The following is a 42,363-nucleotide window of genomic DNA, read 5'->3' as shown; positions in this document are numbered from 1 at the left end:
GGTGTCCGCGGCATGGATGCCGCGGCCAAGCCTCCAGGGACGGATTCACGGCGTCCCCCGACCAGCCCACCCGCCCGGCCAAGCAAAGCATCGCTGAACCATCACCGCAGAGGGGGCTCCGCCCGGTGGCCGGGAAACCTCAATACCCCGCCGCCTGCCCATCCTTGCGGCTCTCCGACGCACCGTAGTAAACCCCGGTCTCGGGATCACGCATGATCGCCTGGTACCCGCCATACGGACCATCGGCGAATACGATGCGATGCCCCTTGCGCATCAACGCACGCACCGTTTCATACGGGAACCCGGTTTCCAGATTCACTTCACCACCGTCGGTCATCGCCGTGGCCTGACCTGTCGGTTCAGTCGAGCCCTCGTGCTGAATGCGCGGTGCATCACCGGCTTCCTGCAGGTTCATGCCGAAATCCACCAGGTTCATCACGATCTGCGCGTGGCCCTGCGGCTGCATAGCGCCACCCATCACGCCGAAGCTGGCATACGGCTTGCCGCCCTTGGTGATGAACCCCGGGATGATGGTCTGGAAGGGACGCTTGCCCGGCGCGTAGCCGTTGGGATGGTTCTTCTGCAGCACGAACATCTCGCCACGGTCCTGCAGGATGAAGCCCAGCCCCGGCGGCGCCATGCCGCTGCCCATGCCGCGGTAGTTGGACTGGATCAGCGAGACCATCATGCCGTCGGCGTCGGCCACGGTCATGTAGATGGTGTCGCCCTCCTCCAGCTGCTTCGGCGTGCCCGGCTGCACTTCCTTCAGCGCCTTGTCCATCGAGATCAGCGCGCGGCGCTGTGCGGCGTAGTCCTTGGAAATCAGCTTCTGCACCGGCGCCGGCTGGAACGCCATGTCGGCATAGAAGCGCGCGCGATCGGCGAAGGCCAGCTTCTTCGCTTCAACGAACAGGTGCACATGCTCCGGTGAACCGAACGGAATCTTGGAGAAGTCGTAGCCTTCCAGCACGTTGAGGATCTGCAGCGCGGCGATGCCCTGGCTGTTCGGCGGCAGCTCCCACACGTCGTAGCCACGGTAGTTGCTGCTGACCGGTTCGACCCACTCACCGTGGTGGTCGGCCATGTCCTGGTAGCTCAGGAAGCCGCCGTTGGCCTTGAAGTAGTCGCCGATGGTGCGGGCGATATCGCCCTTGTAGAAGGCATCACGACCGCCGTCGGCGATTTTCTGCAGCGTGCTGGCCAGATTCGGGTTCTTCCACATCTCGCCCTTGCGCGGGGCATGGCCGTTGATCGTGAACTGTTCCTTGAAGCCCGGGTACTGCGACAGCTTGGGCACCGAGCGGTCCCAGTAGTAGGCGATCACTTCGGCCACCGGGTGACCCTCGCGGGCGTAACGGATGGCCGGTGCCAGGTTGTCCGCCATCGGCTTGCGGCCGAAGCGGTCGTGCAGTGCGAACCAGCCGTCGACAGCGCCCGGTACCGACACCGGCAGTGGACCGGTGGCCGGGATGTCCTTCAGGCCACGGCGCTGGAACTCGGCCAGGGTGAGCGACTTCGGCGAGCGGCCCGAGCCGTTGTAGCCGTAGAGCTTCTGCGTCTTCGGGTCCCACACGATGGCGAACAGGTCGCCCCCGATGCCGTTGCCGGTGGGCTCCATCAGGCCGAGCGCGGCGTTGGCGGCAATCGCCGCGTCCACCGCCGAGCCACCGCCCTTCATCACGTCCAGCGCGATCTGGGTGGCCAGCGGCTGCGAGGTGGCGGCCATCGCATGCGGGGCGATCACCTCCGAACGGGTGGCAAAGGTGTGGCCGGTGATGCGGTCGGCGGCGGAAGACAGTGCGGGCACAGCGGCCAGCAGAGCAGCGGCCAGCAGGGAACGGGCAAGGCGTCGGGACACGGTCGGGTTCCGATGGAAGGGTGGTCCCTCGATCTTCGCCGCTGCGGCCTGCATGCGGTATCGGGCAGAGGTCATGGACGTTGATCCTGGGGTGGGTGCGGAAGGTCCGCCCCCACCAAGGCGAAAATCCGCCGGATTCCGCGCAAAAACTGCCCTGAAAGGAGTGAATTCGGGTTCACCGAAACACTTTCAGCGGCAACCATCCTTGTGCCGCAAGCGATTGCGCTGGATGCACCGGAAACCGATAAAAAATCCGTCACGAGGGTTGACATCGCCGAAACGGTTGTGTTCCTCTCGATCACATGTTGCATCACAACACGCCACCGCGAACCCACATCGAAGCCGCCGACACCGGCGCCGCCTCGCTGCGTTCGATTCTTGTGCTCGTACTTATTACCCAACCAACAGGTGCGGGACGAGCCAGCGTGTAAGCAACAAACACACCGGAACTCTTCAAAAACCCGCACCCGCCCCGGTGCGGGTTTTTTCATTTCAGGACCTGGTTTCAGACGCAACCACCATGCACAACGCCCAACGCAAAACCCGGACCCACACCACCACGACGCCTCGTGGTGGCTGTGCCTGTGCGATGCGCGGCGCCTCCTCCACCGCTTTCCCCTGACCGGCCGGCACGTCACCTCGACGACCGGCCGTTCTTTTTTCTTCCCACCGCAAGGAACCTCCCCCATGAGCACCAACGACCTGCCCCAGACCAAGATCGCCGTCATCGGCTACGGCAGCCAGGGCCGCGCCCACGCACTGAACCTGCGCGAATCCGGCTTCGACGTGGTGGTAGGCCTGCGTCCGGGTGGCCCGACCGAAGCCAAGGCGCAGGCCGATGGCTTCACCGTGATCGCGCCCGCTGAAGCGGTGAAAGACGCCGACCTGGTCGCCGTGCTGACCCCGGACATGGTGCAGAAGAAGCTCTACAACGACGTGCTGGCGCCGAACATGAAGCAGGGCGCCTGCCTGCTGTTCGCGCATGGCCTGAACGTGCACTACGGCATGATCGAGCCGCGCGCCGACCTGGACGTGGTGCTGGTTGCGCCGAAGGGCCCGGGTGCGCTGGTGCGTCGTGAGTACGAGATCGGGCGCGGCGTACCGTGCATCTGGGCGGTCTACCAGGATGTCAGCGGCAAGGCTGCGCAGCACGCGCAGGCCTATGCGGCCGGCCTCGGCGGCGCTCGCGCCAACCTGATCCAGACCACCTTCAAGGAAGAGACCGAGACCGATCTGTTCGGCGAGCAGGCGGTGCTGTGCGGCGGTGCCTCGGCGCTGGTGCAGGCCGGTTTCGAAACCCTGGTCGAAGCCGGTTACCAGCCGGAGATCGCCTATTACGAAGTGCTGCACGAACTGAAGCTGATCGTGGACCTGTTCTACGAAGGCGGCATCTCGCGCATGCTGGAGTTCATCTCCGAGACCGCGCAGTACGGCGACTACGTCAGCGGCCCGCGGGTGATCGACGCCGGCACCAAGGCGCGCATGAAGGAAGTGCTGAAGGACATCCAGGACGGCACCTTCACCAAGAACTGGGTGGCCGAGTACGAAGCGGGCCTGCCGAACTACAACAGGTTCAAGCAGGCCGACCTGGAGCACCCGATCGAGAAGGTAGGCAAGGAACTGCGCGCCAAGATGGTCTGGTTGCAAGGACAGGCCGCGTAACCGCGCGGCCCTCCCCCACCCGCTTTGCAAGGTTCCCCCATGAACTCTTCGACACATCGCAGCGCGCCGCCCAACGGCGCGCGCTGGCTGACCCAGGCGCTGGAGGCCGAAGGCGTCCGCACGCTGTTCGGCTATCCCGGCGGCACCATCATGCCGTTCTACGACGCGCTGGTGGATTCGTCGCTGAAGCACATCCTGGTACGCCATGAGCAGGGCGCGGCGCTGGCCGCCAACGGTTTTGCCCGCGCCAGCAACCAGGTGGGTGTCTGCGTGGCCACCTCCGGCCCGGGCGCCTCCAACCTGGTCACCGGCATTGCCGATGCGATGCTGGATTCGGTACCGATGGTCTGCATCACCGGTCAGGTCGGCACGCCGCTGCTGGGCACCGACGCCTTCCAGGAACTGGATGTGTTCGGCCTGACGATGCCGATCGTCAAGCACAGCTGGCTGGTGCGCAGCGTCGATGACCTGCCGCGCGTGGTCGCCGATGCGTTCCGCATCGCCCGCGAAGGCCGGCCCGGCCCGGTGCTGATCGACCTGCCCAAGGACGTGCAGCTGGCCGATGCCAGTCATCTGCCAGCGCACGTGCCGAGCAGCATCGAGCCGCCGCCTGCGCCGGCCGAAGCGGCCATCGCCGAGGCCATCGCCGCACTGGCAGCCGCCGAAAAGCCGGTGGTCTACGCCGGTGGTGGCGTCGCGCTGGGCGACGCGGTGCAGGACCTGCGCGACTTCGTCGAGGCCAGTGCCATCCCCACGGTGATGACCCTGCGTGGGCTGGGCGCGCTACCGGCTAACCACCCGCAGTCGCTGGGCATGCTGGGCATGCACGGTACCCGCGCGGCCAACATGGCGGTGCAGGAAAGCGACCTGCTGCTGGTGCTGGGTGCTCGCTTCGACGACCGCGCCACCGGCAAGCTGGCCGAGTTCGCACCGTTCGCCCGTGTCGTCCACATCGATGCCGACGCCTACGAGATCTCCAAGCTGCGCAGCGCCGATGTCGCTGTGCCTGGCAATGTCGGCCATGCCATCCGTGCCCTGCGTGCGGCCTTCCCCTCCCCCAAGGCCCACCAGGACGCATGGCGCAGGCGCTGTGCACAGCATCGCGATCGTTTCGCAGCGCGCTACGACGCACCGGGCCAGCACATCTACGCCCCGGCGCTGCTGAAGCGCCTGAGCGAACTGGCACCGGCCGATGCGGTGATCGCCTGCGATGTCGGCCAGCACCAGATGTGGGTGGCGCAGCACTGCCGCTTCAACCACCCGCGCAACCACCTGACCAGTGGCGCGCTGGGCACCATGGGCTTCGGCCTGCCGGCAGCGATGGGTGCGCAGTTCGCCTGCCCCGATCGCACCGTGGTGCTGGTGTCCGGCGACGGCAGCTTCATGATGAACGTGCAGGAGCTGGCGACCATCGCGCGTTGCCGCCTGCCGGTGAAGATCGTGCTGCTGGACAACAGTTCGCTGGGCATGGTGCGGCAGTGGCAGGAGCTGTTCTTCGCCGAGCGTTACAGCGAGATCGACCTGTCCGACAACCCGGACTTCGTGGCACTGGCGCAGGTGTTCGGCATCGCCGCCACCCGCATCGACAACCGCGACGACGTGGAAGGCGGCCTGGCCGCACTGCTGGCCGAACCAGGCCCGGCGCTGCTGCACGTGGCCATCGATGCACGCGCCAACGTGTGGCCACTGGTGCCGCCGAACACCGCCAACAGCACGATGCTGGAAAGCAATCCCGCCCACGCCCGCCAGGAGACCCCCAATGCAATACCGGCTTGACCTGGTGCTGCACCCGGCCGAAGGCGCGCTGCTGCGCGTGATCGGCATGGCCGAACGCCGTGGCTTCGCGCCGCGTGCGATCAGTGGTGCGCCGGTGGCCGCCGACGATGGCCGCTGGCACCTGCAGCTGGTGGTGGATGGCCAGCGTCCGGCGGAAACGCTGTGCCGGCAGATCGAGAAGATCTACGACTGTGTGTCCGTGCAGGTCACCGCCGTGGAAGGAGCATCCGTATGAACACCCGTACCGTAGCGACCACGGTGCCGGTACGGAGGCGTCTTCTTCGCCGCCCGCGCCCGCATGCGGCGGTCTTCTGCACTGCGCTGGTGGCCCATGCCGGCCGCTGACACCAGCCAGGAAAGCGATGTCGGCGACGTAAGCGTCGCCGACGTACTGGCGGCGCAGGCTCGTCTGCGCCGCTTCCTGCCGCCCACCCCGCTGCACCATGCCGAACGCTTCGGTACCTGGCTGAAGCTGGAGAACCTGCAGCGCACCGGTTCCTACAAGGTACGCGGCGCATTGAATGCGCTGCTGGCCGGCCGCGAGCGCGGCGATACCCGGCCAGTGATCTGCGCCTCGGCCGGCAACCATGCCCAGGGCGTGGCGTGGGCGGCCTACCGCCTGGACGTGCCGGCCATCACCGTGATGCCGCATGGCGCGCCCGCCACCAAGATCGCCGGCGTCGCCCACTGGGGCGCGACCGTGCGCCAGCACGGCACCAGCTATGACGAGGCCTACGCCTTCGCGGTCGAACTGGCACAACGCCACGGCTACCGCTTCCTGTCCGCGTTCGACGATGCCGATGTGATCGCCGGCCAGGGCACGGTCGGCATCGAGCTGGCCGCGCACGCGCCGGATGTAGTGATCGTACCGATCGGCGGCGGCGGCCTGGCCTCCGGCGTTGCGTTGGCGCTGAAATCGCAGGGCGTCCGCGTGGTGGGCGCGCAGGTGGAGGGTGTCGATTCGATGGCACGCGCGATCCGCGGTGACGTGCGCGAGATCGCCCCCGTTGCTTCGCTGGCCGACGGCGTGCGGGTGAAGATTCCCGGCTTCCTGACCCGCCGCCTGTGCACCTCGCTGCTGGACGATGTGGTGATCGTGCGCGAAGCCGAACTGCGCGAAACTCTGGTCCGCCTGGCACTGGAAGAACACATCATCGCCGAGGGCGCCGGTGCGCTGGCGCTGGCCGCCGGCCGCCGCGTCGCCGGCCGCCGCAAGTGTGCGGTGGTCTCCGGCGGCAACATCGATGCCGGCGTCCTGGCCGGCCTGCTCACCGACATCCGCCCGCGCCCGCCACGCAAACCACGGCGACGGCGCAGCGAAACACCGCGCTCGCCCGCCAAGGCCAGCGCCATCGCCTCCCCCACCTCTTCCCCTTCCCCCCTGCAAGCCGTCGCACCCGCTGTCGAGGAGATTTCCCTGTGACCACCATCGAACGAATTACCACCCCGCGCATCCGCATCTTCGACACCACCCTGCGTGACGGCGAGCAGTCCCCCGGCTGCAGCATGAGCCCGCCGCAGAAGCTGGTGATGGCGCGTGCGCTGGACGAACTGGGCGTGGACATCATCGAGACCGGCTTCCCGGCCAGCTCGCAGTCCGACCGTGAGGCGATGGCACTGATCGGCCGCGAACTGCGCCGCCCGAGCCTGACCCTGGCGGTGCTGTCGCGCTGCCTGCAGGCCGACATCGAAACCTCCGCACGTGCGCTGGAGGCCGCTGCCAACCCGCGCCTGCACGTGTTCCTGTCGACCAGCCCGCTGCACCGCGAGCACAAGCTGCGGATGACCCGCGAGCAGGTACTGGAGTCGGTACGCAAGCACGTATCGCTGGCCCGCTCCTATATCGACGATGTCGAATTCTCGGCCGAGGATGCCACCCGCACCGAGCTGGACTACCTGATCGAAGTCGCGCGCGTGGCCATTGCTGCCGGCGCCACCACCATCAACCTGCCCGACACCGTCGGCTTCACCACGCCGGAAGAGATCCGCGCGATGTTCCAGCAAGTGATTGCCGGCGTGGCCGATGTGCCAAACGCGGCCAACGTGATCTTCAGCGCGCACTGCCACAACGATCTGGGCCTGGCCGTGGCCAACTCCCTGGCCGCCATCGAAGGCGGCGCGCGCCAGGTCGAGTGCACCATCAACGGCATCGGCGAGCGCGCCGGCAACTGCTCGCTGGAAGAGATCGCGATGGTGCTGAAGGTGCGCCAGGCCTTCTACGAACAGGACAGTTCGATCAACACCCCGCGCATCGTCGGCACCTCGCAGCTGCTGCAGCGTCTGGTCGGCATGCCGGTACAGCGCAACAAGGCCATCGTCGGTGCCAATGCCTTCGCCCACGAATCGGGCATCCACCAGCACGGCATGCTGCGCCACCGCGGCACCTACGAAATCATGCGTCCGGAAGACGTGGGCTGGGAGGATTCGCAGATGGTGCTGGGCCGCCACAGTGGCCGCGCCGCCGTCGAAGCGCGCCTGCGTGCGTTGGGCTTCTGGCTGGACGAAGACGAACTGAAGCTGGTGTTCGAGCAGTTCAAGGGCCTGTGCGAACAGCAGCGCGTGGTCACCGATGCCGACCTGCAGACGCTGATGCAGGGTGGCTCCAACGCGCAGGGCTATCGCCTGGCGTCGATGACCATCAGCGACGTCGGCAGCCGCGCCAATGCGCTGGTGGAACTGTCCGACCCGGACGGCAACCGCGTGGCCGAGACCGCGCAGGGCGATGGCCCGGTCGATGCGCTGTTCGGCGCGCTGTCGGCCGCTACCGGCGTGCAGCTGATGCTGGACAGCTACCACGTGCACAGCGTCGGCATCGGCGCCGATGCGCGCGGCGAAGCCAATCTGAGCGTGCGCCACGAGGGCGTGGAGTACGACGGCACCGGCACCAGCAAGGACATCATCGAAGCCTCTGCGCTGGCCTGGCTGGATGTGGCCAACCGCCTGCTGCGCCAGCGCCAGGCTGCCGCCCACAGCAACACCGACGTTGCCACCCCCGCCACCGCCTGAGGACCCCGCCATGAGCGCCTTCGACACCCCCACCCCGACCAGCGCCGCTGGCCAGCAGTGGAACGCCCAGGATTATGCGATCGACGCCGGCTTCGTGCCACTGCTCGGCGGCGCGGTATCGCGCCTGCTCGACCCGCGCGCCGGTGAACGCATCCTCGACCTGGGCTGTGGCGATGGCGTGCTCAGCACTGAGCTAGCGCTCAGCGGCGCGCACATCCACGGCGTGGATGCCTCGCCGGAGCTGGTGATCGCCGCGCGTGCGCGCGGCGTCGATGCGCAGGTGATGGATGGCCACGCGCTGTCGTTCGACAGTGAGTTCGATGCGGTATTCAGCAACGCAGCGCTGCATTGGATGAGCAACCCCGACCGGGTGCTGGAAGGTGTGCGCCGCGCCCTGCGCCCCGGTGGCCGCTTCGTTGCCGAGTTCGGCGGCCATGGCAACGTGGCCACGATCATCGCGGCGGTCCAGGCCGCGCGCGTGGCCCATGGCCACGGCGCCAGCGCATTCCAGTGGTACTTCCCCACTGCCGATGCCTACGCCGACCGCCTGCGCCAGCATGGCTTCCAGGTGCAGCTGATCGAGTGCACGCCGCGACCGACCGCACTGCCGACCGGCGTGGCCGGCTGGCTGCGGGTATTCGCCGCACCGCTGCTGGACGACCTGTCGGCCGAGGCGCGCGCCACCGTGCGCGAGGCGGCCACCGCGTTGCTGGCCGGGCTGCCGCGCAATGCCGCGGGTGAGCCGCTGGCCGACTACGTGCGCCTGCGCGTGCTCGCCCGCCGCCGCTGACTTGACCGTTCCGCTTTCTTTATTGATGTTCGCTCTCTCGTACTTCTGCCAGGCATACGCATGACTTCCGCACCCCGCACCCTGTACGACAAACTGTGGGACGCCCACGTGGTGGTTCCCGAATCCGACAGCGCCCCTGCCGTGCTGTTCATCGATCTGCACCTGATCCACGAGGTCACCTCGCCGCAGGCCTTCACCGAGCTGCGTTCGCGTGGCCTGGCGCCGCGCCGCCCGGATCGCACCAAAGCGACGATGGACCACTCCACCCCGACCCTGCCGGCCGGTGCCGACGGCACGCTGCCCTATGCCAGCGCCGCCTCCGAAGCGCAGGTCGCCACCCTGGCGCGCAACTGCGCCGAGTACGGCATCGAACTGTTCGACATGGCCTCGGACAACCGCGGCATCGTCCACGTCATCGCCCCGGAACAGGGCTTCACCCAGCCCGGCATGACCATCGTCTGCGGCGACAGCCACACCTCCACCCACGGTGCATTCGGTTCGCTGGCGTTCGGCATCGGCACCAGCGAAGTCGGCCACGTGCTGGCCACCCAGTGCCTGCTGCAGCGCAAGGCGAAGACCTTCGCGATCACCGTCGACGGCCCGCTGGCGCCCGGCGTCGGTGCCAAGGACGTGGTCCTGCACATCATCGGCGTGATCGGCGTCAACGGTGGCACCGGCCACGTCATCGAGTTCCGTGGCAGCACCATCGAAGCGATGGACATGGAACAGCGCATGACCCTGTGCAACATGTCGATCGAAGCAGGCGCGCGTGCCGGCATGGTCGCCCCCGACCAGGTCACCTTCGACTTCGTGGCCAACACCCCGCGCGGCCCCAAGGGCGCCGACTTCGACGCTGCCGTGGCGCGCTGGCAGCAGCTGCGCAGCGACGAAGGCGCGCGCTTCGACAGCGAAGTGCGCATCGACGCCGCCGACATCCGCCCGACCCTGACCTGGGGCACCCACCCGGGCACGGCCATCGCCGTGGACACGCCGATTCCGGCCGCCAACGATGCCGCCGCGCAGAAGGGCCTGGACTACATGCACTTCCAGGCCGGAAAGGCGCTGGCGGGCACGCCGGTGGACGTGGTGTTCGTCGGATCGTGCACCAATGGCCGCCTGAGCGACATGCGCGAAGTGGCGCAGGTGCTGCGTGGCCGCCACGTCGCCGACGGCGTACGCATGCTGGTGGTGCCGGGCTCGGAAATCGTCAAGCGCCAGGCCGAGGCCGAAGGCATCCACGAGATCGTGCGCGCGGCCGGTGCCGAGTGGCGCGAGCCGGGCTGCTCGATGTGCATCGCCATGAACGGCGATCTCGTGGCTCCCGGCCAGCTGGCGGTGAGCACCAGCAACCGCAATTTCGAGGGCCGCCAGGGCCCCGGTTCGCGCACCCTGCTGGCCTCGCCGATGACCGCTGCGTGGGCCGCGGTGAAGGGCCAGGTGGCCGACACCCGCGAGCTGTTCGTACAGGAGGTGGCGTGATGGCCGGTTTCCGTACCCTGACCTCGTCCAGCGTGGTGCTGGCGCAGACCAACATCGACACCGACCAGATCATTCCGGCGCGGTTCCTGTCCACCACCGAACGTGCCGGCCTCGGCCGCAACGCGTTCAATGACTGGCGCTGGCAGGCCGACGGTTCCCCGGTGGCCGACTTCGCCTTCAACCAGCCACACAACGCTGGCCGCAGCATCCTGCTGGCGGGCCGCAACTTCGGCTGCGGTTCCTCGCGCGAGCATGCACCATGGGCGCTGACCGACCTCGGCCTGCGTGCCATCGTCAGCAGCGAGATCGCCGACATCTTCCGCGGCAACTCGCTGAAGAACGGCCTGCTGCCGATCGTGCTGGACGAGGCCGATGTGCAGGCGCTGATGCAGCGCCCGGACGACGAGCTGACCATCGACGTGGCCGCGCGCGAACTGCGCACGCCAGATGGTCGCGTCTATTCCTTCCCGCTGGATGGCTTCTCGCAGACCTGCCTGCTGGAAGGTGTCGACCAGTTGGGGTATCTGTTGGGCCGTGTCCCTGAAATCGAACGCTACGAGAGTGAGCATGCACGCTGAAATTGTTGTCCTGCCCGGTGATGGCATTGGCCCGGAAGTGGCCGCCGCGGCAGTCGCCGTCCTGAAGGCCGTCGCCGAACGCTTCAACCACACCTTCACCTTCAGCGAGCACGACATCGGTGGCGTCGCCATCGATCGCCATGGCGAGCCATTGCCCGCCTCTACGTTGACCGCCTGCCAGGCCGCCAACGCCGTACTGCTGGGTGCAGTCGGCGGCCCGAAGTGGTCCGACCCGAATGCCAAGGTGCGCCCGGAGCAGGGCCTGCTGGCGATCCGCAAGGCGCTGGGCCTGTATGCCAACCTGCGCCCGGTGCGTACCCATGAAGCCGCCCTGCACGCCTCGCCGATCAAGGCCGAGCTGCTGCAGGGGGTGGACTTCGTGGTGGTGCGTGAACTGACCGGTGGCATCTATTTCGGCGACAAGACCCGCGACGCCGACAGCGCCAGCGATCTGTGCCGCTACACCGTGGCCGAGATCGAGCGCGTGCTGCGCAGTGCGTTCCGTCTGGCGCAACAGCGTCGCGGCAAGGTCACCTCGGTGGACAAGGCCAATGTACTGGAAACCTCGCGCCTGTGGCGTGACGTGGCCGCGCGCATCGGCCGCGAGGAGTTCCCGGACGTTGCGCTGGAGCACCAGCTGGTCGATTCGATGGCGATGCACCTGCTGGCCAAGCCGCGCGAGTACGACGTGATCGTCACCGAGAACATGTTCGGCGACATCCTCACCGATGAGGCGTCGATGCTGGCCGGCTCGCTGGGCCTGCTGCCCTCGGCCTCGCTCGGCGAACCTGGTGCGGTCGGCATCTACGAGCCGATCCATGGTTCGGCCCCGGACATCGCCGGCAAGGGCATCGCCAATCCGTACGCGACGATCTTCAGCGCCGCGATGCTGCTGCGCCATTCGTTGGGGCTGGAAGCGGAAGCCGCCGCGGTGGAAGCCGCCGTGCACGCCGTGCTGGATGATGGTGTGTTCACCGCCGACCTTGCCGCCAAGGGCCAGGCCGTCAGCACCGCTGCCGCCACCGACGCGGTGCTGGCCAAACTCAACTGATCCGATAGCGCCACGCCATGCGTGGCGCCCCTCCCTTTGGACATTGTGCGCAGCCACCCATGGGGTGGCTCTACTGTAGATCCACGCCATGCGTGGATGCGCCATCCGTGCCAACCAAGGTTGGCACCCACCACCGCAGTAGAGCCACGCCCTGCGTGGCTGCGTTACTTGGTGGTGTAACCGCCATTGACGAGGATGGTCTGCCCAGTCATCCACCAGCCATCGGTCACGAGGAAGCGGATCCACGGCACGATGTCGGCGATGTCGGTCAGGCCAGTGCGGGTGAATGCCGACAGCGCCGCCGCGGTCTTGTGATACGCCTGCGCGTCGGCACTCTCGGCCGGATAGAAGAACGGCGTGTCCATCGGACCGGGGCCGATCGCGGTCACCGAGATGCCGCGCTCACCGAACTCCTTCGACGCCGCACGGGTGAAGTGCTCGACCGGTGCCTTGGTGCCGGCATAGCTGGAATAGAACGGCGTGAAGGCGCCCAGCAGTGAGGTGACCAGGGTGCAGATGCGGCCACCGTCATTGACGTGGCGGCCGGCCTCCTTCAGGAAGAAGAAGGCAGCCTTGGCGTTGACCGCACTCATTTCGTCGTACTCCGCTTCGCTGATTTCCAGCAACGGCTTCTTCAGTACCTTGCCGACCGTGTTGATCGCGATGTCAGGGCGACCGACCGCTGCCACGGCATCGGCGAACAGGCGCTCCATCGCTGCCGCCGACGTCAGGTCACCCTGCAGGGCAACGGCCGTACTGCCGGCGGCCTGCACGGCCGCGACGGTCGCCTCTGCATCGGCCTGGGTGGCGGTGCTGTTGTAGTGGATGACGATGGCTTTGGCGCCCTGGCTGGCGAAGTCGCGGGCCAGCAGGCCGCCCAGGTTCTTGGCGCCACCGGCGATCAGCACGGTCTTGCCCTTGAGGGAATGGTCGGTCATGGCGTTTGTCTCAGGAGGGGGCTGCCCGGGGTGGCAACCCTGCCCTGACGACGATATCGTGCAGAAAATGCGGATAAAGCCCGCCACATTGACTTAACTTTCCAGAATAGGCGAACAATGGACCGGATCGATCGCTTCCGCATCTTCACCCGGGTGGTGGAATGCGCCAGCTTCACCCGCGCCGCCGACCAGCTCGGCCTGCCCCGCTCCACCGTTTCCGCGGCGGTGGCCGAGCTGGAGCAGCGGCTCGGCACCCGCCTGCTGCAGCGCTCGACCCGGCGGGTCTCCACCACCCACGACGGCGACGTGTTCCATGCCCGCTGCCTGCGCCTGATCGCCGAAGTTGAAGACGCCGAATCGCTGTTCCGGCAAGACGATGCGCAGCCGGTGGGCCTGCTGAAGATCGATGTGCCTAGCCGGATCGGCCGCCGCATCCTCGCCCCGGCCCTGCCCGACTTCTTCGCGCGCCATCCGCAGGTTGAAGTGGACCTGGGCATGACCGACCGCGCGGTGAACCTGATCGAAGACGGCTGTGATGCGGTGCTGCGGGTCGGCCAGCTGGGTGACTCCAGCCTGGTGGCCCGCATGCTGGGACAGCTCGACTTCGTCAACGTCGCCGCGCCGGCCTACCTGCGCGAGCACGGTGTTCCGCGGCATCCTGCCGACCTGCAGCAGCACCGCGCGGTGAACTATGCATCGCCGACCACGGCACGGGTGGAACCGTGGGAATGGCAGGACGGTGGCCAGCTTCGCACGCTGCCGATGCCCGGCTGGGTGCGGGTGAACAGCGCCGAGGCCTCAATCGCGTGCTGCGTGGCGGGGCTCGGCCTGCTGCAGATTCCGCGCTACGACGTGCAGGCCGAACTGCAATCTGGTGCGCTGGTGGAAGTGATGCCACAGCACGTGGCGCAACCGCTGCCGGTGACCCTATTGCAACCGCATCGGCAGCACCGCGCGCAACGCGTGCAGGTGTTCATCGAATGGCTGCTGCCGGTGCTGCGGAACGGCCTGCAGCTGCAGTAGATCCAGGCCATGCGTGGATGCGCGCATCAGTGCCAACCAAGGTTGGCACCTACCAGGGCCAAGACCCGCTGCGGTAAATCCCCGCCATGCGTAGATGCGTGCATCAGTGCCAACCAAGGTTGGCACCTACCAGGGCAGTGGCCGCCGAACCCGGGGCGTTACGCCCCGGATTCGTCCGGCTTGACCCGGAACCACGCGGCGTACAGCGCCGGCAGAAACACCAGGGTCAGCACGGTGCCCACGATCAGGCCGCCCATGATCGAGATCGCCATCGAGCCATAGAACGCACTGCGCGAGAGCGGAATCATCGCCAGCACCGCCGCCAGCGCGGTCAGCACGATCGGGCGGAAGCGGCGCACCGTGGCATCGATGATCGAATGCCAGCGGTCATGCCCGGCATCGATGTCCTGCTGGATCTGGTCGATCAGGATCACCGAGTTGCGCATGATCATGCCGGCCAGCGCGATCGTGCCCAGCAGCGCCACGAAGCCGAACGGGGCGCGGAACAGCAGCAGGAACAGGGTCGCACCGATGATGCCCAGCGGCGCGGTCACCAGCACCATCGCCGCACGCGAGAAGCTGCGCAGCTGCAGCATCAGCAGCGTGGCCACCACCACCAGGAACAGCGGCATGCCGGCCTTGATCGAGTTCTGGCCACGTGCCGAATCCTCCACGGTACCGCCGGTTTCCAGCAGGTAGCCATTCGGCAGTTCGGCACGGATGCCATCCAGCGTCGGCAGGATCTGATGCACCACGTCCAGTGGCTGCATGCCATCACTGATGTCGGCGCGCACGGTCACCGTCGGCAGACGGTTACGGTGCCAGATGATGCCATCCTCGAAGCCGTACTCCATCGTCGCCACCTGCGACAGCGTGATGCTGCCGCCGTTGGCGGTCGGCATCGACAGGCTGGACAGCAGCTCCAGCTGGTTGCGTTCATCGGCCGGCCCGCGCAGCAGCATCTCGATCTGGCGGTTGCCTTCGCGATACACGCTCACCGACTGCCCGGCCAGCGAGCTGGACAGGAACTGGCTGACCTGGGCACTGCTCACACCCAGCGCGCGCGCACGCTCCTGGTCGATCACCAACCGCACCACCTTGCTCGGCTCGCTCCAGTCCAGGTTGACGTTCATCACGTGCGGGTTTTCACGCACCTTGGCCTCGACCTGCCGTGCGATCGCCTGCACCTTCTCGATGTGCTCGCCGGAGATGCGCATCTGCACCGGGTAACCGACCGGCGGACCATTCTCCAGGCGGGTGACGCGCATCTGCACGTCCGGGAACTTCGGGATCACCTCATGCAGCAGCCAGTCACGGGTGCTTTCGCGCGACTTGATGTCCTTGGCCAGCACCACGAACTGGGCGAAGTTGGTGGCCGGCAGCTGCTGGTCCAGCGGCAAGTAGAAGCGCGGCGAACCGGTGCCCACGTAGGACACGTAGTTGGCGATGCCATCGCGGTTGGACAGCAGCTTCTCCAGCTTCTCGGCCTGGGCCTGGGTCGAGCGCAACGACGCACCCTCGGCCAGCTCGATGTCCACCATCAGTTCCGGCCGGGTCGAATCGGGGAAGAACTGCTGCGGCACGAAGCGGAACATCATCAGCGAGAACACGAACAGGGCGATGGTCGCGGCGATCACCCACCAGCGGTGGCGCAGGCAGCCATCGAGGAAGCGACGGAAGCTGCGATAGAACGGGCGCTGGTACGGATCATGGTCGTGCCCGTGCTGCGGCGGCGCGATCAGGTTGGCCAGCGCCGGATAGCGGTCGGCCCACTGCTGGCGCTTGGCCAGCCAGCGCGCGGACAGGCTGCCCGGCTTCGGCGGCTGCGGATTGAACAGGTCCGGCAGCATCTTGTCGCCCAGGTACGGGATGAACAGCACCGCGGCAATCCACGACACCACCAGTGCGATAGTCACCACCTGGAACAGCGAGCGGGTGTACTCACCCGTGCTCGATGCCGCCGTGGCGATCGGCAGGAAGCCGGCCGCCGTGATCAGCGTACCGGTCAGCATCGGGAACGCGGTCGACTCCCAGGCGAAACTGGCCGCACGCAGGCGGTCGTAGCCCTGCTCCATCTTGGTGGCCATCATCTCCACCGCGATGATCGCATCGTCCACCAGCAGGCCCAGCGCCAGCACCAGCGCGCCCAGCGAGATCTTGTGCAGGCCGATGTCGAAGTAGTGCATGACGAAGAAGGTCATCGCCAGCACCAGCGGGATGGTCACACCTACCACCAGGCCGGTGCGCAGGCCCAGCGAGAAGAAGCTGACCAGCAACACGATCACTACGGCTTCGGTCAGCACCTGCACGAACTCGCCGACCGACTCCTCCACCGACTGCGGCTGATCGGACACCTTGCGAAGCTGCATGCCGGCCGGCAGGGTCTTCTGCAGGCGTTCGAACTCTGCATCGAGGTTGGCGCCGAGCTTGAGGATGTCACCGCCATCCTTCATCGCCACCGCCAGGCCGATGGCCTCTTCGCCCATGAAGCGCATCTTCGGCGACGCCGGGTCGGCGAAGCCGCGCTTGACCTCGGCGATGTCGCCCAGGTGCACGGTGCGGTCGCCAGCACGGATCGGGAACTGGCGGATGGCGTCGATGTCGTTGAACTGGCCGGTCACGCGCAGCTGCACGCGGTCGGTGGCGGTCTCGAAGAAGCTGGTGCCGGTGACCGCGTTCTGGTCGGCCAGTGCCTGCTGAACCTGCTGCATCGACACGCCCAGCGTGGCCAGGCGGGTGTTGGACAGCTCGATCCACACCTTCTCGTCCTGCAGGCCGACCAGGTCGATCTTGCCGACGTCGGGCACGCGCTGCAGCTCCAGCTGGATGCGGTCGGCGTAATCACGCATCACCGCGTAGTCGAAGCCCTTGCCGGTCAACGCATAGATGTTGCCGTAGGTATCGCCGAACTCGTCGTTGAAGAACGGACCGACGATTTCACGCGGCAGTGTCGGGCGGATGTCCCCCACACGCTTGCGCACCTGGTACCAGAGGTCGGGGATCTGCTTGGACCGCAGGCTGTCGCGCGCCATGAAGATGATCTGCGACTCGCCCGGCCGCGAATACGAGCGGATGAACTCGTACTCGCCGGTATTCATCAGCGCCTTCTCGAGCGGCTCGGTCACCTGCCGCGAGACCTGTTCGGCGGTAGCGCCCGGCCACAGCGTGCGCACCACCATCGCCTTGAAGGTGAACGGCGGATCTTCGGACTGGCCCAGATGCTTGTACGACCACGCACCGATCAGCGCGAACGCCAGCATCGCGAACAGCACCAGGGGTCGGTTGGCCAGCGCCCACTCGGAGAGATTGAAGCGGCGCACCGGCTTACTCCTTGGCCTTGGCGGCAGCGGCCGGCGCGGCCGGCTTCAGCACCGGACGGTTCTGCCGGTCCACGGCGATCACCGGCTGACCGGCACGCAGCAGATGGCCACCAGCAGCAACCACCCAGTCACCTGCGCTCACGCCGGACAGCACCGGCACGGTCTCGCTGCCAAACGCACCGGTGGTGACCGCTGCAGCCTTCAGCGTGCTGTTGGCCGGGTCGACCAGCCACACGCTGGCGGTACCGTTGGCACCGCGCTGCAGCGCGCCCAGCGGCAGCTGCAGGGTGCCGTGGCGGCCGGCGCTGCTGTAGACGCGTGCGCTCTGGCCCAGTTCGACATCGGCCAGCGCATCGGCGGCCAGGCTGACCCGGGTCGCGTAGGTACGTGCCTGCGGATCGGCGGCGGCGGCGATCTCGCGGATCGTGCCCGGCAGGCGCTGGCCAGGACGGTTCCACAGTTCCACCTCGACCGGCTGGCCCACTGCATAGTCGCGGATGGTGGCCTCGGGCAGGTCGATCAGCACTTCGCGCCCGCCATCGGCGGCCAGGTTGAAGATGGTCTGGCCGGCCGACACCACCTGCCCGGCCTCGGCCTCGCGGCTGGCGATCACGCCGTCGGCCGGTGCGCGCAGTTGGGCGTAATCGGCCTGGTTGCGCAGCACATCGAGGTTGGCGCGGGCGGCGTTGGCCTGGCCCTGTGCGGCCTTGAAGGCGGCGGACTGCTGGTCCAGCTGCGAGCGGCTGACCAGTTGCTGGTCGGCCAGCACCTGGTAACGCTTGAGGTCATCGCGGGCACGTACCAGATCGGCTTCGGCCGCAGCCAGCTGCGCCTGCGAGGCGCGGGCCTGCAGCGCGAAGTCGGCCACGTCCAGCTCGGCCAGCACATCGCCCTTCTTGACCCGCTGCCCGGCATCGACATGGCGCTTGACCAGGTTGCCACCGACGCGGAACGACAGCGGGCTTTCCTGCCGGGCACGCACCGTGCCCGGGAACGCCGCCGGGGCCTGCCCGGCCTGTTCGCCGGGGTGAACCACCAGCACCGGTACGGCCGCCTGTGGCGCCTGTTCCTGTCCCGAACAGGCTGCCAGCGCAGCCACCCACACCATACCGCCCATCCAGCGCACGATCTTCATCGGTCAACGTCCTGAAAACGCAGGGTTGCAACTAAGGGGGGAGCCGCGACTGCCGGCCCAATTTAATAAACCGGCCGGTATAGTATAAATATCGAACCGCTTGGTCTAGTATTGTCGTGATGAGTTCTCACACTTCCCGCAAGCCGTCGGCCAAGCCCGCTGCCAAGGCCGCCGGACCCGGGCGCCCCAAGGACCTCGGCAAGCGCGCGGCGATCCTTGAAGCAGCCAAGGCACTGTTCATCGAACAGGGCTATACCGGCGTGAGCATGGACACCATCGCCGCTCAGGCCGGCGTCTCGAAGCTGACTGTGTACAGCCACTTCGGCGACAAGGAGACCCTGTTCTCCGAGGCCGTGCAGTCAAAATGCATTGAAATGCTGCCTGATGCGCTGTTCGTGGCCGACGCGGACGGCCCCCTGCGCGACCAGCTGATCGGCATCGGCCTGGCCTTCTTCGAGCTGATCACCTCCGACGCAGCGATCTCGATCCAGCGCATGATGATGGCGCCGGAGACCGACGAACGCCTGCGCGAGCTGTTCTGGCAGGCCGGCCCGGAACGTACCTGCGAGGCCCTGGCCGATTTCCTGCGCGCGCGCGGCGAACGCGGCGAACTGGACATCCCCGACTATTACCTGGCTGGCCAGCAGTTCCTGACCCTGGTCAAGGGCGAAGTGCACATGCATATGATGTGCGGCATGCCACTGTCACCGGTGGAGTGCGACCCTCTTGCCCATGTGACCGCCAGCATCGACTTCTTCCTGCGCGCCTACGCGCCGCGAGGGGCCGGGACGGCCGGATAACCAAAACTGAACGAACCGGAGGTCGCGATGACTTCCGGCACTGCGACCCCGGCCACCCGGCAGCTGATGCTCTGGGCGCGCCGCCGGCCTCCGGCACCGGTAAAATGGCCGGCCCACTGCGCTGGATTTGAACCTCATGACGATTGATTACGCCCACGCCCGCGAACTGATGGTGGAACAGCAGATCCGTCCCTGGGACGTGCTGGACATCAAGGTGCTCGACGTCCTGGCCCGCCTGCCGCGCGAGGCCTTTGTCGCCGATGCACACCGGGCACTGGCCTATGCCGATGTTGAACTCCCGATCGGCCATGGCCAGAAGATGATGAAGCCGGTCATCGAGGGCCGTACCCTGCAGGCACTGGATCTGCAGCCGGGTGACGAAGTGCTGGAAATCGGCACCGGCAGCGGCTTCCTGGCAGCCTGCATCGGCGCGCTGGCGCGCGACGTGCTGAGCCTGGAGATCGACCCGGAACTGGCCGCCGCCGCGCGCGCCCGCCTGGACGCTTCCGGCCTGGGCACCAACGTCCGCGTGGAAGTGGCTGACGCCCTGTCCTGGCAGACCGAACGCCGCTTTGACGTGATCTGTGTCACTGGTGCGGTCGACGTGGTGCCGTCACAGTTCGCCTCGTGGCTGCGTCCGGGTGGTCGCCTGTTCGTGATCCATGGCCGTTCGCCGGCGATGGAGGCCCTGCTGGTCAAGGCCGACGGCAGCACCGAGTCCCTGTTCGAGACCGATATTGATTACCTGCGTGGTGCCGCCCCGGCCCCCCAGTTCCACCTCTGAGTCCAAGGAAGCCGCAATGATCCGCCGATCCCTCGCTGTTGCGCTGGCCACTGCCCTGCTGCCGTTGTCCGCCCATGCCGCCGACCTGCTGCAGGTCTACGAAATGGCGCGCAATGGCGATCCGCAGCTGTCCGCCGCCGAATCCACCCGGCTGTACGACAAGGAAGGCGCCGTGCAGGCCCGCGCTGCCCTGCTGCCGCAGATCAACGGCCAGGCCACGCTGAACCGCTCGCGCAGCGAGGCGGACCATGACGCCAACACCGGCACCGTGACCAGCAAGCGCCGCAACTACACGATCGAAGGGAGCCAGACGCTGTTCAACTGGACCCAGATCAACAACCTGCGTTCGCAGCGCGAGCTGAGCAAGGCGGCGGACTTCACCCTCGATTCGGCCAACGACAGCCTGATCGTGCGCACCTCGGCGGCCTACTTCAACGTGCTGGTGGCGATCGAATCGCTGAACGCCGCACAGACCAATGAAGCGGCCGCGAAGAAGCAGTTCGACTTCGCCGACAAGCGCCTGGAAGTGGGCCTGGCGCCGATCACCGACGTGCACGAAGCACGCGCCCAGTACGACCAGGCGCGTGCCAACACCATCGTTGCGCAGAACACCCTGGCCGATAACTACCAGGCCCTGACCGAACTGACCGGCCAGCCGGTGGTCAACCTGCGCGGCCTGCCGGCGGACTTCCGCCCGGAAGTGCCGGCCAACCGTGGCAACATCGATGAGCTGGTGCACCAGGCCACCAACCAGAATCCGGCGCTGAAGGCCCAGGAACTGAAGGTCAGCGCCGCCGAGGCTGGCGTGCAGGCCGCTCGTGGCGGCCATTACCCGACCCTGTCGCTGGGCGGCAGCTGGGGCAAGAGCGCAACCTGGGGTGACAGCACCGGTGCCGGCTCGTTGTCGCCGGATGCACGCACCAACAGCATCGGGCTGACCCTGAGCGTGCCGATCTTCGCCGGTGGCGCCACCCAGTCCGGCGTGCGCCAGGCACTGGCCCAGCGTGACATCGCCCAGGATGGCTACGAGCAGCAGAAGCGTGCCCTGGACCGCAACACCCGCAATGCCTACCAGACTCTGGTGCAGGGCATCAGCGAAGTGGAAGCCCGCCGCCTGGCGGTGGTCTCGGCGCAGAGCGCGTATGACGCGTCGCAGGTCGGCCTGGAAGTCGGTACCCGTACCGTGCTGGACGTGATCCAGAACCAGCGCATCCTGTTCTCGGCGCAGCTGGATTATGCACAGGCCCGCTACACCTTCCTGCAGAACCGCCTGCTGCTGAGCCAGTCGCTGGGTGCGCTGGACGTGGCCGAGCTGCAGGACGTGAACCGCCTGCTGACCCAGGACGCGGGCAACCCGTCGACGACCACGCACTGAGTCGTCGCCCTGCCGGCAACGAAGAAGCCACCCGGGAGGGTGGCTTTTTTGTGGGCAGCGCGTACGGCCCCACCCATACATGGCGCAGATCCGCCGGCCGTCAGCCCGGCCACGCGCCTGCCCGCTCCACTGCGGCCAGCACGCACAGCGCCGCGGCCAGCGGCGCAAGCACCATCGCAGCACCCGGCATCGGCGCGCGCACACGCAGTACTGCCAGGCACAAAGCCGCCATCACCAGCAGGGTTGCCGGACCTGGCAGCACCGGCAATGCATCGACGGGCGTTCCCAACGCCAGCAGCGCCGCCAGCACCACGGTGACCGGTATCAGCCGTGTCCGGAACCCGGGCGCTTCATCCACGGCCACAGGCCAGAGCTGCGCTGCCAGCTGTGTGGCCAACGACAACAGCACCAGCAGCAGTGCTGCCAGCCCAGCCATGCCCGCCAGCGGCAGCAACGGCAGCAGCCACTGCAACTGCGGATGGCCCTGCAATGCCACCGACAACGGCCGCGTACCGGCCAATGCCGGGAACTCGACCAGGCCGGCCTGCAACGCCGCCAGCACGATCAGCAGCAGCATTGCCAGCAGCAGCGCGGCCGCCAGCAGCCCTGGTGACCGCGCACGCACCTGCGGGCCACGCCCAGGAAACCCCAATGCCAGACCCACACTTGCAAACACCGCCAGCAAGGGCACGCTTGCCGCCAGCACCCCGCCGGGGCCGAACCGATAGGGCGCGGTGGCGTCCGGCAGCCACGGGATCCAGTTCGCGTAGTGCACGTGGCGGACCGCCAGCGCCAGCAGCAACAGCCCAACACCGATCTTCACCGTCAACAGCACGCAGACCATCAGCGCGATGCGACGCGGAGGCAGCAACACGAACGCACCCAGCACCAGCAGGCTGGTGACGGCCATCACCGGATCCGGCAATGCGCTACCGGTTTCAATACCGCGACTGGCAAACACCGCGCGCGCGTGGCCCGCCATGGACTGCGCCACGCCGGCGCTGGTCACCACCAGCTCCAGCAGCAGCACAGCACCCAGCAGGCGCGCGACTGCCGTGCCCCAGGCGGCCCGCAGCGGGCCGTACAGGCCATCGGCTTCCGGGTGCTGCTGGTTCAGCTCGTGCAGGCAATACAGCATCGGCGCTGTGCCCAGTGCGGCCAGCAGCAGACTCAGTACGATGGCCGGGCCGGCCTGGGCGGCGGTGTACTGGCCGACCAGGGCGATCACGCTGCCCCCCAGCAACAGGGTCAACGCCACCAACGCGAAGTGATCCATTCCCAGCAGCGCGTGCCGGCCACGGCGGTTGTCGCTGTCCATCGCAAGCCCTCTTGATTCCGCCCATGCGCGGTCGACAGCAGGCTGGCAGCCTGCGCCAAAGGGCGGTATCAGAATCCGTACCGTGCGCATCGCGATGTGACCACAAACACGTTCGCAGCCACGCATCCGGTCCTGCTGCGACAGGAATCCGGCTGCTAAGCAGAATTGATGCAGTCGATCACGTCAGTCGGTCCACGTAGTGTCCGCCCTGGCGGTGTTGCTGCCCGGCTCAGCTGCGCGGCGGCGGCAGATGTGGCGCGACCAGCGCCAGCGTGCGCTGCAGGGCACCACGGCCATTGCTGACCAGCGTGCATCCAGCACGGGCCATGTCCTCGCGCGCCGCAGCGTCGCCCAGCAGGTGCTGCAGCAGGTCACCTACCGCCTGCACGTCCTCGCCGATCAGCAAGGCACCGGCCTCACGCATGCGCCGTGAGATCTCTGCGAAGTTGTGCAGGTGCGGGCCGGTCACAGCGGCAGTGCCCATCGCCGCCGGTTCCAGCAGATTGTGGCCACCGATCGGCTGCAGGCTGCCGCCGACGAAGGCGACCTGCGCGCAGGCATAGAACGGCATCAGCTCACCCAGGGTGTCGATGACGAATACATCCGTGCCGGCCTCCGGCCATTGCTTCGCGCGACGGGTCGTCACGTTCCAGCCCTGCTCGCGCGCCAGCGCCTCCACCTTCGGGAAGCGCTCGGGGTGCCGCGGCGCCCACAGCAACAACAGGTCGGGGTGCTGCTGGCGCAGGCGCCGATGCAGGTCGATCACCGCCTGCTCCTCACCATCGTGGGTACTGGCCGCGATCCACACCGGGCGCCCGGCGGGCACGCAGGCGTGGAACTGCTCGACGAAGCCCTGCACATCCGGCGTGGCGATATCGAACTTGAGGTTGCCCAGCGCCTGCACCTGTTCACGCGCAGCACCCAGCTGCACGAAGCGCTCGGCGTCGTCCTGCGACTGCGCGGCCACGCAGGTGACCGTGCGCAGCGCACGGCGGATCAGCGCCGCCAGCACCCGGTAACCGCGCAGCGAACGCGCGGACAGGCGGGCGTTGAGGATGTAGACCGGGATGCGACGGTCGCGGCAGCCGAACAGCATGTTCGGCCACAGCTCGGTTTCCAGGATCAGTGCCAGGCTGGGCTGGAAATGGCCGAGGAAGCGGTTGACGCTGCCCGGTACGTCGTACGGCAGATAGACATGGTCCAGCGCGTCTCCCCACAGCGCGCGCACGCGCTCCGAGCCGGTCGGGGTGATGGTGGTGATGACCCAGCGGATGTCCGGACGCTGCTGGCGCAGGGCATTCACCAGCGGCGCGGCGGCATTGACCTCGCCCACCGAGACCGCGTGCAGCCAGACCCGCGGCTGGCCGGTCGGCTGCGGATACGAGGCATAACGCTCGTCCCAGCGCCGGAAGTATTCACGGACCCGGAAACCGCGCCAGACCAGGTGGTACACGGTGATCGGCAGCAGGATGTAGAGCACGGCCGAGTACAGGCCGCGCAGGATCCATTCGACAGGGTCTTTACGCATGCGGCAAGGATACGGGAGCCCCCCGGGAAAGACACGCAGCCGGGTTGGTAGAATGGCGCCATGTCAGATGCCACCACCGCCGTCCGCCCGTCGCTGCGCGATCCCCGCAACTGGCCGATGTTCGCCGCCATGCTCGGCGCCTTCGCCATCGCCCGCCTGCCGTGGATGCTGCAGCGTGCGCTCGGCCGGGGCGTCGGCTGGATCAGCTGGCGCCTGCTCGGCAGCCGCCGTCGCGCCGCCGAGGTCAACCTGCAGCTGTGCTTCCCGGAGAAGGACGAAGCCTGGCGCCAGCGCCTGGTGCGCGACAGCTTCGACGCGCTGGGCGTGGGCGTGCTCGAGTGCATCCGCGCCTGGTGGGGCAGCATCGACCGCATCCGCCCGCAGGTGAAGATCGAAGGCCTCGAGCATCTGCGGCAGATGCAGGCCGAAGGCCGCGGCGTGCTGCTGGTCTCCGGCCACTTCATGACGCTGGAGATGTGCGGCCGCCTGCTGTGCGACTACGTTGACCTGTCGGGCATGTACCGCAAGCACAAGAACCCGGTGTACGAATGGGCGGTGAAGTTTGGCCGCCTGCGTTATGCCAAGGCGATGTTCGCCAACGAGGACATCCGCGCGACCGTGCGCCACCTGAAGAAGGGCGGCTTCCTCTGGTATGCGCCGGATCAGGACATGCGTGGCAAGGACACCGTGTTCGTGCCGTTCTTCGGCCATACCGCATCCACCATTACCGCCACCCACCAGCTGGCGCGGATGACCGGCTGCGCGGTGATTCCGTACTTCCACCGCCGCGAGGGCGGAAAGTACTTCCTGAAGATTGGCGCACCGCTGGAGAATTTCCCCAGCGAGGATGTGGAAGCCGATACCACGCGGGTCAACCAGGCCATCGAAGAGATGGTGCGCGAAGCCCCGGACCAGTACCTGTGGATCCATCGGCGGTTCAAGCGCCAGCCCGGCGGCCGGAGCGATTTCTACAAGTAGCGGTGGGAGGGATGGCTTCATCCACGCATGGCGTGGATTCAATGACGTGGGGCATTCTGAAGTAGATCCACGCCATGCGTGGATGCTCTTCGATTCCGTGCCGGGATTCACAACGGCCAGCGGCACCAGGCGTACGGGTACTCCCCCATCACGCACGCCAAGCCCGCACGGACCGGATTGGCCAGGATGTACATCGCCTTCTCGTGAAGGGATTCATCGCTGCGTACGGCGTGATCGTGGTAACCGAGCTGCCACAGCGCCCCTCGCCGCTCCAATCGCCGATTCAGCAGCCGGCTGCTGCGTGATTTGAGCAGGGCCATGCACTCGGCCAGGGTTCCCCCGCGCAATTCCATCAACCAGTGCAGATGGTCGGGCATCACCACCCAGGTGAAGCTGTGGCTCACGCCCTTGCGCTCTACAAAGCGCAGTGCCTCAACCAGAATCGCTACGTTGGAAGCATCGGCAAAGAAGGGTTCACGATCGAGGGTTACCGTAGTCAATGAATAGACGTTGCCGGTGCAGGAGTAACGACCGTAGCGGAGTCTTGGGCTGGCCATGGCCTCAGCGTGCGATACACACGGAGGCACGGCTAGTGGAGGTTGGCGCGTGTTTGCGTCGGTAAAGCCCCATCCACGCATGGCGTGGATCTACTACGGCGACGTTCGTTCGGTGACCGCCATGCACGCCATGGCGTGGATCCACCATGGGGGGTTTGTTCGGTACGTGGAGTAGAGCCACGCCATGCGTGGATGGACGATCACACCACCGTCGGCGTGTCGTCCGTTTCGCGGGCCAACAGGCTGCCGGCGAACAACGCGGCCAGCATCACCGTCAGGCCCCCCCAGAACGCGGAATAGAACGCCAGATGGGTATTGAGCGGGAATACGGTGACCGCCAGCGCCAGCATTGCCGGGCGCGCACGCTCACGGGCGGCGGCCGGTGCATATCGCCAGGCCCGCCAGGCCTGGGCCACCGCAGCCAACCACAGCAGAAGGCCGAGCACACCGGTTTCCGCCAGGATCTCCAGCACGATCTGATGGGCATGCAACGCCGGGGCATCGCCCCACACCGCCGGTTCGTCGCCAGACACGCAGGCCGGATAGGCATCGCGGAAACCGCGCGCGCCGACCCCGTTGATCGGGTGCTCTTCAATCATGCAGGCCGCGGCGTCCCAGATCCGCGCGCGCCCCGACAACGCCTCGTCGACACCGCGTTCGCTCCCCTCCCAGGCCATCGCCGTACGTGCGAAGCGCTCACGCAGCTGCGGCACGCTGGCGGTCAGCACACCCGCTCCGAGGACAGCGACCAGCCCCAGCAGCACCAACCGCTTCCAGCCGAACTGGCGCACGCCGCTGTAGGCCAGCACCAGCGCGAAGGTGATCCACGACGCGCGCGAGCCGGCCAGCAGCAGCACGCAGCCCAGCGCCGCCGCAGCCAGGACCCACCCTGGATTGCCGAAGCGGCGCGCCAGCGGCAGCAACAGGAACGGTGAGAGGCTGGCCAGGACCTGGCCGAACTTCAGGTTGCACGGCCCCAGCGCGCCACTGAGGCGATCGACCCATGCTGCCTCGCTGGCCGGGCACAACGCGTGACCGCTTACTGCAAACTTCAGTTGCTCAAGTGACCAGAACCACGGACTGGTACCCACGACCGCCTGCACCAGTGCATCCAGCGTCCACGCAGCGGTAATCAATGCGAGGCCACCGAAGGTCAGCCGCCGGCGTTCCGGCGTGGCCACGGCGATCGCCACCAGCCACATGAAGGGCAGGTAGCGCAGGCCGGCGGCCGCCTTGGTCCACGACGCCGCCGGATCGATCGCATCGAAGGCGGAGAACGCCTGCGGCAGCCAGTAACCGAGGAACAGGATCGAGGTCAGCGCCCACGCGGCGGGTGTCAGCAGGTGCGGGCGGCGCTGCAGGCGGCGCATGATCATGCGCACCGCGGCATAGAGCGCACCAAGACCCAGCACGGTTTCAGCGATGCCCGGCAATGGCCACAGCGCCACGTACGCCAGCACCCACCAGGGCGCCCAGCGCCCGGCGCGGTCCTCGCGCACGAGGGTTGCGGGGTCAGCCGGCGAGGTCGGCATAGAGGCGGAGGGTGTCGCGCTGCATGGCCTGCAGGGTAAACGGGATGCGGGTCGGCAAGGACGGCGGCTGCGCCAGCAGGGCCAGCGCACGTTCACCCAGCGCCCGTGCATCGCCCAGCGGCACGGCGCCGGCCGGCTGCAGCTGCTGCAGCAGTTCGCCGACGCCGCCATGGTCCCAGCCCAGTACCGGGCGACCGACCGACAACGCTTCGACCACGGTGCGGCCGAACGCTTCGGGCTTGTCCGAAAGCTGCAGCACCAGATCGCTGGCCGCATAGGCCTGGGCGATATGCGCGGTCGGCGTGCTGATCTGCACGGCGTCGGTCACGCCCAAAGCAGCCGCCTGCCGGCGCAGGTCGGCCACGTATGCTTCACGGCCGGGTTCATCGGTGCCCAGCATCCACAGCTGTGCCGGCACACCGGCCGCGCGCACATCCGCCAGCAACTGCAGCGCATGAGCATGCCCCTTCAGCCGGGTGCCCCGCCCCGGCAGCAGCAGCAGCGGGCCCTCAACCTGCGCCAGCCACGGGTAATCGGCTGCCAGCGCCAGTCGTGGCCGACGGTCGGCGCGGGCCACGCGGGGAAACTGTGCGACATCGACGCCGCGCGGAATCACCTGCAGCCTCGCTTCGGGAACCGTGGGGTAGTGCCGCTGCACATAGTCGCGCACGGTATTGGACACGCAGATCACGCGTTCACCGCTGGTCATCACCGCGCTGTAGCGGCTGGGCGAGTTCAACCCGTGCACGGTGGTCACCCAATGCGGGCGCTGTGCGGCAGGCATCGCGCGGATCGCGTACAGGCCCAGCCAGGCCGGCAGCCGCGAACGGGCATGCACGATGTCGGCGCCAACTTCAGCGAACAGGCGGCGCAGGGTCGGCAGGTGGCGCAGGGTCAGCAGCGATTTGCGGCCGATATCAAGGGTGAGGTGCTCGGCACCGCTATCGAGCAGCGGCTGCACCAGGCGGCCACCGGCGGAGACCACCAGCGCACGATGGCCGGCAGCGACCAGGGCCGCAGCAATTTCCAGGGTCGAGCGCTCGACACCGCCGGAGTGCAGCGCCGGCAGCAACTGCACCACGGTCAATCGGCGCATCGAAGGGGCGGCCGCTTAGTCGGCCAGCACGAACACGGAACCGCAGTACGGGCACTGCGCTTCGCCGTTGGGCTCGTCTTCGATCGGCAGGTACACGCGCGGATGCGAGTTCCACAGCGCCATTTCCGGGGTCGGGCAGCTCAGCGGCAGATCGCTGCGGTGCACGGTGTAGCGCTTCTCGGCGTTGGCGGGCGCGGTGGCGGTATGGCTCATGGCGGATGTCGATGAACGGGTTGCGAGGCCTGTGATTCTAGCATCTGGGCCGCCCCGACATTGCGCCGCAACGGGTCTTTGCGCGTACCGGGCCGATTCCCTGCGGCCTGCATGCCACCTCGGGACGGGGTGCCGGTGGAAATTCCCGATCGATCCTGCAGGTTCACGCCGAAAATCCGCCGACAACGATATTTCCCGCATTTGGATCGAACTAAATGGCACTTGTCAGGTTGCCACGGCTGTTGCAGGATCGGGCCAGGTCGTAAACCGGCCCACTCCAATCCGACCCGATCGCATGGCCCGCCCCCACCGGACCGGCATCGCCTCTTCCACTGCCATCCCGGCGGGCGGAGCGATGCTGTCCGTGGTGTCCGCCGATGCGGGTTCTGCCCGCCGCCTGCCCTTCCGGGAGACCCTTGCATGACCCTGTCCGATCCACGCCGCGCCCTGCTTCCGCTCGCCCTGGCCCTGGCCTGTGCGACTACCGCGATGCCGGTGCTGGCACAGGGACTGCAGACCTCGTTCGAACCGGGCCAGCCGGCTCCGGCACCGGCCGCAGGCGCACTGCAGGTCACGATCGGCAACGGCCCTGCTGCGCCTTACGCCGCCAAGCGCAATGCGGGCTACAGCGGCCTGCATGCACTGCGCTACAGCAGCGAAGGCGGCAGCGCGCGACGCGAGCTGTTCAAGGCGGACATGACCATCAAGGCCGATACCACCCTGTCGTGGCTGGTGCTGCCGGAGATCGTCGGCAAGGACACCGTGGCCTCGACCTATGTGTCACTGGACCTGCTGCTGGACGATGGCAGCCGCGTTTCGGCCAGCGCTGCACGCGACCAGCATGGCGTGGCCATCGGTGCGCGCGCGCAGGGCGATTCGAAGACGCTGTATCCGCAGCAGTGGGCGCGCAAGGCGGTGCGGCTGGGCGACGTGCCCGCGCTGAAGGGCCGCCGCGTGCTGGCGATCGAACTGGACGTAGCCAGTGCCGACGGTGCACCGGTCTCGGGCTGGATCGATGACGTGCGTCTGGACACAGTGCCACATCAGCAGCCAGCGCGCGTCTCCGACTGGGTGCTGACCACCCGTGGCACCCAGGCCAACGGCACCTTCTCGCGCGGCAACAATTTCCCGGCCACCGCGGTACCGCACGGATTCAACTTCTGGACCCCGGTGACCGATGCTGGCGCACTGAACTGGCTGTACCGCTGGAACGAACAGAACGACGCACAGAACCGTCCGCAGCTGCAGGCGCTTGCGCTGAGCCATCAGCCCAGCCCGTGGATGGGCGACCGCCAGACCTTCCAGGTGATGCCCTCGGCCAGCCGTGGCGTGCCGGAGGCCGACCGTCGCAAGCGCGCGCTGTCGTTCGAGCGCAGCCATGAAAGCGCGCGCCCGTATCGCTACGACGTGCGATTCGACAACGGCATCGCGGCCGCCATCGCGCCGACCGATCATGCCGCGCTGTTCCGCTTCGAGTTCCCCGAGGGCGGCGACGCCAACCTGCTGTTCGACAATGTCGATGCACGCGGTGGCCTGACCCTGGACGCTGCCACGCAGACACTGTCCGGCTACACCGATACGCGCAGCGGGCTGTCCAACGGCGCCAGTCGCATGTACGTGGTGGCCAGCTTCGACAGGCCGTGGCGCAGCAGTGGGCGCCTCAACACCGGCCGACCGACCGGTTACATCAAATTCGATGCCGGCAGCGACCGGCGGGTGACCATGCGCATCGCCACCTCGCTGATCTCGGTGGAGCAGGCACGGCACAACCTGGCCCTGGAAATGGCCGCCGCCGATACACTGGAAAGCGTGGCCGGCCGTGCGCAGGATGCATGGGATGCGCGCCTGGCCCGTTTCGACATCGGCGATGCCAGCGACGACCAGAAGACCACGCTGTACTCCAGCCTGTACCGTCTGTTCCTGTACCCCAATTCCGGCCATGAGAACGTGGGCAGCGCCGCCGCACCGGAATGGCGCTACGCCAACCAGGCCAGCGCCAGCGATGACAACACCGAGGGCAGCGCGACCCGCAGCTATGCCGCCGTGCGCGACGGCAAGGTATTCGTCAACAACGGCTTCTGGGACACCTTCCGCACCACCTGGCCGGCCTATGCGCTGTTCACGCCCGACGATGCCGGGCAGCTGGTGCAGGGCTTCATCGAGCAGTACCGCGCCGGCGGCTGGATCGCACGCTGGTCGTCGCCGGGCTACGCCGATCTGATGGTCGGCACCAGCTCCGATGTGGCCTTCGCCGATGCATGGCTGAAGGGCGTCGGCGGTTTCGATCCGGCCGAGGCCTATGCCGCCGCGCTGAAGAACGCGACCGTGGTGCCGCCGGACCGCCATGTCGGCCGCAAGGGCATGAACCGTTCGACCTTCCGCGGCTATGCCAGTGCCGACGTGCACGAAGGCATGTCGTGGACGATGGAAGGCGCACTCAATGACTTTGGCATCGCCAACATGGCCGATGCCCTGGCCAAGCGCGCGACCGCGCCCGCCGCACGCGAGCGCTACAGCACCGAGGCCGACTACTTCCGCCATCGCGCCGCCAGTTACGCGACGATGTTCGATCCGGCGGCAGGCTTCTTCCAGGGCCGCAAGGCCGATGGTCGCTGGCGCGTGGACGCAAAGGCCTACGATCCGCGCGTGTGGGGCCACGACTACACCGAATCCAATGGCTGGACCTTCGCCTTCACCGCCGCCCATGACGGCGAAGGCCTGGCCGCGTTGTATGGCGGCCGCGAAAAGCTGGCGGCGAAGCTGGATACCTTCTTCGCCACGCCGGAAACCGCGGACCCGGCACTGGCCGGCTCCTACGGCGGTACCATCCACGAGATGACCGAAGCGCGCGACGTGCGCATGGGCATGTATGCGCACAGCAACCAGCCGGCGCACCACATCCCGTGGATGTACCTGTACGCCGGGCAGCCGTGGAAGACCCAGCAGCACGTGCGCGAGATCCTGTCGCGGCTGTATGTGGGCAGTGAGATCGGCCAGGGCTACCCGGGCGACGAGGACAATGGCGAGACCTCGGCATGGTACGTACTGGCCTCGCTGGGCCTGTACCCGCTGCGCATGGGCGCCCCGGAGTACGTGATCGGCTCGCCGGCATTCGAGCATGCACGGGTGGAGCTGCAGGGTGGCGCGGTGCTGACCGTGAACGCGGCCAACAACTCGCGTGAGAACGTCTACGTGCAGTCGCTGAAGATCAACGGTACGCCGTGGACGAAGACCTGGGTGCCGCACGACCTGATCGCCAAGGGCGCGACCCTCGACTTCGTGATGGGACCCCGCCCCTCGCGCTGGGGCAGCGGCGTGGACGATGTGCCGCGCTCGTTGACCGCGCGCGGCCAGCACCCGCAGCTGCTGCACGACCTGCTCGGCAGCGGCGCGAAGGCGACGCTGGCCGATGGCCGTGCCCTGCCCGCGCTGGTCGATGACGATGCCGGCACCACGGTGGGTCTGGGCGCCGGTGCAACCATCGCGCTGACCGGCCTGGCCGAGGGCACCCCGACGATGTACACGCTGACCAGCGGTGACGGCCGCATACAGGGCGGTGAGTGGACGCTGGAGGCGCGCAACGGCGGCGGCAGCTGGGCCGTGCTCGACCAGCGCAGCGGCGAAGACTTCGAATCCGCCCGCCAGACCCGTCCGTTCCGCATCGCCAAACCTGGTCGTTACAGCGAGTACCGCCTGCGCCTGGCTGCACCGGCACGGCTGCCGCTGGCGGAGATCGAACTGCTGGCGCCCGGCACCGTACAATGAGCTGCATGCGCTTCCGTCTACTGCCTCTGGCCCTAGTTGCCCTGTCCTTCTCAAGCTTCGGCCAGACCCAGGCGTTCGATACGCAGCTGACCCGCGACGGCGTGACGCTGAACTACCAGGACGCCCGTGGCGCCCTGGCCGCACCGCAGCGCAAGCGGGTGATCGATACGTTCTTCTTCGCGTACCTGCGCGAACGTGCGGACTTCCATCCCGCTGCGCCGTCAATGGTGCGCATCGTGATCGATCCGGCCTACACCGGCATCGCCTTCGTCGGCGACAAGGACCAGGCAGCGACGATCACCATCAATCCGGGTTGGCTGGCGCAGCACCCGAACGACGTCGACCTGGTCACCCATGAGGCGATGCACATCGTGCAGGGGTATCCCGGCTATGGCGATGCACGGGTGCCGGGCTGGCTGGTGGAAGGCATCGCCGACTACGCACGCGACCGCTACGGCATGGACAATGCCGCGGCCGGTTGGGCACTGCCCGGCAAGGTCGAGAAGGGGCAGAACGTCGACAGCGGCTACCGTGTCACCGGTGCGTTCCTGAAGTGGGCCGACGCCGAACACCCGGGCCTGGTGCTGGCACTGGACAAGGCCCTGCGCGATGGCCGCTATGCACCGGCGCTGTGGCAGAAGCACACCGGCAAGGCACTGCCAGCGTTGTGGGCGCAGTACGCCAAGCCGCGTTCGGCCGCACCGCCGCCGGCGCCGGCACGGCGCGGCAAGCGGCACTGACTGGGTGGTCGACTGGATATCGGGGCGACTGGGTAGAGTCGACTGTTAGTCGACTGCCCTTGATTCAGCCACCGAAAACCCCGCGCTTCGCGCGATAGTCGACCAACGGTCGACTCTACCTCGCTGCCTTCTACGCCTCAGCGCGACCGCACGAAGCCGGCGTAGAGCGCGAACAGCTGCTGGAAGTACCGCCGCGTCACTCGATTGCGCATGACACCCTCGCCCATGAAAAGTTGGTCGGGCCCAGGGTGGAAAGGCCGGTCCGGTCCCTTCCCACGGCCGGGCCGCGTGGGCGTATTGGGCCGCAATGGCGTTGCAGGGAAATGACCGGGTTGCGTAGTACGTGTGGCACAGCCCGGAGGTAGAGCCGGCCGCTGGCCGGCTGCCGTCGTGCGCCTGGACGTCATCGGGGTTGCCGGCCAGCGGCCGGCACTACCCGTTTCCGCTTTGCGGAAACAGAAACGCGCCCCGGGGGGCGCGCTTCTGCAGCTGACGCTGGAAAGAAGGCTTACGCCTTCTTTTCCGCTTCCAGCTGCTTGCGGATCTGCGCATCCACCGCCGCAATGGCGGTCATGTTCAGGATCCTGCGCGAGGTCGCGCTGGTGGTCAGGATATGCACCGGCTTGTTCACGCCCATCAGGATCGGGCCGATCGCCACGCCGTCGGTGAACACACGCACCAGGTTGTAGGCGATGTTGGCCGCTTCCAGGTTCGGCAGCACGAACAGGTTGGCACGGCCCTGCAGGGTCGAGCCCGGCAGCAGCTTCTGGCGCAGCGCTTCGTCCCATGCGGTGTCACCCTGCATTTCGCCGTCCACGTTCAGACGCGGGTTGCGCTTGAGCAGCAGCTCACGCACCTGGCGCATTTTCAGCGCGTCCTTGGAATCGTGGCTGCCGAAGTTGGAGTGCGAAAGCAGCGCCACCTTCGGCTCGATGCCGAACAGCTTCATGCGGTAGGCGGCCTGCAGGGTCGCTTCGCACAGCTGCTCGGCCGTCGGGTCTTCCTGCACATGGGTGTCCACGAAGAAGAACACGCCCTGCTGGTTGATCACGCCGGTCATCGCCGAAGTCGAGGTGACCTTCGGCTCCAGCGGCAGCACGCTGCGCACGTAACCCAGCTTCTTGTGGAAGCGGCCGACGATGCCGGTCAGCATCGCATCGGCTTCGCCACGGGCCACCATCACCGCCGCGATCAGGGTCGGGCGCGAACGCATCAGGTTCTTCGCCGCGGCCACGGTCACGCCACGACGGCCGGTCAGGCCGTGGTAGTACTGCCAGTACTCGTTGAAGCGCGGGTCGTCGTTGATGTTGGTGACTTCAACGTTCTCGCCGATCTTCAGGCGCAGGCCGAGGCGCTCGATGCGCGACTCGATCACTTCCGGGCGGCCGATCAGGATCGGGTGCGCCAGGCCGTCATCGACCACGTTCTGCACCGCCTGCAGCACCACTTCCTCTTCGCCCTCGGCATACACAACGCGCTGCTTGTCGCTGCGCGCGCGGTCGTAGACCGGCTTCATCATCAGGCTGGTGCGGTAGACGAACTGGGCCAGCTTGTCGCGGTAGGCGCCCATGTCGTCGATCGGGCGCGAGGCCACGCCCGAGTCCATCGCGGCCTGGGCCACGGCGGCCGACAGCTCCACCAGCAGGCGGCGGTCGAACGGGCGCGGGATCAGGTATTCACGACCGAAGCTCGGGGTCTCGCCGCCATAGGCCGAACCCATGTCGGTGGCCGCACGACGCGCCAGCGCCGCAATGGCGCGCACGCAGGCGATCTTCATTTCCTCGTTGATCGCGGTCGCGCCCACGTCCAGCGCACCACGGAACAGGTACGGGAAGCACAGCACGTTGTTGACCTGGTTCGGGTAATCCGAACGGCCGGTGCCGATGATCGCGTCCGGACGGGCGGCGCGCGCCAGTTCCGGCATGATTTCCGGAGTCGGGTTGGCCAGCGCGAAGATCACCGGATCCGGCGCCATGGTCTTGACCATGTCGGCAGTCAGGATGCCCGGCGCCGACAGGCCCAGGAAGATGTCCGCGCCGTCGACGATCTCGGCCAGGGTGCGCTTGTCGGTGTCGCGCGCATAGCGCTGCTTTTCCGGGTCCAGGTCGGTACGACCGATGTGGATCACGCCCTCGCGGTCGAAGGCCAGGATGTTCTCCGGCTTCAGGCCCAGCTGCACCAGCATGTTCACGCAGGAAATGCCAGCTGCGCCCATGCCCGTGGTCGCCAGCTTCACTTCCTCGATCTTCTTGCCGGTGATCGCCATGGCGTTGAGCACCGCTGCGCCGACGATGATCGCCGTGCCGTGCTGGTCGTCATGGAACACCGGGATCTTCATGCGCTCGCGCAGCTTGCGCTCGACCACGAAGCATTCCGGTGCCTTGATGTCTTCCAGGTTGATGCCGCCGAAGGTCGGCTCCAGCGAGGCGATGATGTCGACCAGCTTGTCCGGGTCGGTTTCATCCACCTCGATGTCGAACACATCGATGCCGGCGAACTTCTGGAACAGCACACCCTTGCCTTCCATCACCGGCTTGCCGGCCAGCGCGCCGATGTTGCCCAGGCCCAGCACCGCGGTGCCGTTGGAGATCACCGCCACCAGGTTGCCGCGGGCGGTCAGCTCGCTGGCCTGCTGCGGGTCGGCCTTGATCGCTTCACAGGCGTACGCCACGCCCGGCGAATACGCCAGCGACAGGTCGCGCTGGGTCAGCATGGGCTTGGTAGCGGAAACCTTGATCTTTCCCGGCGGGGACATCCGGTGGTAATCGAGGGCGGCCTGTTTGAAATCTTCGTTGGACATCGATGTGGGTTACATGAATGGGCAGAAGGGACAGGGGATGATACCCCCGTTGGAGCGTCTGGACCTGTCGCTATCCTGTCGCAGGCATGCTGCGACCGCACAATTCCGTGCCGTATGCGACGGTACCGCGACACCAGCTTCGGTGCGTCCCATGACAGCCATGGGACGCCTTGAAACGCCGCGGGGCCGTACCACTGTCGTGATCGGCCCCGCGGTACCACACACCTGGATCAGCCCCTGGCCGGCAGCGCCTCGGGCACGGCATCGACCAGCGGCGGCAGTTCGCTTTCGCGGCCGTCCAGCGCCAGCTTCAGGCGGTTGCGGTCCAGCGCCCCCTCCCAGCGCGAGACCACCACCGTGGCCACGGCATTGCCGATGAAGTTGGTCAGCGAGCGGCATTCGCTCATGAAGCGGTCCACGCCCAGGATCAGCGCCATGCCGGCCACCGGCACCTCCGGCACCACGGCCAGGGTGGCGGCCAGGGTGATGAAGCCGGCGCCGGTGACGCCGGCCGCGCCCTTGGAGCTGAGCATGGCGACCAGCAGCAGGGCAATCTGATGGCCCAGGGTCAGTTCGGTGTTGGTGGCCTGGGCGATGAACAGCGCCGCCAGGGTCATGTAGATGTTGGTGCCGTCCAGGTTAAACGAGTAGCCGGTCGGGACCACCAGGCCCACCACCGACTTGCTGCAGCCGGCGCGTTCCATCTTCTCCATCAGCGACGGCAGCGCCGACTCCGACGAGGAGGTGCCCAGCACCAGCAGCAGTTCGGCCTTCAGGTAGCGCGCCAGCTTGAACACCGAGAAGCCGCACAGGCGGCAGACCAGGCCCAGGATGACCGCCACGAACAGGAAGGCGGTGAGGTAGAACGAACCCACCAGCCAGGCCAGGTTGATCAGCGAGCCAACACCGTACTTGCCGATGGTGAAGGCGATTGCGCCGAAGGCACCGATCGGCGCGGCCTTCATCAGGATGTGCACCAGCTTGAACACCGGGGCGACCAGCGCCTCCAGGAAGTTCACGATCGGCTTGCCCTTCTCGCCCACCGATGCCAGCGCGATGCCGAACAGCACGGCCACGAACAGCACCTGCAGGATGTTGCCATCGACGAACGCGCTGAGCAGCGTCTTCGGGATGATGTCCATCAGGAAGCCGACCAGGGTCAGGTCATGCGACTTCTCGACGTAGCTGTGCACCGCGGTCTGGTCCAGCTCGGCCGGGTTGATGTTCATGCCGGCGCCGGGCTGCACCACGTGCGCCACGATCATGCCGACGATCAGTGCCAGCGTGGAGAAGAACAGGAAGTACGCCATCGCCTTGGCGAATACGCGGCCCACCGTGCGCAGGTGGGTCATGCCGGCGATGCCGGTGACAATGGTGAGGAAGATCACCGGCGCGATGATCATCTTCACCAGGTTGATGAAGGCATCGCCGAGCGGCTTCATCTTCTCGCCAATCAACGGTTCGTAGTGGCCAAGGATGGCGCCCAGGACGATCGCCACGATCACCTGGAAGTACAGCTGGCGATAGATCGGCAACGGCTTTGCAGGCACCGGTGCTGCGGTCGGGATGTGCATGGCGGACTCCGGAAGGGGCGTTTTCAGGCACGTACGGCCCCGGGACTGCACGGGAACCGATACCGTGGAAACTGATCGCAGGCCCTGTGCTGCACGCGCAGGGGGGTGCGACCAATGGACGCCTTTGTACGCGCCGAGCACGCTGGCGCAGATAACCTATTGGTACTAGCCCCCCGGTTCAGGTGGCCGTGGTGCCTACACTGGCGCCGCACCGCCCGATCACGGGGAGGCCGGTGGCCCGAGCTGAACGGCCGGGCGCGTCATTGCGAAAGTTCCGGCCCTTGCGGCCGTTGTTGTCCTGTCCACACGCAATCTGAGAGAGCCGCACCCAACATGCGCCCGATTCCCACCTTGCTGGCCCTGTCGCTGGCCGCGCTTCCCGCCTTCGCTTCGGCTGCCGATTTCGACAACTGGCCGACCAAGTACGCCTTCGGCGACGGCACCGAGTTGGCCGCTACCGCCAACATCGCCTACGACTACAACGATTTCTCCTCGGGCAGCGGCCTTGAGGACGACGACGCCGTGCGCCGCAAGGAATTCGGTGCGACGCTGAAGAAGAAGGGCGTCTACGACGCGATGGTCTATTACGACTTCCAGTCCGATACCTGGCTGGACGTGTTCGTGCGCTTCGAAAGCAAGGCCTTCTTCGGCCGCGACATCGGCCGCTTCCGCTTCGGCTACATGAAGACCCCGGTCGGCCTGGACGCGAACACGTCTTCGCGCGCCGGCAGCTTCCTGGAAACCGCACTGCCCGTGCAGGCCTTCTACGCCGGCCGCCGCACGGGTGTGGAATGGGTGCTGGAGCGCCCGCAGTACCTGCTGCAGGCCGGCGCCTATGGCGGCAAGGACCTGCAGGGTGACAACCCGGGCACCACCCAGGCCGTGCGTGCGGTGTGGACCCCGGTGAAGGCGCCGGGTGACGTGATCCACCTGGGCCTGGCCTACTCGCAGGAAAATCCGCGCGGTTACAGCGATGGCCGCGACGTGCACCACGAGGCCAGCGCGCGCCTGCGCGCACGTCCGGAAGCCGGCCTGACCGATATCCGCTATGTCGATTCCGGCGCGCTGGTCACCGCCGACCAGATCCGCCGCACCGGCCTGGAAGGCATCTGGATCCGCGGCCCGTTCTCGCTGCAGGCCGAAGCCCTGCGCGCCACGGTCACCCGCCATGACGGCAAGCCCGACTACACCGGCAGCGGCCAGTACGCGATGGCGAGCTGGGTGCTGACTGGCGAATCGCGCCCGTACAACGCCGGTGCGGTGGCCAACATCAAGCCGGCGCACGACTACGGCGCGGTGGAACTGGTGGCCCGCTACAGTCGCCTCGACCTCGACGATGGCAGCATCCTCGGCGGTCGCCAGCACGACCTCACTCTGGGTGCGAACTGGTACCTGACCAGCCACTTCAAGTTCCAGGCCAACTACGTCAAGGTCGACGCCAGCCGTCGCGGCGTGCACAGCACGCCGGAGATCTTCGAACTGCGCGCGCAGATGCACTTCTGACCCCTTCCACGTCAGATCCCGGCGGGCGTGTACGCCACGCCCGCCGGCCCTGCGTAGACTGCCGCCATGTACTGGCTCAGCCGCCACCGGATGCTGTTGCTGACCATCGCGGTGATGGTCGGAGGCACCGTGCTGTGTGCGGTCGCCGCCGGCCACTACGCCTGGCGGCGCGCCCTCGGTGAGGAAAGCAGCCAGGTACAACGCCAGCTGCAGTTGTATGGCCAGGGCCTGCAACAGCGCATCGACCGCTTCGGCACGCTGCCGCAGGTACTGGCACTGGATCCGGATCTTCTGCACGCCCTGCGTGTGCCGCCCTCGCCCACCGAACGGCAGCGGCTGAACCTCAAGCTGCAACGCGCCAATGAAGTCACCCGTGCCTCGACCCTGACCCTCGTCGGTCACGATGGCGTAGCGGTGGCGGCGAGCAACTGGGACCAGCCGACCACCAACGTCGGTGAGAACTACAGCTATCGTCCCTATTACCGCCAGGCGCTGGCCCAGGGCCGCGGCCGCTTCTACGGGATCGGCATGACCACCGGCGTGCCCGGCTACTACCTGTCGCAGGCCATCGAGGAAGACGGCAAGCGGCTCGGCGTGGTGGTGATCAAGGTCGAGCTGTCGGCACTGGAGCAGGAGTGGCTGAGCAGCCCTGACGTGGTGCTGGCCAGTGACGACCACGACGTGGTGTTCCTGGCCAACCGTGACAGCTGGCGCTACCGCCTGCTGCGACCGCTGGGCGCCGATGAGCGCCGCGAGATGCTGGACGCCCGCCAGTACGCCGATCGCACCCTGCAGCCACTGCGCGCACGTACCGAGGATGTACTGGCCGATGGCGGCCGCATGGTGCGCCTGCTGGATCCGGCATTGCCGCAGCCGATGCTGTGGCAGAGCCTTGCGCTGCCGGCCGAAGACTGGAACCTGCACCTGCTGCACGACGCCAGTGCCGCCACCGCCGCCGGCCGTGCGGCCGCGCTTACCGGAGGTGCCGCATGGCTGGCGCTGGGCTTCCTGGTGCTGTTCATACAGCAGCGCCGGCGCCTGGCCAAGCATCGCCTGCGCAGCCGCCGCGAGCTGGAAACCCTGCTCAAGCAGCATGCACAGGAACTGCGCACCGCACAGGATGGCCTGCTGCAGGCCGCCACCGATGCCGACAGCGGCCTCAGCCGCAGCCTTGAACACCTGCCGCAGGGCGTGGTGGTGATCGACCGGGACCTGCGTCTGGTCGCATGGAATTCGCGCTACCTGGAACTGTTCCGTTTCCCGCTGGACCTGGTGCGCGTGGGGCGGCCCATCGAGGAACTGTTCCGCTTCAACGCACGCCGTGGCCTGCTCGGTCCCGGCCCGGTCGACGAGGCCATCGAGCGTCGCCTCAACCACCTGCGCAGCGGCCGTCCGCACATGCGCGAAAGTGAGAAGGACGACGGTACGGTGCTGGAAATCCGCGGCAACCCGCTGCCCGACGGCGGTTTCGTCACCAGCTACGCCGACATCACCAGCTACAAGAATGCTGCACGCGAACTGCGCTCGCTGGCCGATGCACTGGAACACCGCATCACCGAACGTACCCACGACCTGGACGAAGCACGCCGCGAGGCCGAACAGGCCAACCGCTACAAGACCCGCTTCGTCGCCTCGGCCGTGCACGACCTGCTGCAACCACTCAACGCAGCACGCATGTTCGTCTCGGTGCTGCGCGGCAAGCTGAGCGACCCGGCGCAGCAGCAGACCAGCGATCACATCGACGCTGCACTGGCCGCGCAGGATGCGATCCTCAACAGTCTGCTGGATATCGCGCGGCTGGAATCGGGCAGCCTGCCGACCCGTGTGCAGGCGTTCCGGCTCGGGCCGCTGCTGCAGACACTGGCGCGCGAATTCGGCATCGCCGCGCAGTCACGTGGCCTGGTGGTGGACTGGGTCGATACCGATGCGGTGGTGGTCAGCGATGAAGCGCTGCTGCGCCGCATCCTGCAGAATTTTCTGTCCAACGCACTTCGCTACAGCGAACGCGGCCGTGTGCTGCTCGGCTGCCGTCGCCGCGAAGGCCTGCTGTGGATCGAAGTGCACGATCAGGGGCCCGGCATTCCCGACGCGTTGCAGGGCGAGATCTTCGAGGAGTTCCGCCGCCTGCATGATGGCCAGCAGCGCGGTGCCGGCCTCGGCCTGGCCATCGTCGACCGCATCGGCCGCCTGCTCGGACATCCGATCCGGCTGCGCTCGCAGCTGGGCCTGGGCAGCGTGTTCGCCGTGGGCGTGCCGTTCGGCGACGCGGGCGCGATTCCCGCCACCGCGCCCGCGCCGGTGCTGGCGCAGGAACCGGCGGCGGACAACCCGCTGCGAGGGCGCCGTGTGTGGGTAATCGATGACGATCCGCACGTGTGCGCGGCCAGCCGCGCGCTGCTGGAGCGCTGGGGTTGCGAGGTGATGCTGGCCGATGGCCCGCAGGCCGCACTGCAGTTGGCCACGACGGCAACCGTGCCGGAGCTGGTGCTGCTGGATGTGCGCATGGGTGACCACCACGGCCCGGTGCTGTACGAGACATTGGCCGAACTGTGGCAGGCCCGCCCGCCGGTGGTGCTGGTCACTGCCGAGCGCGATGCGGGATTGCGTGAGATGGCTGCCGAGCGTGGCTGGGGAATGATGGCCAAGCCGGTGAAGCCGCCGGCGCTGCGGGCGCTGATGAGTCAGTTGTTGATCCGGCATCGCGGGTAGTTTCCAGCCAACGGCGCAGCCCCTCGTGGGTGGTGTCTGGTTGGTCGTGGAAAGCAGAAGCCGTGGTGGGCCGGTCGGGTTGGGTGCACGGGGGACGCCGTGAATCCATCCCTGGAGGCTTGGCAGCCGCATCCATGCGGCTGACACCCCCGCGAACCCAACCCGACCGGCCTCTGACAGATTTCGGTGGCCTGCCACCCACGGAGAAGAAAAAGAAGATCAAGAGCGGATCGCGCGCTGCGCTTGCTCGTGTAAAGCCAAGCCCATGCTCGGCTTCGCGGACCAACCGGAAAGCAGCCGAGCGTAGGCTCGGCTCTACAAAAGGCGGCCTGCCAGGCTGCCTTTGCTTTTGATGTTCTTTTCTCTTCCGTGGATGGATGCGCACGGAACCTGTCCGTGGCCGGGCAGGTGGGCTGCGCAGGGGCGTGAGCCGCATGGGCCCGAGGCATGCCTCGGGCGGGTTGGGCAGGACGCC

At 67.3% G+C, this 42,363-nt stretch carries 30 protein-coding genes; 18 read left to right on the top strand and 12 right to left on the bottom strand.

The features are described from left to right. Positions 1–139: 139 nt before the first annotated feature. Positions 140–1,933 (bottom strand): gamma-glutamyltransferase, encoded by a 1,794-nt coding sequence (gene ggt / locus R1L06_RS16385; protein WP_317218226.1) that lies wholly within the window; start codon positions 1,931–1,933, stop codon positions 140–142. A 612-nt stretch (positions 1,934–2,545) separates the two neighbouring features. On the opposite strand from ggt, the gene ilvC reads away from it, so the two are divergent. From ilvC to leuB, 9 genes are all read left to right on the top strand, one after another. Beyond that, entirely contained in the window at positions 2,546–3,520 is a 975-nt protein-coding gene (ilvC, locus tag R1L06_RS16380) for a ketol-acid reductoisomerase (protein ID WP_032130453.1), read from the top strand. Between the two features lie 39 nt (positions 3,521–3,559). Next, on the top strand, positions 3,560–5,296 hold the full coding sequence (ilvG, locus tag R1L06_RS16375) for an acetolactate synthase 2 catalytic subunit (protein ID WP_317218224.1): 1,737 nt from the start codon (positions 3,560–3,562) through the stop codon (positions 5,294–5,296). Next, a complete protein-coding gene (locus R1L06_RS16370; protein ID WP_014038403.1) occupies positions 5,280–5,531 on the top strand; it encodes an ACT domain-containing protein in 252 nt (83 codons plus the stop codon). The genes ilvG and R1L06_RS16370 overlap by 17 nt, the downstream gene beginning before the upstream one ends. 96 nt (positions 5,532–5,627) lie before the next feature. Then, positions 5,628–6,719 (top strand): threonine dehydratase, encoded by a 1,092-nt coding sequence (locus tag R1L06_RS16365; protein ID WP_032130451.1) that lies wholly within the window; start codon positions 5,628–5,630, stop codon positions 6,717–6,719. Further along, positions 6,716–8,302, top strand: a complete 1,587-nt coding sequence (locus R1L06_RS16360; RefSeq protein WP_032130450.1) for a 2-isopropylmalate synthase — start codon at positions 6,716–6,718, stop codon at positions 8,300–8,302. The genes R1L06_RS16365 and R1L06_RS16360 overlap by 4 nt, the downstream gene beginning before the upstream one ends. Positions 8,303–8,312: 10 nt before the next feature. Then, positions 8,313–9,092 (top strand): class I SAM-dependent methyltransferase, encoded by a 780-nt coding sequence (locus tag R1L06_RS16355; protein WP_317218223.1) that lies wholly within the window; start codon positions 8,313–8,315, stop codon positions 9,090–9,092. A gap of 60 nt (positions 9,093–9,152) precedes the next feature. After that, a complete protein-coding gene (leuC, locus tag R1L06_RS16350; RefSeq protein WP_317218222.1) occupies positions 9,153–10,571 on the top strand; it encodes a 3-isopropylmalate dehydratase large subunit in 1,419 nt (472 codons plus the stop codon). Next, the gene (leuD, locus tag R1L06_RS16345; protein WP_006390726.1) at positions 10,571–11,149 is read left to right on the top strand and encodes a 3-isopropylmalate dehydratase small subunit; all 579 of its coding nucleotides are present in this window, start codon (positions 10,571–10,573) and stop codon (positions 11,147–11,149) included. The genes leuC and leuD overlap by 1 nt, the downstream gene beginning before the upstream one ends. Further along, positions 11,139–12,200 (top strand): 3-isopropylmalate dehydrogenase, encoded by a 1,062-nt coding sequence (leuB, locus tag R1L06_RS16340; protein WP_180838222.1) that lies wholly within the window; start codon positions 11,139–11,141, stop codon positions 12,198–12,200. The genes leuD and leuB overlap by 11 nt, the downstream gene beginning before the upstream one ends. 164 nt (positions 12,201–12,364) lie before the next feature. Here leuB and R1L06_RS16335 read toward each other — a convergent pair whose 3' ends face one another. Beyond that, entirely contained in the window at positions 12,365–13,138 is a 774-nt protein-coding gene (locus R1L06_RS16335) for an SDR family oxidoreductase (protein WP_317218221.1), read from the bottom strand. A 117-nt stretch (positions 13,139–13,255) separates the two neighbouring features. On the opposite strand from R1L06_RS16335, the gene R1L06_RS16330 reads away from it, so the two are divergent. Continuing rightward, on the top strand, positions 13,256–14,161 hold the full coding sequence (locus R1L06_RS16330) for a LysR family transcriptional regulator (RefSeq protein WP_317218220.1): 906 nt from the start codon (positions 13,256–13,258) through the stop codon (positions 14,159–14,161). A 158-nt stretch (positions 14,162–14,319) separates the two neighbouring features. Here the strand turns inward: R1L06_RS16330 and R1L06_RS16325 are convergent, their stop codons facing one another. Further along, positions 14,320–17,481 carry an efflux RND transporter permease subunit gene (locus R1L06_RS16325; protein WP_100437662.1) on the bottom strand — a complete coding sequence of 1,054 codons (3,162 nt, stop codon included), beginning with the start codon at positions 17,479–17,481 and terminating at the stop codon, positions 14,320–14,322. A gap of 4 nt (positions 17,482–17,485) precedes the next feature. Next, positions 17,486–18,616 carry an efflux RND transporter periplasmic adaptor subunit gene (locus R1L06_RS16320; RefSeq protein WP_032129094.1) on the bottom strand — a complete coding sequence of 377 codons (1,131 nt, stop codon included), beginning with the start codon at positions 18,614–18,616 and terminating at the stop codon, positions 17,486–17,488. Positions 18,617–18,735: 119 nt separating this feature from the next. On the opposite strand from R1L06_RS16320, the gene R1L06_RS16315 reads away from it, so the two are divergent. The 3 genes from R1L06_RS16315 (at position 18,736) to R1L06_RS16305 (ending at position 21,575) form a co-directional block, all read left to right on the top strand. Beyond that, on the top strand, positions 18,736–19,416 hold the full coding sequence (locus tag R1L06_RS16315) for a TetR/AcrR family transcriptional regulator (RefSeq protein ID WP_071228145.1): 681 nt from the start codon (positions 18,736–18,738) through the stop codon (positions 19,414–19,416). 136 nt (positions 19,417–19,552) lie between these two features. Continuing rightward, positions 19,553–20,200 carry a protein-L-isoaspartate O-methyltransferase family protein gene (locus R1L06_RS16310; protein WP_049398378.1) on the top strand — a complete coding sequence of 216 codons (648 nt, stop codon included), beginning with the start codon at positions 19,553–19,555 and terminating at the stop codon, positions 20,198–20,200. Between the two features lie 16 nt (positions 20,201–20,216). Further along, a complete protein-coding gene (locus R1L06_RS16305; RefSeq protein WP_317218219.1) occupies positions 20,217–21,575 on the top strand; it encodes a TolC family outer membrane protein in 1,359 nt (452 codons plus the stop codon). A 100-nt stretch (positions 21,576–21,675) separates the two neighbouring features. Here the strand turns inward: R1L06_RS16305 and R1L06_RS16300 are convergent, their stop codons facing one another. Together R1L06_RS16300 and waaA are read right to left on the bottom strand one after the other, a co-directional pair. Further along, the gene (locus R1L06_RS16300) at positions 21,676–22,893 is read right to left on the bottom strand and encodes an APC family permease (protein ID WP_317218218.1); all 1,218 of its coding nucleotides are present in this window, start codon (positions 22,891–22,893) and stop codon (positions 21,676–21,678) included. 229 nt (positions 22,894–23,122) lie between these two features. After that, positions 23,123–24,421 carry a lipid IV(A) 3-deoxy-D-manno-octulosonic acid transferase gene (waaA, locus tag R1L06_RS16295; RefSeq protein ID WP_049398381.1) on the bottom strand — a complete coding sequence of 433 codons (1,299 nt, stop codon included), beginning with the start codon at positions 24,419–24,421 and terminating at the stop codon, positions 23,123–23,125. A gap of 60 nt (positions 24,422–24,481) precedes the next feature. Here waaA and R1L06_RS16290 point away from each other — a divergent pair, with 60 nt between their 5' ends. Beyond that, positions 24,482–25,399, top strand: coding sequence for an LpxL/LpxP family Kdo(2)-lipid IV(A) lauroyl/palmitoleoyl acyltransferase (locus R1L06_RS16290; protein WP_049398382.1), 918 nt, complete (start codon positions 24,482–24,484; stop codon positions 25,397–25,399). Between the two features lie 107 nt (positions 25,400–25,506). Here the strand turns inward: R1L06_RS16290 and R1L06_RS16285 are convergent, their stop codons facing one another. From R1L06_RS16285 to R1L06_RS16270, 4 genes are all read right to left on the bottom strand, one after another. Beyond that, positions 25,507–25,956, bottom strand: a complete 450-nt coding sequence (locus tag R1L06_RS16285; RefSeq protein WP_317218217.1) for an REP-associated tyrosine transposase — start codon at positions 25,954–25,956, stop codon at positions 25,507–25,509. Between the two features lie 200 nt (positions 25,957–26,156). Then, entirely contained in the window at positions 26,157–27,488 is a 1,332-nt protein-coding gene (locus tag R1L06_RS16280; protein WP_049421775.1) for an O-antigen ligase family protein, read from the bottom strand. Next, a complete protein-coding gene (locus R1L06_RS16275) occupies positions 27,469–28,584 on the bottom strand; it encodes a glycosyltransferase (RefSeq protein WP_317218216.1) in 1,116 nt (371 codons plus the stop codon). Before R1L06_RS16275 ends, R1L06_RS16280 begins: the two co-directional genes overlap by 20 nt. 15 nt (positions 28,585–28,599) lie before the next feature. Continuing rightward, entirely contained in the window at positions 28,600–28,797 is a 198-nt protein-coding gene (locus R1L06_RS16270; RefSeq protein WP_005410967.1) for a zinc-finger domain-containing protein, read from the bottom strand. 420 nt (positions 28,798–29,217) lie between these two features. Here R1L06_RS16270 and R1L06_RS16265 point away from each other — a divergent pair, with 420 nt between their 5' ends. Together R1L06_RS16265 and R1L06_RS16260 are read left to right on the top strand one after the other, a co-directional pair. Beyond that, the gene (locus R1L06_RS16265) at positions 29,218–32,562 is read left to right on the top strand and encodes a GH92 family glycosyl hydrolase (protein ID WP_317218215.1); all 3,345 of its coding nucleotides are present in this window, start codon (positions 29,218–29,220) and stop codon (positions 32,560–32,562) included. Next, positions 32,559–33,302, top strand: coding sequence for a basic secretory protein-like protein (locus R1L06_RS16260; RefSeq protein ID WP_317218214.1), 744 nt, complete (start codon positions 32,559–32,561; stop codon positions 33,300–33,302). Before R1L06_RS16265 ends, R1L06_RS16260 begins: the two co-directional genes overlap by 4 nt. A 508-nt stretch (positions 33,303–33,810) precedes the next feature. Here the strand turns inward: R1L06_RS16260 and R1L06_RS16255 are convergent. Beyond that, a complete protein-coding gene (locus R1L06_RS16255) occupies positions 33,811–36,102 on the bottom strand; it encodes an NADP-dependent malic enzyme (RefSeq protein WP_317218213.1) in 2,292 nt (763 codons plus the stop codon). 230 nt (positions 36,103–36,332) lie between these two features. Beyond that, positions 36,333–37,676: a dicarboxylate/amino acid:cation symporter gene (locus R1L06_RS16250; RefSeq protein ID WP_032129107.1), complete on the bottom strand. Its 1,344-nt coding sequence runs from the start codon at positions 37,674–37,676 to the stop codon at positions 36,333–36,335. A 333-nt stretch (positions 37,677–38,009) separates the two neighbouring features. On the opposite strand from R1L06_RS16250, the gene R1L06_RS16245 reads away from it, so the two are divergent. Together R1L06_RS16245 and R1L06_RS16240 are read left to right on the top strand one after the other, a co-directional pair. Continuing rightward, positions 38,010–39,179 carry an OprO/OprP family phosphate-selective porin gene (locus tag R1L06_RS16245; RefSeq protein WP_317218212.1) on the top strand — a complete coding sequence of 390 codons (1,170 nt, stop codon included), beginning with the start codon at positions 38,010–38,012 and terminating at the stop codon, positions 39,177–39,179. Between the two features lie 66 nt (positions 39,180–39,245). Further along, positions 39,246–41,888: a hybrid sensor histidine kinase/response regulator gene (locus tag R1L06_RS16240; RefSeq protein WP_317218211.1), complete on the top strand. Its 2,643-nt coding sequence runs from the start codon at positions 39,246–39,248 to the stop codon at positions 41,886–41,888. The last annotated feature ends 475 nt before the right edge of the window (positions 41,889–42,363 follow it).

Origin of the sequence: Stenotrophomonas mexicanensis, assembly GCF_032911605.1 — a bacterium.
GTDB lineage: Bacteria > Pseudomonadota > Gammaproteobacteria > Xanthomonadales > Xanthomonadaceae > Stenotrophomonas > Stenotrophomonas maltophilia_A.
Note: the sequence above shows the minus strand (reverse complement) of the source record. Positions and strands in the feature narration are given on the sequence as shown.

Coding starts and splice junctions, on each gene's coding strand:
- ggt (WP_317218226.1), bottom strand. CDS start 1,933: ATGACCTCTGCCCGATACCGCATGCAGGCCGCAGCGGCGAAGATCGAG.
- ilvC (WP_032130453.1), top strand. CDS start 2,546: ATGAGCACCAACGACCTGCCCCAGACCAAGATCGCCGTCATCGGCTAC.
- ilvG (WP_317218224.1), top strand. CDS start 3,560: ATGAACTCTTCGACACATCGCAGCGCGCCGCCCAACGGCGCGCGCTGG.
- R1L06_RS16370 (WP_014038403.1), top strand. CDS start 5,280: ATGCAATACCGGCTTGACCTGGTGCTGCACCCGGCCGAAGGCGCGCTG.
- R1L06_RS16365 (WP_032130451.1), top strand. CDS start 5,628: ATGCCGGCCGCTGACACCAGCCAGGAAAGCGATGTCGGCGACGTAAGC.
- R1L06_RS16355 (WP_317218223.1), top strand. CDS start 8,313: ATGAGCGCCTTCGACACCCCCACCCCGACCAGCGCCGCTGGCCAGCAG.
- leuC (WP_317218222.1), top strand. CDS start 9,153: ATGACTTCCGCACCCCGCACCCTGTACGACAAACTGTGGGACGCCCAC.
- leuD (WP_006390726.1), top strand. CDS start 10,571: ATGGCCGGTTTCCGTACCCTGACCTCGTCCAGCGTGGTGCTGGCGCAG.
- leuB (WP_180838222.1), top strand. CDS start 11,139: ATGCACGCTGAAATTGTTGTCCTGCCCGGTGATGGCATTGGCCCGGAA.
- R1L06_RS16335 (WP_317218221.1), bottom strand. CDS start 13,138: ATGACCGACCATTCCCTCAAGGGCAAGACCGTGCTGATCGCCGGTGGC.
- R1L06_RS16330 (WP_317218220.1), top strand. CDS start 13,256: ATGGACCGGATCGATCGCTTCCGCATCTTCACCCGGGTGGTGGAATGC.
- R1L06_RS16320 (WP_032129094.1), bottom strand. CDS start 18,616: ATGAAGATCGTGCGCTGGATGGGCGGTATGGTGTGGGTGGCTGCGCTG.
- R1L06_RS16315 (WP_071228145.1), top strand. CDS start 18,736: ATGAGTTCTCACACTTCCCGCAAGCCGTCGGCCAAGCCCGCTGCCAAG.
- R1L06_RS16310 (WP_049398378.1), top strand. CDS start 19,553: ATGACGATTGATTACGCCCACGCCCGCGAACTGATGGTGGAACAGCAG.
- R1L06_RS16305 (WP_317218219.1), top strand. CDS start 20,217: ATGATCCGCCGATCCCTCGCTGTTGCGCTGGCCACTGCCCTGCTGCCG.
- R1L06_RS16300 (WP_317218218.1), bottom strand. CDS start 22,893: ATGGACAGCGACAACCGCCGTGGCCGGCACGCGCTGCTGGGAATGGAT.
- waaA (WP_049398381.1), bottom strand. CDS start 24,421: ATGCGTAAAGACCCTGTCGAATGGATCCTGCGCGGCCTGTACTCGGCC.
- R1L06_RS16290 (WP_049398382.1), top strand. CDS start 24,482: ATGTCAGATGCCACCACCGCCGTCCGCCCGTCGCTGCGCGATCCCCGC.
- R1L06_RS16285 (WP_317218217.1), bottom strand. CDS start 25,956: ATGGCCAGCCCAAGACTCCGCTACGGTCGTTACTCCTGCACCGGCAAC.
- R1L06_RS16280 (WP_049421775.1), bottom strand. CDS start 27,488: ATGCCGACCTCGCCGGCTGACCCCGCAACCCTCGTGCGCGAGGACCGC.
- R1L06_RS16275 (WP_317218216.1), bottom strand. CDS start 28,584: ATGCGCCGATTGACCGTGGTGCAGTTGCTGCCGGCGCTGCACTCCGGC.
- R1L06_RS16270 (WP_005410967.1), bottom strand. CDS start 28,797: ATGAGCCATACCGCCACCGCGCCCGCCAACGCCGAGAAGCGCTACACC.
- R1L06_RS16265 (WP_317218215.1), top strand. CDS start 29,218: ATGACCCTGTCCGATCCACGCCGCGCCCTGCTTCCGCTCGCCCTGGCC.
- R1L06_RS16260 (WP_317218214.1), top strand. CDS start 32,559: ATGAGCTGCATGCGCTTCCGTCTACTGCCTCTGGCCCTAGTTGCCCTG.
- R1L06_RS16255 (WP_317218213.1), bottom strand. CDS start 36,102: ATGTCCAACGAAGATTTCAAACAGGCCGCCCTCGATTACCACCGGATG.
- R1L06_RS16250 (WP_032129107.1), bottom strand. CDS start 37,676: ATGCACATCCCGACCGCAGCACCGGTGCCTGCAAAGCCGTTGCCGATC.
- R1L06_RS16245 (WP_317218212.1), top strand. CDS start 38,010: ATGCGCCCGATTCCCACCTTGCTGGCCCTGTCGCTGGCCGCGCTTCCC.
- R1L06_RS16240 (WP_317218211.1), top strand. CDS start 39,246: ATGTACTGGCTCAGCCGCCACCGGATGCTGTTGCTGACCATCGCGGTG.